The sequence below is a fragment of the Pyxidicoccus caerfyrddinensis genome, from assembly GCF_010894405.1.
Lineage (GTDB): Bacteria > Myxococcota > Myxococcia > Myxococcales > Myxococcaceae > Myxococcus > Myxococcus caerfyrddinensis.
Genome location: NZ_JAAIYA010000003.1, coordinates 55,675 through 111,227 on the forward strand (window position 1 = coordinate 55,675; position 55,553 = coordinate 111,227).

Sequence of the window (55,553 nt, forward strand, 5' to 3'; positions counted from 1 at the left end):
GCTCTTGAGCTTCGCAATCTGGTCGGCGTTGGCGGTGCTCTTCACGTGGATGGTGACCTCGAGCGACTGGTAGCCGGCGCGCACGGAGCGGTCGGTGCCGGCGAACTTCGCGGGGTCCAGCGAGCCGCGCACGGTGATGTCGGTGCCGGAGACGGGGATGCCGAGCTCCTTCGCGATGAAGAAGGTCATGTAGTTCAGGCAGCCGGCATGCGCGGCGAGGATGAAGTCGAGCGGGCTGGGCGCGCCGTTGCGGCCTCCGAGCTCCACGGGCTCGTCCATGAAGATCTTGAAGGCCTGGGCCTCGGTGGTGCTGCGGGCCATGCTCTCGCCCTGCGTGCGGACCTCTCCGGTGTACAGCTGCTTTTCCATGGCGGCGTTCCCCTTGTGGGAGGGATACGCGCCCGGTGGAGATTCCTGGCTGCGTGCTGTCTGGGATTGGGGCTCCCGTACGGCCGGCGGGTGGAATCGGGGACACACCCGGTGAGGGGGCGGGCAGGGGAGGGGGCCACGCGTAGGTGGCGGGCACACTCCGAAACCGGGCAGTATTGTCGCCGTCTCCAGTGGCGGGGTGCCTGGGCACCCCGGCCCGCGCGTGTGGCGCCGTGAGGGGACAGAGGCCTTCGGGATGAGCAGCGAAGTGGCTGAGACGAAAGACGGAGTGGTCCTTCTCGACTACGCGAAGCTCGCGGCGGGCGTGGACATGTCGGCCGCCATCGAGCGCGCCTATGGACCGGACGGCATCGGCCTGCTGGTGGTCCGGGGCATCCCGGGGCTGGTGGAGCTGCGCAACGGCCTGCTGCCGCTGGGGTTCCGCTTCGCGGCGCTCCCCAACGCGGTGAAGGACAAGTACGTCCACCAGCGGAGCAGCTACTCGTTCGGCTGGAGCCACGGGAAGGAGCTGCTCAAGCCCGGCCAGTTCGATGAGTTCAAGGGCTCCTATTACAACAACCCCCAGTACGACGTGCCGCAGGCGGACGCGTCGCTGGTGGACAAGTACCCGGAGAACTACCACCCGAACGTGTGGCCGGACGCGGACTTCCCGGAGCTGCGCCCCGCCTTCATGACGCTGGGGCAGCGGATGGTGGACGTGGGCGTGCTCGTCGCGGAGCAGTGCGACACGTACGTGCGCTCGCGGCTGGGGGACAGGTTGTCTCCGGACGCGCAGTTGGCGAAGACGATTCGCGAGTCACGGGCGTGCAAGGCGCGGCTGCTCTACTACTTCGCCATCAACGAGGACGCGACGCCGCGTACGCGCGACTCGTGGTGCGGCTGGCACAGTGACCACGGCTCGCTGACGGCGCTGTGTCCGGCGATGTACTTCGAGTCGGAGCCCGGAGCGCCCGAGCCGGCGAAGTCGGACATCCCGCTGCCGGACCCGGAGGCAGGGCTGTACGTCCGCACCCGCGGTGGCGAGGAGCGGAAGGTCATCATCCCGAAGGACTGCCTGGCGTTCCAGATTGGCGAGAGCTCGCAGGTCGTGACGGGCGGGCTGTTGAGGGCGACGCCGCACGCGGTGCAGGCGCTGGCGCATCCGGCGAGCCGGAACATCTCGCGCTCGACGTTCGCGGTGTTCATGCAGCCGGACAACGACGCGCACCTGCGGGCGCCGGCGGGGACGGACCCGAAGGAGCAGCGGGTGGGGGCGTTCCAGCCGGGGATGACCTTCGGCGACTTCGCCCGGGCGACGTTCGCGAAGTTCTACAATCCGTACGCGTGAATTTCTTCCGGGCTTCCCCGTCGGAGCCCGGACGGAGGAGGTCCCGATGCGTACGTTCTTGCTGGCCGTCGCAGTGGCAGTGGTGTGGGTCCCCGTGGTTGGACAGGCAGCCTCGCTGCGCTGTGGCACGGGGCTCGTGTCGGACGGGGCGTCGAAGTCGGACGTGGCGGCGAAGTGCGGTGAGCCCGTGTCGCGGGAGTCCCGCACGGAGTCGGAAGAGGTGAAGACGAAGGACGGGGACACCTCGACGAAGCGCGTGGTTCAGAAGACGTTCGAGGAGTGGACGTACAACTTCGGCCCCAACCGCTTGATGCAGGTGGTGGTGTTCGAGAACGGCAAGCTCATCGAGGTGAAGAGCGCCGGGTATGGGCGGTAGCTAGGGCTGAGGCGGTAGGAGGCCCAGCGGGTCCCAGACGTATTTCTCCATGGGCACCATGGCCATGTGACTCATGGCGTGTCTCTCGGCGAAGCGCCTGAAGCGCTCTGAGACGATGACCACGCCCCACATGCCGCGTGGCCGGAACACGTCCTCACCGTTCCAGGTGCCTTCCTCCAGGGCGAGGCCGTCGATGGCATCCGGTCCGGCATAGCGGCACCAGGTGCACTCCGGGGGCTTCTTTCTCAAGATGCGGCTGCGCTCCATGTCCAGGGCGGCGTGGCCGTAGGCGAGGGTGACGTAGAGATACCTCGGCGGCGGGCCTGGCTTGGGGCCACGGCCCTTGCGGCGGACCCGCTTCACCTCGACGGGGTGGAAGCCGTTGAGGCCCGTGAGTCCCTCCGCCTTGAAGTCCTCGGCGAAACGCTCGGTGATGATGAGGCCGCCGCCAGGACTGTCCAAGAGGTCCCCGAAGTCCTTTCCGTAGAGCTCCAGGTCGCCCTGGTAGGGCGGTTCCCAGCTTCGCGATCCGATGAAGTCCCCACACTGAGGGCAGCGCAGCCCGGGGCCGATATTCGAGCTGGTCCTGCTGAACTCGGTGTCGTGCTCACCTTCGCGCAGCCTATCCAGGACGAAGAAATGTGTCGGGTGCGAAGAAGCATCAGAAGCCATTGGGGAACCTCGCTCGCATGGCCGGGCGGCTGTAGATTTCTCGCAAGAACGCCTCGAACTCCTGGGGTGTTGCGTTGGTGTATCTGCGCAGCCAGCCGATGACTTCATCATCCACATCGCGGTGCCACTTCTGGTAGCCGTTGTGGGCCGCCTTGTCGGCGGCTCGCGTGACGAAGCGTGGGTCTCTCGCTGTGTAATGGCCACTGAGGGTGGAGTGATCTTCCAGTTCTGCCGCGATCCGCTTGGAAATGACGTGATGGAGCTGTCCGCTCGGCGCTGATGCCGTCGAACCTCCGCTCATGCCCTGAATCACCATGGCCACTGCGGTGGCGGGCAGGGAGATGACGACGGTACTTCCCATGATGGCGACCGCAGTCACCTGCCCGACGTTGGCCAGATGGATTCCCACCTGTGAGGCGCCCACCGCCGCCGCCTGCGGGAAGCGAGGCAGCATCGACAGCCGCGAGGCCAGCAACGCGGCGCCTCCAGTCATTCCGTGGGTCACCACCACCGTCACCGCGAGGACGACGACGCGTGCCACCTGCGGGCCTACCCGGTTCGCGAAGCGCTGGCCGGCCTGCTCCAGCTCCTGGGGCATGGTGGCCCGGTCCGTGGTCCGCTTCAGCTCCCTGCTCGCCTCCACCACTTCGAGGAAGGTCTCCAGCCCCAGGTAGACCAGCAGGACCGCCGAGACGATGGCCGCCGCCTTTGGTGAAGACGGGCTCGGGGTTCGCCGCCATGACTGCCCAGGTGACGAGGCCTGTCGAAATGACCGCGTAGAAGAGCTGGGGAGCGAGGGTGTTCTCTACGGCCCTTGCGATGCTCTCCTTCATGGGGTCGAGCGACAGGCCCAGGGCCACCCCCAGCTTGTCCCACTCGTTCAGGCCCAGCGCTTCATCGAGGAGCGACAGGCAGTCTCCCCTGCGCTGGCCCGCCTTGCACAGGCCTCCGAAGCTCCTGCCCATGAGGCGCTGCCAGGCAGAGCCCCCGTCGTTGGCTGGATAGGAGGCGCGTTGCAGCCACCCCTGTTGGGAGGAGCGGAGCGTCATGGGGGCGTTCAGCACCAGGCGCGTCAGTGCGTCCTCGAACGCGTCTGCGTCCACCCTCACGGCTTTGTCGGAAGTGGGGGGCCTGTACTCCAGCGGCGCTCCCTGGCCCGTGTCGAGGCGTACGACGCGCGAGGTGGCACACCCGGACAACAGCGCCAGCAACAGGAGCGCAATGCTCCAACGAGGTGCCATGAAAAGGTCTCTGGAGTGAGGGGGGCTCCCATCGTACGGGAAGACGGTGCCGGCACGAGCGAAGGCGTAGTGCTGGATTCGAGAGTCCTGGCGTGCATGGCTTCGGATGCACCACGCACGAAGAGCCCGGATGGAAGTGCTACCGGGCCGGCCAGTAGCTGACTGCCGGCGTGGGGCCTGACGGCTGGCTGGCTACGGTTGCGGCGGCTGCGGCGGTAGCAGGCCCAGCGGGTCCCAGACGTACTTCTCGATGGGGATGAGGGCCATGTGGCTCATGGCGTGCCGCTCGGCGAAGCGCTTGAAGCGCTCGGAGAAGAGGACGACGCCCCACATGCCGCGTGGCCGGAACACGTCCTCACCGTTCCAGGTGCCTTCCTCCAGGACGAGGCCGTCGATGGCGTCCGGTCCGGCATAGCGGCACCAGGTGCACGTCGGGGGCTTCTTGCGCAGGATGCGGCTGCGCTCCATGTCCAGGGCGGCGTGGCCGTAGGCGAGGGTGACGTAGAGATACTTCGGAGGCGGACCGGGCTTGGGGCCACGGCCCCGTCGGCGGACCCGTTTTATCTCGACGGGATGGAAGCCGCTGAGGCCCGTGAGTCCCTCTGCCTTGAAGTCCTCGACGAAGCGCTCGGTGGCGAGGAGGCCGCTAACCCCCGGCATGAGGTCTCCGAAGTCTGTGCCGTAGAGTTCCAGTTCCCCCTGGTATGGCGGCTCCCAGCTCAGTGCTCCGATGATGCCTCCACACTGTGGGCAGCGAAGGGCGGGTCCGACATTCGCGATTGTGCCGTTGAACTCGGTGTCGTGCTGGCCTTCGTTCCGCTTCTTCAGGAGGAAGAAACGTGTCGGGTGCGAGAGAGCATCAGAATTCATTGAACGCTCCATGCACGAAGATGCCGACCGGACGTGCTACCGGGCGGGCCAGTAGAAGCGCTGGAGCGGCACCATCGCGCGCGTCGGCGCATCGAGCTGCTCGTAGCGCTCGAGGAGCAGCTCGCGAAGGCGCGGCAGGGTGATGAGCGTGAGCGCGATGTTGGAGCGCTCGGCCTCGTAGTGGGCGTCCTTGGTGAAGCCGCCGGTGCTCACGTACAGGCACTTGTCGTTGGCCTTGCGGCCACCGAGGAAGGCGCGCAGCTCCTTGGTGCCCATGGGCGTGCCGGGCCGGTGCTTCACCTCGACGAAGATGCGCGGCTCCTGGAGGCCCAGGCCGTCCGGCGACGCGAAGATGTCCACGCCACGGTCCGGACCCGGCTCGGACACCCGGGTCTGGTAGCCCATGGAGCGCAGGATGCCGGCGACCAGGTGTTGCATCTGCTCCCAGTCCAGGCGGCTGATGGCGTCCTCGACGAAGGCGCCGGCCTTGTCGAACATCTCCGCGCTCAGCTCCGCGTCCGAGCGGGGCTTGCCCTCGGCGGGATGCGCCACGGGCGGGGCGACGGGAGGGGTTTCCTCCGGGGCCGTATCGAGAGCGACGGCCAGCTCGGCCAGCTCGGTGGCCACGTCCGGGCCCAGCTTGAAGAGGCTCTGGATGGCGCCGAGCGAGTTGCGCGCCGATGCGCTCAGCCCGTCCCGGGAGACGCGGCCGGTCCACTTCACGCGGCGCATGTGGGGCTTGGACTCGATGAGCTGGGGCGCCCACTCGTACTCCGAGGCCAGGGTGCCCACGAAGTAGAGGCGGCGCTCGCTGTCGTAGGTGATGACGCCGTCGCCGGACTTCATCTCGCTGACGAAGCGGGCGGACTGGCTGGCCCAGGTGGCGCGCGTGCCCTCTCCTTCCTCGGGGTACTTCTCCGCGTAGAGGCGCAGCATGTCCGCCTTGGACTGCGAGGGCGACAGCGGGCCGAGCCTCGCGTCTCCCATGGCGACGATGCCGTGCCGCAGGAACTCCTCGATGTTCTCGCTGCCGCGTCCGGCGCGGACCATCCATGTGGTCTTCATGTCGGGTTCCCTGTGGTGCTCTTGCGGCCGGTGGCCTTGGTGGTGCGTCGCTGCTTCGGAGTAGAGGCGGCGGCCTCGCGCTCGGCGCGGATGCGCTCCAGGAGCACGGAGGCGGGCTCGTCGTTCGGGTCCTGCGGGACAAGATCGCCGCAGAAGGCTTTGGCGAGCAGGGCACCATCAAGCTGAGCTGCATGCTTATTCGCGGCGCTCCATGCGTTCCTGAGTCGTTGTTCAACCTCCATCAATGAGGCTAGGCGCTTCCCAATTTCTTCCTGCTCGGCCAATGGAGCCAGCGGCACTGGAAGTCGCCTGACGTCACGCAGATTGAGGCCGGGCATATCGATGCCCATGCTGGAGGCGGCATGCTCGGCCAGCACCTCCCCCAACTGCCGCAACTTCATCAAGCAGGTGACGGAGTCGTCCGCGAAGAAGCGTTCTGCTTGAGCGCCCAACGCCACCAATAGCGGGTCATGCGCCGCCAGGAATTGAAAGTTCGGAGATGTCGGGGAGGCCATCGGTCACCAGGGTTACTGGTTGCCGCTCCGGTATGGCTGGCCCGTGCTTTTCGCGCAAGTCGGGGCTCTACCTCCACAGGGTGGGGGCGCACTCGAAGTGAAAGGAATGGGAAGCCCTTGCAGCGGGTATGGGCGGTAGCTACGGCTGGAAGGGGTAGCGAGCCAGCACCTGTCCCTCGGGCGACACGGCATACAGTTCGAACCAGTCGAGCGTGAGGTTGAAGCCGGGAGCGAAGCCGCCGCACTTCTCCACGCGCTGGTTGATTCGGACGAAATAGAGACCGCCTTCCTGTCCGACGACCACTTCCATGGCCTTCGCCGAGTGAGAACAGGTACCCGCGGATTCTTTCGGAAAGCTCGACAACAGTTGTTGCAGCGCGGCATGGGCGGCGAGGACCGCGGGGCCATCCAGCGTGGCCAGGGGACGCACGTCATCTGGCCACTCAATGCCTGCTGCGATGATGGGGCCGCGAGTCAAGGGAGTTCCCCCATCGGTGCTGGCGGCGCTGGGTGGGAGGACAGCGGTCCCACCATCGAGCCTTGAGGTGTTCGATGGAGTGCCAGGGGAGCCTCCGTCAATTGCCAGAGGCCCTCCATCGAGCAGCAGCGAGGTGAGCAGTAGAAAGTAGTGTGCTGGCATCTTGCGACCCTGGGGGAAACGCGGCGTTCTATTCCAGCTCGGGAAGGCACTGCGGCGGAGCGGCCCGGGGGCTGAGCCTGCTGGATGATTGGGGTTGGCAGGTTGCCTGGAACTCCCATACCTGCTTGTCCTCGTTCCAGCGAAAGACCTCACCCGCTGGGCTCCACTTGTAGAAGCGAGGCGCGTCGAGGCGTCCCGTGGCGAGCCACGCCGATGCAAGAATCGGCTGTCCCCGAGCATCGCGCGCCAGCTTGCCACTGGGGCTCGCTGCGTAGGACACCATCGTCCAGATTCCCTCGCGTGTCTTCATCGCGGGAAACGTGACGAGGTCCGGGCTGCTCATGCGCGCACCACAAGGATGATTGTGTGCGAAGCCCAGGATGGGCAGGTCTCGACCGAAATCTTCATCCTCCACTCCACCGAAAGGGGGAGTGCATGAGTCGCGCTCCTTGGTCAGGTTGCGGATGGGCCAGGACACGCGCCAGTCCTGAGGGGTCCTGTAGAGAGCGACGCAATACTCGGAAGCGTCGGGGCGCGCGCGTCCCGTGCTCGCATCACAGGCGTCTGCCGCACCTGGCAGGGCCATCAGTGCTTTGAGAACCGGGAGCACCAGGTCGTCCGGAACACTACTGGCCGTGTCCGAGATGACGACAGGGACGTCCTCGTGTTTCCAGGGACCGGGCGAGATTGCAAGGTCGGGCGTGTCCTCCAGGACAGGCAGCTCGGCTCGGACGTAGTAGCGCCTGGGGCCTGCGCACGCGACGGCAAGCATGATTACGGGTGCGAGGACATGCCACGGAGGAAACCTCATTTCTTCCGGAATCTACTGTGCGTCAGGGGGGCGGCGAAGGGCGGGAGAATAATCCTGAAGCGAACGCGCTCCCCGCGTCAGCGCACTCGACTCCTGGTGAGGTGGCGTTCCTTCGGCGAGGCTTGAGCCGCGTGTCGGGGTAGAAGGGCCGGCATGAAGGCTCCTCGTGTCGTCATCGTCGGTGGTGGACCCGCCGGAATGGTCCTCGCCTATCAGCTCGTCTCGAACGGCGTCCCGGTGCGTGTCCTGGAGCGCCACCCGGACTTCGAGCGCGAGTTCCGCGGCGAGCTCCTGCAGGCCTCCGTCGTGGAGGCTCTCGAGCGCGCGGGACTCTTCTCCGTCCTGCGCGAGCGCGGCCTGGCGCTGCCGGACATCGAGCGGCGCATGTACGTGGGCATGCGTCGTCAGGTCCGCGTGCCCGGTCCCCGGGAGCGCGGCGCGGTGGTGTCGCAGCCCGGGATGCTCGCCCTGCTGCACGAGCTGTGTGGCCGCTACCCCCACTACCAGTTGGACTTCGGCACCACCGTGCTCGACGCCATCCAGGAGGACGGGCGCGTTGTCGCGATGAAGACCCGGCACGACGGCGTGGAGGGCCGTGTCGACGGAGACCTCTTCATCGTCTGCAACGGACGCAACAGCCACCTGCGCAAGTCGTGCGGGCTGGAGACCGAGGAGTTCGAGACGACCGCCGACGCGCTCTGGCTGCGCTTCGACCTCTCCGCCGCACCCGAGACGCTGCCCGAGTCGCTCCAGGTCCACATGTTCGGCAAGGGGCTCGTCGTCGTCTTCCAGCCCTCCACGAACCACCGCCTGCATCTGGCGTACAGCGAGCCGGGCGACCTCAACCGTCTGCGCAAGGACCTCCCGGAGCTGCGCAAGCGCCTGTTGCCCACGGTGCCGGAGGCGCTGCGCCCGCACGTGGAGCGCCAGCTCGATGAGAAGACCGACTGGCAGGTGCTCAAGATTCTCGTCGACCGCGTGCGCCGCTGGCATGCGCCCGGCGTGCTCTTCCTCGGAGACGCCGCGCACACCATGTCGCCGTCGGGAGGGCAGGGGTTGAACCTCGCCATCCGCGACACCTTCGTGGCCGCCAACCGCCTGCTGGATGCCATCCAGGCGGAAAGCCCGCTGGACGAAGCGGTCTTCCAGGCGATTCAGCAGGAGCGCCAACCCGAAATCGACCGGGTCCAGGCAGGCCAGACGCGCGCGGGACAGATGGTGCTCAAGCCCCTGGGCGTGCTGCACGTGATGTTCACCCTGCTGGGCGCGGTGATGAAGCTCGCGGGCAAGAAGATGCAGGGCGCGGGAGGAGTGCCTGCCGTCGAGCCGCGCTACTTCACGCCGCTCGCACGCTGAGGCGCAGCCGGATGCGCCGGGAGAGCACTTCGGGGCCCTGAAGATTCGGGCGTCGGCGCGGACCCACCTGGCCCTCCTCCTCGCGCGGAAATCCCCATGCAATCGTCCGTCGCTGGCCCCGTATTCTACATTGTAGTAACACCCCAGCCAGCAAGACGAGGTTTGCGTGCCGCCGTTGGAGCCGAGGAGTGGAGGCCCCCAGAAGGTCCCCCGACTGCCTCTGTCCCTGCTGCGGGCATGGCTTCCGTACGCCGAGCGGGACGAGGTGATTGTCGAGCTCCGCGCCGAGTTCGCTTCCCGCGAGGCCCGTGAGGGCCGCCGGGCCGCGAGCGCGTGGTTGTGGCGTCAGGTGCTCGGCTCCGTGCCGCCGCTGGTGCGGCGGACGTTCTTCCGCGGTTGGACCGGCTTCGAGCCGACCTCCAGCCGCCTGCGCCCCGGAGGCCCCCCCATGGAGAGCTTCATCATGGACCTGCGCTACGCCGCCCGCCGGCTGCGCGCGCGTCCCAGCTACGCGCTGCTGGCCATCCTCACCCTCGCCATCGGCGTTGGCGGGACAGCGGCGGCCTTCGGGCTCGTCCGCGGACTGCTCCTGACGCCGCTGCCGTACCCCAATGAAGAGCGGCTCGGCCTCTTCTGGTCCCCGGGTGACTGGTCCGAGCGCGAGTTCCTCCACCTGTCCTCCGACTGGTCCGGCTTCAGCGCCGTCGCCGCCTTCCGCACCAAGGAGCTCCCGCTGCGCCGAGGCCCCCAGGCCTCGCCCGAGCTGGTGACCTCGATCTCCACCACGGCCGGCCTCTTCGACGTACTCGGCGTCCGCCCCGCGCTGGGCCGCGCCTTCGAGCCCGGCGAGGACCGTCCGGGCGCCGCGCCGGCGGTCATCATCAGCGACGGGCTCTACTCGGACCTCGGCGGGCAGCCGTCGCTCATCGGCAACACGGTGGAGCTCGACGGGGCGACGCACACCGTGGTGGGCGTCATGCCCAGGGGCTTCTGGTTCCCGGACCCGACGGTGCGCGCCTGGGTGGTGGAGCCGCTCAATCCGGAGGACGGCTCCGGCAACTACGCGCTGGTGGGCCGCCGCGCTCCCGGCACGGACGGGCCCGCCGTGGACCTGGCGCTGAAGCGACTCGGAGCGCGGCTCAAGGAGCGCTTCCAGTACCCGGCGGCTTGGGACAAGTCCCGCGCGCCCGCGCTGACGCCGCTGCGTGAGCACCTGCTCGGGCCGCTGCAGGCGCCGCTGCTCGCGACGCTCGCGGCCATGGCGGTGCTGCTGCTCATCGCCTGCGCCAACGTCGCCGCGCTGATGCTCGGGCAGGTGGACAGCCGCGCCACCGAGCTCGCCGTCCGCATGGCGCTCGGCGCGGACAGCCGCCGGATGACGCAGCAGTTGCTCGCGGAGGCACTCCTGCTGGGGCTCGCCGCCGCCGGAGTCGGCGCCGTCATCGCGGCCCAGGGCTTCCGGCTGCTCACCGACGCGCTGCCGCTCGGGCCGCTCGCGCCGCATGGCTCGCTGGACTGGGGCGTGTTCTCCGCCGCGCTCGTGCTGGCGCTCGTCGCGGCCTTCGCGGTGGCGCTGCTGCCGGCGCGCTCGCTGCGTAGGTCCGACCCGCAGCGCGCTCTCTCGAAGTCGCGCACGGGTGGAGTGGGTGCACGCGGTGGGCGGACGGAAGGCGCGCTGGTGGTGGGGCAGGTGGCGCTCGCGGTGCTGTTGACGGCGGGGGCCGCGCTGCTCGTGCGCTCGGTGACGAACCTGCGCGCCATCGACTCGGGGGTGGACACCGGCCGCGTCGCGGTGCTGGACGTGGTGATGGAGGGCAACGTCGCTCGCGAGGCCCGGCCGCGGGTGATGGCGGACCTGGAGGCCACGCTCGCCACGCTCCCGGGCGTCCGCGCGGTGGGCGCCACGCAGAAGCTGCCGCTGCGCGGCGCGGGTGAGGACTGGGGGCTCGAAATCGAGGGCAAGCCGGACCTGCCCTCCACCACCACCTACGTGCGGCTGGTGTCCCCCGGGTACTTCGAGGCCATTGGCATCCAGTTGATTGACGGGCGCCTGCTGCTCGAGAGCGACCGGGTGGACACCGAGCGCGCCGTGGTCATCAACCGCGCGCTCGCGAAGAAGTACTTCCCGGGGGAGAACCCCATCGGCCAGCGCATCAACACGGGACTTGAAGGGCTGGAGCGCATCGTCGGCGTCGTGGAGGACGTGGCGGAGGCGGGCCTCACCGACGGCTCCGTGCCCGCGCGCTACATGCTCCACGCGCAGGTGGCGGACATGATGATGACAGGGCAGGTGCTGGTGCTGCGCGCGCAGCCCGGGCAGGACCCCGCGGCGCTGGTCGATGCCGCCCGGAAGCAGATTGCCGCCACCTCGCCCTCCGTGGCCGTGCAGCGCGGCTCCACGCTGGAGGCGGTGTTCGCCCAGGCCATCGGTCCCGCGCGGCAGGTGATGTCCGTGCTCACGTTCCTCACTGCGCTCGCGGTGGTGCTCGGCGCGGTGGGGGTGTATGGCGTCACCTCGCACTTCGTCCGGCGGCGGCAGCGGGACTTGGGCATCTGCATCGCGCTCGGGCTGCGTCCGTCGCGGGTGGTGGCGCAGGTGGTGGGACGGGGTGGGGCGCTGGTGCTGCTCGGGAGCGTGATTGGCATCATCGCGGCGCTGGCCCTGGCGCGGCTGCTCTCGTCGTTCCTGTATGGAGTGAGCGCGGTGGACCCGCTGTCGCTCGCGGGCGCCACGCTGGGGTTGCTGGCGGTGGGTGTTGGCGCGGCGCTGCTGCCCGCCTGGCGCGCCAGTCGACTGGACCCCGCCGTCGTGTTCCGTGAGGGATAGAGTCCCGCCCGTTTCAAGCTGTCGTTTCGAGAGGAGCAGTCCGTGTCGCCCGCTTCCAGCACGACGTCCGATGCACCCCTCGGCACCTTCGAAGAGCAGGTGCTGCTCGCCGTGGTCCGCACCGCGCGGGCCCCCGACGTGGGGGGCGCGTACGGAATGGCCGTCCGCCGGGAGCTGGAGGTGGTGGCCGGACGCGAGGTGGCGATTGGCGCGGTGTACGCCACGCTGGACCGGCTCGAAGCGAAGGGGCTGGTTGCGTCCGAGCGGGGGGACAGCTCCCGGCGGGTGTTCGCCGTCACGCCTCGGGGCGCTCGCGCGCTGGTGGACACGCGCGAGATGCGAGAGCGGCTGTGGAGCGGAGTGGACCTCGTGCCGCTGCTCGCGGGTGGGGTGACTCGGCGAGCCACCTGACCCGGGCGATGCGCTCGCCGAATTCATCGAGCGCATCGGGGACTGCGATTCCGCGTGGGGCGTGAGCGACGGGGACCAGGCCCGTGAGGCTCAGGGCTTCGCGCCGAGCTTCTCCAGCATCTTCACGGCGTTGGTGTTCTTCGAATCCAGCTCGAGCGACTTCTTGTAGCTGGCGATGGCCTCCTCCTTCTGGCCCGCCTTCATGAAGCACTCACCGAGGCTGTCATAGGCATTCGCGTCCTCGGGGTAGAGCTCGACGTTCGCCTGGAGCACCTTCAGCGCGTCGGCGCCCTGTCCCTCGCTGAGCAGCCGGTAGCCGAGGTTGTTCAGGTCCCCGGGAGTCAGCTTGCCGGACGTGTCATCTCGCTTCATGGACCGGTACCAGGCGAGCGCCGCATCCGTTCCCTTGAGCCGCGCGAGCAGGTCCATCTGGATGAAGAAGTTCTCCGGGCGGGGGACATACGACTTCCAGCCATACTCGGCGGCCACGCTGGAGACGATACGGTCGAACAGCAGGCCGCCGCTGTCCGAGTTGGTCATGATGGCGACCCCACTGCCCGAGTCGGCGAACGCAATCAGGAGGCACTGGAAGCCCTCGTTCGAGCCGCCGTGCAGGAAGCGGTCCTTGTCGCCCTCCAACTGGAACCCCAGCCCGAAGGACTCCGACTGCTTCGTGAGCATCTGCTTCGCCATCGCCTGTGACAGCACGCGAGTGGACTTCCCCGCCCGTGCCTTCGATACCTCAATGGCGACGCGCCCCAGGTCGGACGGCGTCGTCCACAGGCCCGCCGCCGCCATCTCCGGGTAGACGTGCCACTTTCCCTCGACGCTCTCTCCGCCGAAGCGCGTCCCGGCGGCGGCCATCGGCGCGAGGGCGGCGGGCAGGGGCTGCTCGTACGTGCTGTGCTTCAGGCCGAGCGGCGCCAGCACCGTCTCCCGCATGATTTGCGGAAACGGCTTCTTCAGCTGGTTCACCATCATCAACTGCACGAGCGTGGTGCCGCCGCCGCTGTAGCGCGTCTTCGTCCCCGGGACGATGTCCACCCGCACCGGAGCGGTGTTCGCGGGCTTCGCTCCGTCCAGGACCTGCTCTACCGTCGGGAGCGGGTCGGTGACCGCGTAGCCGGGGAAGCCGTGCACCGTCGTGCCCGCGCTGTGGCTGAGCAGGCGGCGCAGCGTCACCTTCTCCGTCTTCGTGTACTCGTTCTCCGGGAGCTTCCACGTACCCAGCGTGTCGTTGATGTTCGCGTCGAGCGACCACTTCCTGGCCTCGGCGTGGTGCAGCGCCGCGAGGGCCGTCACCGGCTTGCTGATGGACGCGGCCTGGAAGAGCGTGTCGGGCGTGACGGGGTCCGTGCCGCCGGCCTGCTTCACGCCATAGCCCTTCGCCCAGACGAGCGCGTTCTTCTCGAACACGGCGACACTGACGCCGGGAATCTTGTACAGCTCCATCCAGCGCTCGAGCGGCAGGCGCATGGGCTTCTCGCCGGGGAGCGTGACGGTGGGCAGGCCCGCCTCCACCCGGGCGATGCGGGCCGCCTCGGATGGACGGGCCATCCACTCGGTGGTGGGCTTTCGCGTGTCGGCCGCGGTGAGCAGGGCGACACCCGTGCAGCCAGCGAGGGTGACGAGGGCGAGGCGGTGAAGCGGTGGGCGCATGACGTTCTCCAGGATTGGCGGCTCCTACGCCGTACCCTCGCATCGATTGCATCCCACCGTGTGCGCCGGAAACACGACCGCCGGGCCCCTCTCGCGAGGAACCCGGCGGCGTGGGTGCCGCGCTCTTCAGTTCGAGGGCTTAGCGGCGGGTCTCGAACTCGGTGATGCAGCGCTCGGTCGTCTCGGGCCGGACGAGGAAGCTCTGTGGCGCGACCAGGCTGTTGGGAGCGCCCAGGTTGGCGTCACCGATGGTGCTGGCGCCGTGGTAGATGAGCGCCGTCCAGTCGTTCTGCGACGCGTTGATGAAGTCCGACGTGTCGCCGTCGTTGTTCAGGTCCTGGGCGATGAAGCCGGCCTGGATGACGCCATTGCCGTTGAAGTCGAGGTTGGCGCTCGCGTTGCCGGTGCGCAGGACGGTGCCGATGCGCACGCCGTAGTGGGACAGGTCCGCCTCGGTCGTCGGGGCGATGGGCGAGAAGGCGTTGAGCTCGCTGACGGAGGCCTCGCTCGCGGCGGCCAGGCGCACTCGCGAGTAGTCGAGGATGCCGTCGGTGCCGTCCTTCGTGAGGCCGCGCAGCTGGTACCCGTAGCTCATGAGGCTCAGGTAGTTGGCCTTGTAGTTCATGCCCTCGTTGCCGCCGTGCTGCAGGCCGATGTTGTGCCCCAGCTCGTGCATGATGGTGCCGGCCTGCTGCTGCTCGGTGCCGCCCGGGGTGGACCAGTTGCCCATGGTCACCATGAAGTCATGGCCGGGGATGCCGCGAGACAGGCCGCTGGAGCCGCTGGCGTCGTACTGGTTGGCGACGAGCGCGTAGTGGAAGAACGGCGCGCGGCGCGCGGGGAAGTACTTGGCCTTGATGACGTCGAAGTCCGCCCACGCCGGGTTCAGGTCCATGTTGGCGTCGGCCGCGTCAATCTGCTGGCTGAGCACGAGGTGCAGGTTGACGCCCGTGGAGCCGTCCGGGTTGCTCACCGGCGCGGCGGCGAAGGCGGCCGTCACGCGGTCCAGCGCGGCCTGGATGGGCTTGAGGCCGGGGTAGTAGTCCATCTCCACGAAGACGTCCTTCTTCTTCGGGCTGGCGCCGTAGTAGCGCAGGTCGACGCCGCCGGAGCCGTACAGCTCCGCGAAGTCGCTGATGCTGTCGCCGTCCGTGTCCGAGCTGAAGGCGTTGGTGCCGTAGCGGTTCTCCGCGGCGTCGCAGATGCCGTCCGTGTCGGAGTCCGGGGCGGTCAGCGCGCAGAGGTACACCGTCTGCACGTTGGAGACCTGGTACTCGACGCCCTCGTCCTCGACAGTCTCGTAGTTGGGCTTGTGGAAGACGTTGACGGTGCGGTAGCCCGCGCGGCTGTAGACGAGCTTGAGGGCCTCCTCGCCGCCAGCGACCATGAGGTGCTGCACCTGGTCTTCGCCGTGCTGGTTCCCGTAGGCGTCGAAGATGTAGACGCCCGACGTGTCGGACTTCTGGATGATGGGGTTGGCGCAGCCGGAGCCGTAGCAGACGCCGGACGCGACAGTGACTGTCACGTCCTGCATGGCGCTGCCCGTCGCGGCGTCGTTGATGTAACCGTAGACACAACCATTCAGTCCCACGGCGGCCACGGAGGCCACCAGGGTGTTGCGAAGCGCTGACATGAGTCCCCCTCGATTGGGTTCAGGTGCTTGGGGCGGTGCGTGCCCGCTGACACCTGAACGGGAGGGGGACTCAATCTTCCTCAGGGGATTTATTTTTTCGGAGGCGGCCTACCGCGCCGCGCCGGACTTCTTCAGTTCCTCGTCGATGATGCGGCGGAACTGGTCGATGGGCAGCGCGCCCACCAGCGGGCGGCCGTTGATGAAGAACGTGGGCGTCCCGTTCGCGCCCACGCGCGTGCCCTCGCTCATGTCCGCCGTCAGTTGGCTGTCGAACTTCCCCGAGTCCAGCGCCGCCTTGAAGCGCGCCTCATTCAGGCCGAGCTGCTTCGCGTAGGCCTCCAGCGAGGCCCTGTCGAGCTGCCGCTGGTTCGCGAAGAGGATGTCGTGGAACTCCCAGAACCTGCCCTGCTCGTGCGCGGCCAGGGACGCGGCCGCCGCCAGCTTCGCGTGCGGGTGCATGTCCAGCGGCTGGTGCTTGAAGGCCACGCGCAGCTTGCCGGCGTACTCCTGCTCCAGCGCCTTCATCGTCGGCACGGCGCGGGCGCAGAACGGGCACTCGAAGTCGGAGAAGGCCACCAGCGTCACCGGCGCGTTCGCCGGGCCGCGCGCGGGCGCATTGCCCACCTCCACCTTCTGCACCGGCAGCTCCTGCTGCGCGGCCGCCGGCTGCGAGGGCGGCCGGTCCACGCCCTTCTCGATGACGCGCGCATACACCTCCGCCGGGCGCACGCCGCCCTTCACCAGCGCCTCCGCCTTGCCCAGCTCCTCGTCCACCACGCCCGTGAAGACCTCCAGCGGCTGCGCCCCGCTGATGAAGCGACCATTCACGAAGAAGCCCGGCGTCCCGGTGGCGCCCACCTGCATCGCCAGCGACTCGTCCTTGCGGATGCGCTCGGCCAGCCGCGCGTCGCTCATGTCCTTCTTCCAGCGCTCCACGTCCAGGCCCAGTCCTTGTGCGTAGCGCTCCAAATCCCCCTCGTTCAGTGCGCGCGCGTTGCTGAAGAGCGTGTCGTGCATCTCCCAGAACTTCCCCTGCTCGCCGGCCGCGAGCGCCGCCAGCGCCGCGGGCTTTGCGTGCGGGTGGTTGGGCAGCGGGTGGTGCTTCATCACCACGCGCAGCTTCTTCCCGTACTTCTCCTGGAGCTGCTTCACCGTCCCGTGCGCGCGCGAGCAGAAGGGGCACTCGTAGTCGGAGAACTCCACCAGCGTGACGAGCGCGTCCTCGGGCCCGGCCGCAATCGAGCCGTCCAGCGGCACCTTGTAGACGGTGGGCGAAATCGGAGGCCGCTGCCGGGCCCCCGGCGCCTTCGCCGCCGTCGGAGCCCCGCGCGCCTCGACGGCGCTAGCGGATGCATCCGAGGGACGGCCGACCCGACCTCCCACGAAACCCAACACGAGCCCCACGGCGAGGCTCACCCACACGGACGGCTTGGACACGGCGCGACTCCTCGGGAAGAGAACCCGGGCCTCCAGGGGCCCGGTGTCCGCGTTGTGACGCGAGCCCGTCCGGAGTTTCAGCGCCGCATTTCGAATTCGTCCGTCAGCGCGGCGTCAGCGTCACCCGCGTCTCGCCCAGCGGCTGCCCCTTGGCATCCGTGAAGCGCGCGCGCACCTCCAGCGCACCGCTGAGCCACCCCTCCTGCACCGGCGTACTGAAGGGCAGGATGACGTCCACTCCCGGGGCCACGTCCGCCGCCGGGCCTTCGCTGGGGAAGAAGCGCAGCGGCTCGCCCGAGGGGGACGCCGCTTCGATGGTCAGCCGCGCCGCCTGGGGCGCCGTGTAGCTGAACTGCACCGAGCCCCCTTCCGCGCACGCCAGCGTCCCGCCGGGCCGCGCCTCGCCGCGCACCTGCCCGTCCGCGCCGATGCAGAAGGCCCGCACGCCCCATGCCGCGCCCGGTTGTCCCGAGCGCGCCTGCCACCCGGAGTCCTTCGCGTCATCCGCCTGCTGCGGCCTCACCATCAGGAGCGCGAGCGCCGCGGTCGCCGCGAGGCCCAGTGACACGCCCATCCAGGGACGAAAAAAGGGGAAGCGCTCCGCGGGCGGCGTGGCCCGCACGGGCGCCCGTGCTGGAGCGGAGGACGTGCTCTCACCGAGCCGCGCGAACAGCGCCTGCTCCAGCAGGGCCTGACGGGCTTGCGGAAGCGCGCGCTGCTCCAGCGAGGACTCCACGCGCGCGAGCCTGTCGTACGCCTCGCGGCAGCTCGGGCAGGTGGCCGCGTGGGTGCGCAGCCAGGTGAAGCCTTCCGCGTCCAGCTCGCCACGGAAGAGTGCCTCCAGGGCCCGCTTCGCCTTCGTGTCCGCGCACTCACTCATGAATCGCCTCGCCGTCTGAAGAAGCTCCAGCCCCGGGTCTCCAGTCCTTCCAGGTAGCCGCGCGCCTGGAGGAAGCCGAGCAGCCGCGTCTTGATGCCGTGCTCTCGCCGCCGCACCTGGATGCGGGTCAGCCCCATCTGGCTCGCCGCCATCTCCTGCGCCAGCCCTTCTCCAAAGCGCAGCTCGAACAGCCGCCGCTCCTCCGCGGAGAGTCCTTCCTTGAAGCCCGCCACCAACGACTCCACCTCCCGGTCCTCCAGCAGCTGCGCCAGCCCGCCGCCGTCTTCCGGCACTTCGCCCTGCGACTCGAAGGGCTCCAGGCCCACCGCCACCTCGCGGTTGCGCGACTGCTCCAGCAGCACGTTGCGGGCGATGCCCATGAGGAAGTGGGCGTAGGGCCGCGTGCCGTCGTAGGCCGCGCGCGTCCGGGGCTCGAAGGCCCGGGCGAAGGTCTCCAGGATGAGGTTCTCCATCTCCATGGCACCCCTCAGGTGGGAGAACACGCCTCCTCGCCAGGCAGCCGCCCTCAGCATGCGAGCGAGCCCCTCCGCGTTCGCGCGGTACACGGCTGCAAGGGCCTCCGGGACACCCTCCCGGAAGCGCCGCAATGTCTGGTCATCCCACTCCATCCCTCACCGGCTTACCGCGCTGTGCGGCTGCCGTCATCTTGTGTTGACGCGAGGGGGCCCGAGTGGATTGCGCCAGTGGACTCGTGGCAGCCTCATGCGTCGCGCCACCCATCCAACCGAATGAGACTTCTCCTCCGCGCACCCCTTACGGCCCTGTGGGTCGCGCTGCTCTTCTCGGCCTCCGCCCGCGCTGCGTCCCAGGACGTGGCCTATGCCCTCATCGTCGCGCACAACGGCGGGCTGGACAGGAACCAGGCCCCCCTGCGCTACGCGGATGACGACGGCGCGCGGTACTACGAGCTGCTGGCCCCCCGCGTGCGCGAGGCGGTGCTGCTGAGCGTGCTGGACGACGAGACGCAGGTGCTCCACCCGGGGCTGGCGGCCCGGACGCGTCCGCCCACCCGCGCGGCCTTGAAGGAGTCCCTCACCCGGCTCAACGCGCGCATGGCGGAGGACCGGGCCCGGGGCGAGCGTCCGGTTCTGTACTTCGTCTTCACCGGCCACGGGAAGCGAGGCGCCGCGGGCGAGGGGACGGTGAGCCTGCTGGACGGCCCCTTCACGCGCACGGACCTCTTCCAGGGCGTGCTCGCGCCCAGCCAGGCGTCGTTCATCCACCTCATCGTGGACGCGTGTGACTCGTACTACTTCGTGCACTCGCGCGGCGCGCTGCCGGTGGGGCCCGCGCACACGGCGGTGGTGAAGGGCCTGCTGGCGACGCGTGAGTTGGACCGCTACCCGCAGGTGGGTGTGGTGCTGTCCACGTCGACGGAGCAGGAGAGCCACGAGTGGAGCGCCATCCGCTCGGGCGTGTTCAGCCACCTGGTGCGCTCGGCGCTCGCCGGCGCGGCGGACGTCAACGCGGACGGGCGCGTGGAGTACTCGGAGCTGCATGCCTTCGTCGCGGCCGCGAGCCAGGGCGCGGAGGACGTGCGCGGCAAGCTGGCGGCGTTCGTCCGGCCTCCGGCGCTGGACCGCTCGGTGGCGCTGTCGGACTTGAGTACGCAGGCGGCGCTGAGCTACCTGCTGGTGCCCCCGGGCCTGGAGGGGCGGCTGTGGGTGGAGGACGCCCGGGGCCTGCGCGTGGCGGAGTTCAACAAGGAGCGTGAGCGCTCGGTGGTGCTGGCGCTGCCTCCGGGCCGCGGCTACTTCCTGCGCACGCACGGACGTGAAGCGGCGTTCACCTTCGCGAAGGCGGGCGCGGTGGTGGATGCGGGCGGGCTGGCGTGGCACGAGACGGCGCTCGCCGCGCGCGGGGCGGTGCAGGACGCGCTGCGCGACAGGCTCTTCTCGGTGCCCTTCGGCTCGCGCTTCTACCGGGGCTACGTGGCGAACCTCGAGCTGCCGCCGGTGGCGCCCGACGAAGGGCCGGACCTGTCGCCATGAGTGCCCTGTCCGTGGCGCTGCTGCTCTCGCTGTCGCTCGCGCAGTCGGCGGCGGAGTGCGAGGGGCAGAAGGTGGTGCTCATTCCTTTCGACCGGGTGGCGCTGGCGCGCGAGGAGACGCGCGGGCTGGAGGAGGCCGTGCGCCGCGCGGTGGGCTCCACGCCCGGGGTGTGCCTGGAGCCGCGCGCCGACACGGTGGCCCGGCTGCGCACGCTGGGCCCGGGTGCGACGGCGTGCGAGGGCGCGGCGTGCCTGGGCGCGCGCAGCGTGGCACCGGGCGCGGCGTGGCTCTTGCGCGGCGTGGCGCTGGGCGTGGGTGGCTCGCGCAGCGTGGTGCTGACGCTGGAGGACTCGAAGGACTGGGAGGCGCGGGAGTTGTTCCAGGTGCCCGCGGCGAAGGCGGAGTCCGGCGAGGCCGAGGCGCGGGCGCGTCAGGCGTTCCAGATGCTGTGGGCGGGGCGTCCCTCGCTGGACGGCGTGGCCTCGCAGTCGGCGAGCGTGGAGCGTCCGACGCGCGTGTGGCCCAAGGTGCTGCTGGCGGCGGGAGGCGCGGCGCTCGCGGCGGGCGTGGGCTTCGGCGTGGCCGCGCGCCGTGCGGAGTCGCGCCTGTCGGCGGGGAACGCGGGCTGCGCGGGTGAGGGCGAGGCCTTCCGCGCGTGCCTCGATGACCGGCTGCACTCGGGCCGCAAGCAGGCGACGACGGCCAACGTGCTGCTGGGGACGGGCGCGCTGCTGGGCGCGGGCGGGGCGTTCTTCCTGGTCTGGGAGCTGCCATGAGCCTCCCGTTGCCCGGAGTTACCTGCCGGGACGTCCTCCAACGCAGGGTGCTGAGATGAAGCGCCTGCTGCCCGGAGTGCTGGCGCTGCTGTGCGTGGTCGCGTGCACCTTCGCGCCGGACCTGTCGCGCTACGCCGCGTGTGACACGCAAGGCGGGTGCCCCACGGGCTTCACGTGCCTCGCGTCGGAGTCGCGCTGCCTGCCGGACTGTGGCGAGCTGGACTCGTGCGAGGCCCCGGACCCGCCGCCCGTCCCGGATGCCGGTGACGCGGGTGAGGACGCGGGTGACGACGCGGGGCCCGGGGAGGACGCGGGCGTGGACGCAGGCCCGGACGCGGGCGTGGACGCGGGCACGCAGGAGGAGACGGACGCCGGGACGCCGCTCGCGCTCGACCCGGATGCGCTCGGGACGGCGCAGGAGGGCCGGGCGTACAGCGGCCGGCTGCGCGCGATGGGCGGCACTCCGCCGTACACCTTCACGGCGACGGTGGCGCTGCCGGCGGGGCTCACGCTCGACGGTGAAGGCCAGCTCACCGGCGCACCCGCGGCTTCGGGCGACTTCTTCCTGTCCATCAACGTGACGGACCGGAGCACCCCTCAGCAGCAGTCGAGCGGCAGCATCCCCCTGCGCGTCTATTCCAAGCTGCACCTCGCCGGGCCGGGAAAGCTCGTGGACGCAGTGCAGAACAAGCCCTACTCGGAGAGCCTGTCCGCCATTGGAGGCAAGACGCCCCACCGCTTCACGCTGGCCAGCGGCAGCACCCTGCCCACGGGGCTGCAGCTCTCCGAGGACGGCAAGGTGACGGGCACCAGCGGGCCGGCGGGGAGCGCCAGCTTCACGGTGGAGGTGACGGACAGTGACTCGCCGCCCCAGGTCTCCACGCGGCTGGTGTCGATGCGGGCGGTGAGCGCGGGGGGCTTCAACCTGATTGTGTTGACGCAGGGCGTGCCAGACGGGCGCGTGGGCAGCACGTACAGCTACGCCCTGCGCTCCTACGGCGGGACTCCGCCCTTCTCGTGGTCGTGGACGGGCGCCGTGCCTCCCGGCATCTCCGTCGTCAACGGCGCGGAAGGGGGAGTCCTCTCCGGCACGCCTTCTCAGGCGGGCACGTACACGGTGACGCTCACCGTCTCGGACTCCCTGATTCAAACCGTGAACAGCGACACGCTGACGCTGAAGGTGGAGTGAGCGCCCCCGGGCCTCAGGTCAGGTCCAGCAGCGGACTGCCGGCGGGGACGAGCGGCGGTGGCAGCGACCACAGCGCGGCGGGGTTGCGGTAGCCGAGCGCGAAGGCGGTGAGGATGGCGGGCCACCGGTCCGCGAAGCTCGCCCAGTTGTACTCGGTGGGCCTGGCGGTGAGCGGGTTGAAGTCGCGGTCTCGCTGCGTGGCGGCGTAGTCGGAGAAGTTCCACATCACCGTGCCCAGCTGCAGGCACAGCAGCGGGGTGAGCGCCTGCATCAGCTCCGGGCGGGACACCTCGTCCGGCGGTCGCGAGGGCGGGGTGAAGGCCGGCTGCACCGCGTCGTGCTGCTCGCGCCACGCGAAGCAGTTGTTGGCGATGGCGATGAGCGCCTCGCGCGCGGCGCCACCCGGGGCCTGGCGGGCCGTCTCGAGGAACGCGAAGCCCGCCACCACCAGGCTGTTGCCCGACACGTCCGGCAGCAGGCGCGCGAAGTCCGACGGGGCGGGCTGCTCGCGGGTGCGGGTGATGAGGGCGTCATACGCGCGCTTCGCCTGCTGGGGCGTGGCGCCGCGCAGGGTGAAGTCGCGCAGCACGCGGTCCGGGGTGACGGCGCCCGCGCCCTGACGCCACGCGAGGTACGTCTGCGCCGAGCCGCCGATGTCGGTGAAGATGGCGACGTTGCCCTCGTTGAGCATGCGCTCCAGCGTGCGGGCCATGGCCTCGGCCTTGTCGAGCGGCAGCAGGCCGGGGGCCTGGAAGAACAGGCGGGCGATGCGGTGCGCGGTGGACCAGAGCGTGCGCGGGTCGGACAGCGGCTCCAGGTTCATGGCGCCGGCGAGCGCGCCGAGCGCCGCGGCCGCGTCCTTCGGCAGGCCATGCCACCCGAGCGCGGTGGAGATTCTCTCCGCGCCCTCGCGCATGGGGCCGGTGAGGCCCACGCGGTCATACGCTTGCGCGGCGCCAGGCAGCGTCTCTCCCTGGGCAATGTCGATGATGCGCCGGGCGATGGCCGCGCCGAGCATGCCCTTGCCGGCCTCCTGCGAGGCGTGGGGCGTGAAGGCGAACCAGCACGGGCGCACGCGGCTGATGCCGCCCGGCCGGAAGTCCGGATCCAGCAGCGCCTGGAGTGTCTGCGCGATGCCGATGTAGCCCTGGGTGATGAAGCGGTTCTGCCGCAGGGGTGTCCCGGGCGGTACGCCGATGGGCGCCACCAGGTCCGGCACGGGCGCGCGGAGCACGTTGAGGTCGCGCAGCACGTTCAGCTCGGCGGCGGGCAGCGCCCCGGGCGCGTGGATGCGCAGCGCGGTGCGCGGAGGCTCGGTGGCCGCGAGTGACGGCTCGGCGGTGGGTGGGGGCGGTGGGCGCTTGGTTGCCATGGGCTGGCTCCAGGGCGGGAGAGGAGGTCCCGCACTATCGCCGGAATGCACCGGGGAACGCTCGCGGGGGGACTCGCAAGGGAGCGGGAGGGGGCTCGGCGGGTGGCTCGCACTCCAGGCGTTTCCCGGCCGAACGGGTGGTTGTCCATGACCCGGTAGTCCCCAACTTTGAAGTGGAAAGGGAGGCCGGGACCCATGCTGCGCAAGGTCAGCTGGACGGTGTTGGGGATAGCAGGGCTGTCGCTGCTGATGTGCGGCGGGTGCACGGCGGAGGCACAGTCCGGAGGCGCGGAGGCACAGCAGGTAAAGCAGCCCGACGCGGCCGCACCGCAGCGGCAGGCGAGCGGACAGGCCTCGCCCGCCGGTGAGGATGCGGACCTCCAGAGAAGTGTGGCCGAGCTTCGCGCGGAGGTGTCACAGCTCCGGCAGGAGGTGACTCGCCTGCGCGCGCAGGTGGCGGAGCCGGGCACGGGTGGCTCGGGAGCGGGCACCGGGGACACGCGGGCCGACACGGCGCGAAGTGGCGAGGGGCCGGGCACGGGTGGCTCGGGGAGCGTGGGCGACACGGACGCGCAGGCGGGGAGCGCGGGCTCGGCGCAGGGCACGGGTGTCACGGGCGAGCAGGCCGGAACCGCGAGCGCCGGGCAGGGCACCGGCGGCGCGGGCACGCCGCAAGGCACGGGCGTCAAGTCCCCGGTGGTGAGTGACGTCCCGCCCGCGGGCTCGAACGTCCCCACGGCGCGAGGCACGGCGGTGGTGAACGCCGTCTACACGGGCAAGTTGATCTCGGTATCGCCGAGACAGGTGGTCATCGACACGGGCTCCGACGTGTCACTGACGTTGGGGGTGGGCCCGGGGACGCAGGTGCTCCGCGACGGGCGAAACATCGGAGCGCTCCAGCTCAAGAAGGGCGAGCAGGTGCGGGCGGTGGTGGACATGGTGGGCCAGCATCAGACGCTGGAGATTGCCGTGCTGCCGAAGGCGGCTCCGGAGGAATGAGGAGGGGAGGCGAGCCACGCTCCGTCAGTCACATGCCTCGGGCTCGTCCCTGGGGCGGAGGTTTTCCATCATGACGGCCTATGACCGATACCGCGCGCTCCTGCGCAAGCTCCTGCACGTGCGTGAGGGACATCCGGAGGGTGACTCCCCCGAGGAGGATGCCCTGCTGGATGCCATGGATGAGGTCTGGTCGGAGATGACCGACGGCGAGCGCTCCGCCATCGCCTCCGAGCGGGCTCGTGCGCTGGGGCTCCCGGAGTCCCACGGCACCGACTCCGCGCCCGCGCCCCAGGGCTGAGGCCCGGACGCGCGCTACTTGCGCGCCGTGGGCATGGAGGACGGAGGCCTCTCCACCGGGCCGTGGTGCACGTGGGCCCGAGAGGACTCCCGGCCGCGCACCCGCGCATGCAGCACCGCGCGCGAGTAGTCCACCACCGAGGCGAGCGACAGCACGCCAATGAGCGCGACGAGCGGCGACACCGCCGGTGGGAAGAGCAGCACGCACAGCAGTGCCAGCAGCTGCAGCGTGGTGACGACCTTGCCGAGCAGCCGTGCCTTCAACTCCACCGACCGCAAGCCCGGCACCACGCGAGCGACGATGAAGCCGATGGCGGTGCCGATGTCGCGCACCACCAGCAGCAGCACCTCGGGCAGGGCGATGAGGCCGTCGAGGTAGCAGACGAGGATGGCCGTCACCATGAAGCCCCGGTCGGCCACCGGGTCGATGAGCGCGCCGATGCGCGTGGCGAGCCCCCGGTGGCGGGCAATCCACCCGTCGAGGAAGTCGGTGAACGCCGCCAGCATCACCAGCACCGCGCGCACCACCGTGTCGGGAATGGCGATGAACGCCACCGCCATCGGCAGCCGCGACAGCGACAGGGCGTTGAGCAGTACGAGGTTCGCCCGACGTTGCATATGCATTGAAACTGCGTCCTCAACCCCCGCGATGCACGGGGCCCGGCGGATGAGCGTTCAGCGGCGGACCCCACCTCAGGCAGGCAACACACCAGGGAACGAAGGAATGGAGCAGCCAGGGGGCCGGAGTCCACGGGGCGACGCCGCCGTGCGACGCGGGTGCAGGGCCGTGCGCGGGATTTCAGGAAACATGGACGGGAAAGGCCGCGAGGGAACTCCGGGCCGGTGAGAATGTTCCAAGCAAGGGAGCGTCATCTCCCGAGCACCCCATTCCATCCGGAGCCTTCCGCACCGTGAATGCGCCCCACCGTGTCCCCTCTCCCGCGGCCCTGTCCACTTCGCAGCGGGTGCCGGAAGTGAATCCCCGTTCATCTCGCACCCGGGGAACCGTTGCTCCGGACCCCGCGGCACGCTCCCTCCGTCCCGCGAAGCTCGGCGTGCCGGGGCTGCTGGTGATGGCGTTCCTGCTCCCCGGCGCGGCGAAGGCCACGGGCCCGTCGCCGGACTCCAGCGCGTCGCGCGTCGGCCGCTCCCAGTCCGCCGAGCGCGAAGCGGCCCGGGTCGGCCGCGCCCAGCCCGCCGGGTACGAGGTGGCTCCCGACGCCGTCCTCGGCATGCGGCGCCAGGTGCTCGCGCTCCTCGGGCAGGAGTCCCCGGAGGCCGCCGCTCCATCCGCCTCCGAGCCCGGGGAGCCCCGGGCTCCCACCCGCGAAGAGCTGGCGCGCTACGCGTGGCTCTCCGCGGATGCGCAGGTCCGCCCACTGGAGTCCGCCTTCGCGCCCCCGAAGGGCTACACGCGCGTCGCGGTGGAGGCGGGCTCGTTCGGCGCGTGGCTGCGCGGGCTGCCCCTGCGTCCCAACGGAGCCCCCGTGCGCCACTTCCGGGGCGGCGAGGTGCTGGCCGGCGACGACGCGCGGCTGGCGGCGGTGGCGGAGTTGGACGTGGGCACGGCGAACCTGCAGCAGTGCGCCGACTCCGTCATCCGCCTCCACGCAGAATGGCTCTGGTCCAGCAACCAGCGCGAGCGCATCGCCTACCGCTTCACCAGCGGAGACGCGGCCGCCTGGCCCCGCTACGCCGCGGGAGACCGGGCGAAGGTCTCCGGCTCGAAGGTGGCGTGGGTGCGCAGCGCGAAGGCGGATTCCTCCCGCGCCGCGTTCCGCGCGTACCTGGACCTGGTCTTCACCTACGCGGGCACGATGTCGCTGGAGCCCCTGAAGAAGCGCCCCTCGCGAGACGACGTGCGGGCCGGGGACTTCTTCGTGCTGGGCGGCAGCCCGGGGCACGCGGTGCTGGTGCTGGACGTGGCGGCCAATCCCGAGGGCCGCCGGGTGGCGCTGCTGGGGCAGGGCTTCATGCCCGCGCAGGACTTCCACGTCCTCTCACCGGGCGGAGACGACGCGCCCTGGTTCCCGCTGGACGGTGACACGGTGGCCACGCCCTTCTGGAAGCCCTTCCCGTGGTCCTCGCTGCGCCGCTTCCCGTGAGGTGAGCCGAGAAGCCGACCTTGCAGTCTCCGTGGAGCCCCCCAGCCCCATTGCGGCGACCTTGGTGTCGGCCTTCGGCTCACGCGTCCCGGTGGGCGGGCGCACGCGCGGCCCTTACGAGTGCAGCGGCTGGCCCAGCTCCTGCTGCGAGGCCGCGGCCACCGCCATCGTGGCGGAGGGCTCGCGCTCGCGGGTGATGTACTGGCGGATGCTGTTCGTCGGCCCGAGGTACGAGTCGAACATGTTCACCCCGGGCTCCAGCAGCCCGGCCTTCTCCAGCTCCTTGTGCATGACAGGGAGGTTGTAGAAGGGCACCGACGGGAAGGCGTGGTGCGTGAGGTGGTAGTTCACGTTGAGCGGCGCCACGAAGAAGTTCTCCAGCGCGGTGCCCTCCACGTCGCGCGTCTCGCGCGTCTCGTCGCCCTTCGGGTTCGGCTCGATGGGGTGCTCGCCCAGCGCGCGCATCCGGAAGAAGGCCATCATCACCGTCGTCGTGGGCAGCACCCACAGGAACAGCCAGTGCAGCCACGCGCCCGTCGTCACCAGCACGGTGACGAGCGTGGCCACGTACAGCCAGTAGCGCACGTGCTCGAAGGCGGAAATCTTCGGGTTCGCCTTGCCCACCAGCCGGCCCCAGTACGTCCAGGGCAGCACCACCTTCAGGTGGTTGGGGGCGTACAGGCCCAGCGCATCCGCCATGAAGACGGCCGCCGCGCGCAGCGGCGTGCGCGGGAAGTGCCAGGACGCGTCCACCATCTGCCCCGCCCAGTACGGGTCCTGCGGCGTATTCACATAGCGGTGGTGCAGCATGTGCTCGTGCCGGTAGCCCGCCGTCGTCATGTTCAGCGGGAAGGCGCAGAGGAAGTCGCTCACCACGTCGCCCACCGCCCGGTTGGACAGGAAGTGGTAGTGCGCCGCCTCGTGCATCAGCGCCAGCATCGCGTGCTGCCGCGAGGCGATGATCAGCGCGGCGATGGGCCAGGCCCACCAGCGGTCCACCATGACGACGGCGGTGAAGCACGCGGCGATGACCAGCCACTGGCTCGCCAGCGCCCACAGCGCCCGCGCGTTGCTCACCTGCGACATCTCACGCGTCACGGACGCCAGCGCCTTGCGGTCAACCCGGCGGGCGAACTGGACATCTGCCTCGTCCACTACCTCGGCGTACATAGTTGGGGGGCTCCTTCTGCTTCACTGGGAAGCAGGGTGTACCTAGACTCTTTCTCCTGAAAGAGGGTGGTCTGGCAAGAATATTCTTTCAACACCGGAAGCCCGCCAGAGTGAAACTACCCTTTAAGGTCAGGAACTACCCAATGGGGGTTTTTCCTGACTCTGGGATTCACTCCGAGTGTGGTGTGAATCGACCACGGGTTGTGGGCATCGTCGGTTCCGGGGGGAGGACTCCAGACATGAAAAGGGCCTGGAGACCGTCTCCGGTCGCCAGGCCCTCGTACCTTTTCTACCGGGGAGTGGCTACACCTTGTGCGTCCACTCCACCTTCAGGTGCTTCATCTGGCGCAGGACGATGCTCTGCCACGTGCCGTAGTCCTGGTGGGGGACGAGCTTCAGCTCCGGCAGGCGGTCCAGGAGGACGTTGGTGGTGATCTGGAACTGGAGGCGGGCCAGCGGGGCGCCCAGGCAGAAGTGGGTGCCGCGGCCGTAGGTGAGGTGCTGGGGCACCTTCTCGCGGTGGATGTCCAGCTTGTTGGCGTGGGGGCAGAGCGACTCGTCGCGGCTGCCGGCGGCGTAGAGCAGCATCAGGCGCGAGCCCGCCGGAATCTTCACCCCGCCCACCATCACGTCCTCGCGCGCGGTGCGCAGCATGGAGTGCTGGACGGAGTCGAAGCGGCTGGCCTCCTCGCAGAACTTCGGCACCAGCTCGCGGTTGGCGCGGAGCTGCTCCCACAGGCCGTGCTCCAGGGCCAGCTTCCAGGTGTTGGCCATCAGCGCGGTGGTGGACTCGTGGCCGGCGGACAGCATGGACGCGCCAATGGCCATGACCAGCTCGTCCATGTTGAGCGCCTCGCCGTCGTCCTCCACGGCCACCAGGTAGCTGGTGAGGTCCTCGCGCGGATTCTTGCGGCGCTCTTCAATCAGCCGGACGCAGTACTGCTGGAACTCGATGACGCCGTTCGCCATCTCCACCTGCTTCTCGGCGGGGATGTGCTCGAAGGTGAGCTGCTGCCAGTCCGCGCTCCAGCGCTTGATCTTCCAGACGTCCTCGGACGGCACGCCCATGATGCCGAGGATGACGTAGGCGGGCAGGGGGTAGGCGAGCTGCTCCACCAGGTCCGCGCGGCTGTCGCTGACGAACTTGTCGACGAGCTCGTTGGCCATCTTCGTGATGAAGGGCGCCATGCCGTTGATGCGCTGGGCGGTGAAGCCGCGGTTCATCAGCCGGCGCAGGCGGGTGTGGTCCGGCGGGTCCATGCCCAGCAGCACGTGCCGCGTGTCATGGCCCTTGGCGAGGATGGCCTTCGCCTCCTCCGTCAGGTGGGTGCCGCTGCCCAGCATGTCCTTGTTGGAGAAGCGCGCCGGGTCCTTGAGGATGGTCGTGATGTCCTCGAAGCGGCTCACCAGCCACATGTTCAGCATGGGGCTGAAGGTGACGGGCTCCTCCTTGCGCAGCTTCTCGAAGAAGGGGTGGGGGTTCTCCACGTGGGGGCCCGCGAACGGGTTGTACTGGGCGCCCAGGTGGGGGCAGCGCAGTGCCGCTGCGGCGTGGGCGGGGACTCCGGTCTCTTCCTGCTTCTGGACTGTCACGGGCATGGAATGACTCGTCAGGTTGAGCGCGCCCCCCCGGCTCGCTCCCCTGGCTATGGGGTGGCTGGCAATGCAGGGGGATGAGCCCCTTCACGCGGTACGACTGGGATGTGGGAGAGCCTGAACAAGGAGCAACCGAGCAGGATGGGGCTCGCCCTGGACATCAGCCTATACAACAAATCCTCTTTTCTTTGCCAGTAAGAGCGAATTTTTCTAGTGCCACGGGTTTATGGTGACACCGTGACATTCCACTATTGGCAGATAAGCGCCCGTTCTAGAAGGGTTTTCCACCCGGAGTGACGGGTTTGAGGCCGCCGGGTGCGACCTCAGGGCATGCCGAATCCACTCGCCCGGGCGGGTGCAAAAGGCACCAGGCGCCGAGGTGTGGAAGGAGGGGCGGGCTCCCGAGCGCGGGTCGCCGGGCCCCAGAATGGGCCCGGCGGGACGTCCGCGCGGGGACTCAGCCGCTCTTCTTGAGCTGCTTGAGGCGGTGCTGCTCGACCCAGGCGCGAGCCTCGGGGAGCGTCTTCACGAAGGTGGTCTCGAAGCGCGTCTTGCCGGTGAAGAGCATGCCCAGGGCAATCACCTTGCCGAAGGTCTGCTGCACCACGTCCGCTCCGACGTAGATGGAGCCCTTGAACCAGTCGGCCTTGCCATTCTCCGAGAGGTACCGCCGCGGCTCCGCCCCGAGCTGGGACTGACCGATTTCGGCGATCATGTAGTACGGGCCGTGCTTCGCGACTTCGCCGTACACCTCCACGGCCCGCTGGATTTCCTCCAGGCTGATGTTCCCGGAGAAGGTCGCCACCACGACGTCCGGTGGTTCGTAGCGCACCTTGTGTGCGCCGATCTTCCACTCCTGTTGCTGCATGGCACTCCCTTCGGAATCCACACCAGCATAACGCCAGGAATTGTCCTACGCGACATTCCAGACTTTCCCGGAGTAGGGACTTCGAGTCCCGGCGGGCGCCGGAGGCTCAGCCGGCCTTGCGCTGGCGGCCGGCGCGGTGCTGGGTCACCCAGGCGCGGGCGTCGTCGACGGTGGCGACGAAGACAGTCTCGAAGCTCGTCTTGCCGGTGTACAGCATGGCGAGGGCGATGGCCTTGCCGAAGGTGCGCTGCACGACGTCCGCGCCCACATAGATGACGGCGTGGAACCACTCGGAGCGGCCATTGTCGGAGAGGTACCTGCGGCCGGCGGTGTCAATCTGGGAACGGCCGATGTCGGCGATGCAGTAGTACTGGCCGTGGCGCTCGAAGGTCTCCTTGTAGAGCTGGGACGTGCGCTTCACCTCGTCCATGTTGATGAGGCCCGTGAAGGACACCACCAGCGTGTCGGGCGGCTCGAAGTGCGAGTGATGCTCGCCGAACTTCAACTCTTCCTGCTGCGGCATGGGGCCCCCTCCCGTTGTACGGACAACACCATAGCGTCTGGCTTTTCCAAGCGCACGAAAGCCCCCGTGCATTCCCGGGCAAGGCGGATGTTGGGGTGAGGACCCTGGTGCGCGCGGGTGCATTGACGGGGACAGGGTCGGCTGGACTCATGCCGCGCCCATGGGTCGACACAACGCCAGCCTGCTTGCTCTGGGCCTCGCCGTGCTGGCCGTGGCGGTGGGGGCGTGTCGGCGTGCGTCAGAAGAGACGGGCGCGCCGGCGGGCCGCACGCGGCTCGTCTTCAAGTACCAGCCGCTGTGGGGGGCGCCGGAGCCCTTCCGCGAATTGCTGGCGCGCTTCGAGCGGGAGAACCCGGGGGTGGAGCTCGTCACCGAGGCGCTGCCCAATTCCTCGGACCTGGCGCACCAGTTCTTCCTGACTTCACTGGAGGGCGGGGCCGAGGACTTCGACGTGCTGGTGGCGGACGTTGTCTGGGTTCCCGAGTTTGCGCGGGCCGGGTGGATTGCGGACCTGTCCGAGTACTTCCCGCCCGAGCGCCTGCGCGAGGACTTCTTTCCCGGCCCGGTGGAGGCGGTGGTGGTGGAGGGGCGCACGTACGCGGTGCCCTGGTACCTGGACGTGGGCGTCCTCTATTACCGCAAGGATTTGGTGCCGCGAGCGCCGCGCACGTACGAGGAGCTGCAACGGTATGCGCGCGAGGCGATGGCGAAGGCTCCCGGCGTGCAGGGCTACGTGTGGCAGGGGCGGCAGTACGAGGGCCTGAGCTGCAACGTGTACGAGGCGCTCTGGGGACACGGGGGCGAGGCGCTGGGGGAGGGCGGGCGCGTGCTGCTGGACTCGAAGCCCGCGCGCGAGGCGCTCGAGTACCTGCGCGGACTGGTGCGCAGCGGCGTGTCACCGGAGACGGTGACGGGGTTCTCCGAGGAGGAGGCGCGGCGCGTGTTCCAGGAGGGGCGCGCGGTGTTCATGCGCAACTGGCCGTATGCGTGGAGCGAGGCGCAGAAGCCGGACTCGCCCATCCGCGGGAAGGTGGGCATTGCGCCGCTGCCGACGGTGAGCGGCGAGCCGGGGTGGGGGACGCTGGGCGGGTGGCAGCTCGCGGTGAATGCGCACGTGTCGCCGGAGCGCAGGAGGCTGGCGGCGAAGCTGATTGCGCACCTGACGTCGCCGGAGGCGAACCTGGTGCTGGCGCTGAACTACGCGCGCAACCCGCCGAGGCCGTCTGTGTATGAGGACCCGCGTCTGCGCGCGGCGGACCCGTTCATCGCCAACTTGAAGGAGATGGTGGAGCGCTCGAGGCCGAGGCCGGTGACGCCGTACTACAACCTGATTGCGGACGTGTTGCAGAGCGAGTTCTCCGCGGCGGTGGCGGGCTTGAGGACGCCGGAAGAGGCGCTGAAGCGGGCACAGAAGCAGGTGGACCACCTGACGGGGGTGGGGGAGTGAGCGGCTCGGCCACGGAGCGGCGGAGCGGCGTGCAGGTGGTGCGCGGAGGTGGCGTGTGAGCGGCGGAGGCTCGCTGGAGCGGGAGCGGCGACAGGCGTACCTGCTGGTGGCGCCGGCGGTGGTGGTGCTGGCGGGCGTGGCGCTGTACCCCATCCTGGCGGCGGTGTGGCTGAGCCTGCACCGCTTCATCCTCGTCTTCGGCGAGCGGCGCTTCACGGGGTTGGACAACTACGCCTTCCTGCTGAGTGACGCGCGCTTCTGGTCGGCGCTGGGGAACACGGCGTACTTCACGCTGGTGGCGGTGACGGTGGAGCTGCTGCTGGCGGTGCCGCTGGCGCTGCTGCTCAACCGGGCCTTTCCGGGGCGGGGGCTGCTGCGCGCGTCGGTGCTGGTGCCGTGGGCCATTCCCACCGTGGTGAGCGCGAGGCTCTGGGCGTGGATGTTCAATCCCGAGTACGGGCTCATCAATCGCATGTTGCCGGGGAGTGACATCAACTGGCTGGGAGCGCCGGGGTACGCGCTGCACGCGGCCATCCTGGTGGACGTGTGGAAGACGACGCCCTTCGTGGCGCTGCTGGTGCTCGCGGGGCTGCAAGGGATTGGCGAGGACCTCTACAAGGCGGCCCGGGTGGACGGCGCGTCGAACTGGCGGATGTTCCGGTCGATTACGCTGCCGCTCCTGAAGCCGGCGCTGCTGCTGGCGTTGCTGTTCCGTTCGCTGGATGCGTTCCGCGTGTTCGACGCGATTTATGTGCTCACCGAGGGCGGGCCGGCGAACACGACGGAGACGCTGAGCATCTACGCGTACAAGACGCTGATGCGCTCGGGAGACTTCGGGTACGGGAGCGCGCTGTCGGTGGCGACGTTCCTGTGCGTGGTGGTGCTGGCGGCGGTGTGGCTGCGGCTGCTGGGGCGAGAGGAGGGCGCGCGATGAAGCGGCCCGGGCTGGGTACGGCGCTGGCGGTGGTGGCGTTCCTCACGTTCTTCCTGGGGCCGTTCTTCTGGCAGGTGCTGACGAGCCTGTGGCCGGACGGCGAATTGACACGGCCGTGGCCCTCGCACCTGACGGTGGACAGTTACGTGAGCGTGCTGTGGGGGCGGCCGTTCTTGAGGGTGGTGGCGAACTCGCTGCTGGTGGCGGCGCTGACGACGGGGTTCTGTCTCACCATGGGCGCGGCGGCGGCCTTCGCGCTGGCGAAGCTGGAGTTCCGGGGGAAGGGACTGCTGCTGAGCGCGGCGCTGGCGGTGAGCATGTTTCCGCCGATTGCGACGGTGAGCCCGCTGTACCTCATCCTTCGCGCGGTGGGGTTGCGGGACAGCCTGATTGGACTGGCCTTGCCGTATGCCACGTTTGCATTGCCATTGACGCTGTGGGTGTTGACGTCGTTCTTCCGGCAATTACCAGACGAGCTGTATCGCGCGGCGCGGGTGGACGGGTGCACGCCGTTCCAGGCGTTCCGGAGGGTGCTGCTGCCATTGGCGGCGCCGGGGCTGGCGACGACGGCGATTCTCGTCTTCATCTTCGCGTGGAACGAGTTCCTCTACGCGCTGACGTTCCTGTCCACGCCGGAGAAGCGCACGGTGCCAGTGGCCATCAGCCTCTTCGCCAGCGAGTACCGCGAGCCGTGGGGCGAGATTGCCGCCGCCTCCGTGGTCGCCACGCTGCCCCTGGTGGTGCTCACCGTGTTGTTCCAGCGGAGGATTGTGTCCGGGCTCACCGCGGGGGCGGTGAAGGAGTAGCGGCGCGAGGCTCAGTGCTCCGGCGGGCGGGTGGCCGCGAGGAGCGCGGTGGCGGCGGCGTCCGGAGTGGTGAAGGCCTGCTTGATGAGCGCTTCCAGGGTGACGGCGTCCAACTGTGCGAGGCGCTGCTCGGCGTCAGTTGGGAGCGCCAGTCCGCGGACACTGGCGAAGGTCACCAGCGTCCGGGCGCGCTCGCGCGCCCTCTCCAGTGCTCGTTGTTCTTCCCAGAAGGGTGAGTCCAGCATGATGCTCCTCAAGGACTGGCTGAGCCGCTGAAGGCCGAAGCGGCGGGAGGCCAGGGTTCCCAGGACCACGAGTAAGTCTAGTCGCTCCGCCGACGAAAGGCTCGGCTCCTGGCGGAGACGGGCCTCGGCCCAGGCGACTCGCTCCGGTCCGGCCCTGGCTTCCATGACCGAGAGGGGCAGGAGGGCCGTGGCTGCCTGCAGGGCAGGCTGGCTGAAGTCCACCTCCCAGAGACGCACTACCTGGAAATCAAAGGAAAGTACCTGCCGGCCGGCACAGGCGAAGGTGTACGGAGGCGCCGTGCCTTCAGCCTCGGGTACGAGAAAGACGGCTACGGGCAACACCGGCATGTCTTCTCGCAGGTGGACGCGGATCGTGTAGTCCAACAGCCTCCGCGCGAAGTCAGGGTCGGCCTGGGCCTGGAGCTCCACCTCCACTGCGAATCGCTCTCCCCGCGCTTCCACGACGAGGATGGCATCGGCACGGCGTTCGGATTGGGGAAGGCTGGAGTCCGCGGTTCGCACGAACGTAGGCGCATTGGGGCCGAACAGCAGGAGGAGGAGTTGTTCCGGGTGGCCCTGCACCAGGCGGCGGAGGACGAGGTCGAAGACAGAGCCCATGAAGAGCGCCGACCGTAGCGGGTAGGGGTGACATGCGGTTCAGGCATGCATCAGCAGCGCTGGGCATGACAGCCCGGATGCGCCACTCGTCGGCAGGGCGGGTCCATCCCATGGAAAGAGAGGGTTCCCTTGTTCACGACGAAGCGCGGCTTCTTCATCCTCCTCCTCACGGCGGTGGCGGAAATCTCCGCCTGCGCCCCTCCCGAGCCACAGGGCACGGAGGCACGTACAGAGCGCACGGAAGAATCAGCCCTGGCCACGAAGGCCCCGTTCGAGCTGCCCAACAGTCTCCTGCCATTCGACCTGCCGGCGCGGGCCGACCTCGCCACCAGCGAGTACAAGGTCTTCGCGCACTGGCACAACTTCCCGCTGCGCAGCTACGGCTCCAGCAGCGGCCAGTACTACGACCAGTACACACGCTGGCTCCAACCCACGGGCACCTACGCGTCCATCGGTGGCTACCTGCGTGACAGGCCCGTTCCCATCCTCGCCGTGCCCGCGGTGGAACCGGACTACGGCAAACGCGACATGAAGCAGGACCTCCAGACCGCCGCCGCAGTCGGCGTGGACGGGTTCCTCATCAACCACTGGTTCCGGACCACCGACCCACGCTGGAAGTGGCTCACCGACCTCTTCAACGCCGCCGACGAGTTCAACACCGAGAACCCCAGCGCCCCCTTCTACGTCATCCCCAACATCGACGCGCACATCCTCTCGACGAACAGCGGCAAGGACGAACCCCGTCAGCGCGCGGATGACCTCGCGACGTTCAAGAGCCGCGCGTCCTGGAGGAAGCTGAATGGCAAGTACGTCGTCGGCAGCTTCCGGCCCGAGGCTCTGCCCGCCACCTGGTGGCAGCAGTTCTTCGACCAACTCAAGACGGTCCACGGCATGGACGCGGTGCTCTGGGGCACACTGCTCGACCCGTCAGAGGCCAACCGCAACGCTCTGAAGCCGTTCATGGTCGGCGCCACCTTCTCGCGCTGGGACAACCTCCCGTACACGTCCAACCCGCTCAACGGCATCAACACACTCAAGGCCTGGGGTGACCTCAACGGCGTGCCCTACTCGCCGCCGGTGAGCCACACGGACAACCGGCCCACGGGCTCCATCACCACGGAGACGGCGGGCTTCAAGACCCAATACAACACGTGGAAGGCAGCCATCGACTCGGGCGTGAAGATGGTTCAAATCCTCACCTGGAATGACCACTACGAAGGCCACGCCCTCCGGCCCAACTCAGCCTTGCAGTATGCGTTCTATGATTTGACGGCGTACTACTCGACCTGGTTCAAGACGCGCCAGCAGCCGGCGCTCGTGCGAGATGTCCTCTACTACTCGCACCGCATGCACCTGAGTGCCGAGCCGTACGACACAGTCCAGCAGCCCAAGCCCACCGCCTCGAAGAACGGCGTGGCCCTGGTGGACAGGGTCTTCCTCCTCGCCATGCTCACGTCGAGCGGGCGCGTTCAAATCACCTCCGGCGGCACGGCCTACACCGCCGACGTCCAGGCAGGCCCCCAGTTCTTCGACGCGCCGCTGAAGGCCAACAACCCGCCGTCCTTCCAGCTGAGCCGGAGCGGCACGCCAGTCATCAACCTCACCAGCGCCTTCCGCACCCGCTCGCCGATTGTCTGGCAGGACCTGCTGTACCGCGCCGGGAGTTCTTCACGCTCGGCCGTCACGGGCGTCCAGAACAATCTGCCGCAAGACCGGCTCCCGTAGGCAGTTGGCCCACTGTTCAGCATGCAGCCCGGCTGCTTCAGGAGCCGGGTTGCCCCGGGGCCCCATCGCTCGTCGCACATCGGACAGGGTATAGGGTTGCGGTCGCCCACACATGTCCAGGAGCCGTGACCGATGGAGACTCCCTCGCTGGAGTTGTCGCTGTCGCCCGAGGTGCATGCGGGCCAGTCCGCGTACACGTGGTGGACGTTGCGCGTCTTCTACGACGTGGGCGTGCTGGGTTACTCCAACCGCTTCGTCTGGAAATGCCCCACCCCGGTCCAGCTCGACTGGTACGACACCCACGTCTCCGCCAACCACCTCGACGTGGGCGTAGGCACCGGCTACTACACCGCGTACTGCCGCTATCCCTCACCCACGCCGCGTCTGGCATTGATGGACCTCAATGCCAACAGCCTGGAGTACGCCGCCAGTCGCGCCGCGCGCTACTCACCGGAGACGTACCGGCGCAACGTGTTGGACCCCATCGACTTCGACGCGCCCCGCTTCGACTCCATCGGGCTCAACAACCTGCTGCACTGCCTGCCCGGCTCCATGGACGAGAAGGCCGTCGCCTTCGACCACCTCCGCCCCCTCCTCAACCCGGGCGGTTGCGTCTTCGGCGCCACCCTCCTGCAGGGCGACGTGCCGCGCAGCGCCCAGGCCCGCATGCTGATGCGCGCCTACAACCGCAGGGGTCTCTTCTCCAACGAGCAGGACACGCTGGAGTCACTGGAGCGCGCCCTCCGACAGCGCTTCAAGGAGTCTCAAGTTACCCTGCACGGCTGCATGGCCCTCTTCCGGGCGCAAAGCTGACCCGCTTGGAATCCGGCCCCCCGCCAGGGGACACTGCCGGCCATGTACGACGAGCTCCTGGCACCCGTCCGCGGCCTCCGCGGCCCGAACCCCACGCGCTGATCGCCCCATGTCCGCTGGCAAGTGGAGCGCCCTCGCCGTCGTTCTCGTGCTGGGCTCGTGTCTGGGAGTCGGTGGCCTGCTGTGGGCCTTCGATGACGTCGACTTCCTCGGCACCGACAAGGACGAGCGGGACTTCTCGGTGGCGGAGCAGCGCAGGCTCTTCGACACCTTCTTCCCGGTGCCCGTGCCCCCGAGCGCCGCCGACGTGCGCATCCGCTACGAGGGCTTCCAGGACTGGCATCTGGAGCTCTCCTTCACGCTGCCGCCGGGGGACTTCGAGTCCTTCGTCTCCCAGCTCACCCCGCACCCGGACCAGCCCGGGGTCTACGCAGGGCGCATCCGGCTGGGGGATGGCGGCTTCCTCGCGAATGCCAGCTCCATCACCGTGGACACCGTGGCCCGGCGCGTGACGCTCACGGCCTTCACGGTGTGACGGGAGGCTTCACGCCCGTGGCGTCCACCTCGGCCCAGAGGCTGTTGCCCTCCAGCACCGTGTTGAGGGGGCCCCGCTTCTCCGACACGCGCAGCAGGACGGCGGCGAGCTGCTCCAGGTGGATGGGCCGCAGCTTCCCCAAGAGCGGCAGCCGGGAGAAGACGCGGAGGAGGGACGGCGGCTCGTGGTACTCGCCCTCGAAGGCCGGGGGCCGCACAATCGTCCAGGGGATGCCGCTCTCGCGCACCAGGCGCTCGGCCTCCGCCTTGGCCTTGAGGTACGCACCCACCGGCCGGCCCGCGCCCATGCTGCTGAGCAGCACGAAGTGGTCCACGCCCGCGCGCTTCGCCGCCTCCACGAGCTGCCGCGTGGTGCCGATGTCGCTCGTCTCGTAGGTGTCACCCGCGTCGAAGCGCTTGCGCATGGTGCCGATGAGCTGCAGCACCGTGGTGTAGCCGCTCATCATCTCGATGAGCGTCTCGCCGTCGGACAGCTCCACCACCGCCTTGCGCGGCCACTCCTTCGCCAGGTCGCTGCTCGCGCTCTTCGGCCGCACGTGCGCAATCACAGGCACTCCGCGCGCGAGCGCCTGCCGCATCAGGGTGCGTCCGGTGGCACCGGTGGCTCCAGCGACGAACAGGTGGCGGGGCGGCGTTTCCATGGGGCGCTCCAGGAATGGGGAGCGCGCAGCCTACCGCGCAGCGCGCTCGGCGCGGATTTCCTTCGCGTGCGTCAGGTCCTCCAGGAAGAACGCCTCCATGGCCTGGGCGGCCTCGTCGTCCTGGAGCACCAGCGAGCCCTCCTCCAGCAGGTTGAAGGAGAGCGGGTCGTAGTTGATGGAGCCCACCAGCACGAGCCGGTCATCCACCAGCATCGTCTTCGCGTGCATCATCGACGGCTGGTACTCCCAGATGCGCACGCCCGCCTCCAGCAGCGTGTCGTACGCCACGCGCTGGGCCACGGTGATGACCTTCTGGTCGTTGAGGTCGCCCGGCGCCAGCACCCGCACGTCCACGCCCGCGCGGGCCCGCTCCACCAGCTGCTTCGTCAGCGCGTCGTTCGGCGTGAAGTACGCCTGCGCAATCCACAGCCGCTTCTGCGCCGCGCGCACCATCAGCTGGGTGAGCCGCTCGGCGCGCGTCACCTCGGGGTTCGCCGTGCTGCCCACGAAGGCGGCCCAGCCCTCGCCCGCGCCGTCCAGGCCGGGAGACGGCTCCGCCAGGGTGGGGAAGTCGCTCGCGGGCAGCAATTCGCCGCTGGCCTCCTGCCAGTTCTCCGCGAAGGACTGCTGCATCTGCGCCACCACCGGGCCGCGCACCCACGCGTTGGTGTCGCGCCACTCCTTTTCCTTCAGGCCGTCGCCCAGCCACTCGTCCTGGATGGCCAGACCGCCGGTAATCGCCACCCGGCCGTCGACGATGAGCAGCTTGCGGTGGTTGCGCGCCAGGTTTTCATCCGCCGGCAGCGGGCGGAACAGGTGCGCGTGGCAGCCGGCCGCCTCCAGCCGGGGCTTCACCTGCGCCTCGAAGCTGGGACTGCCCAGCGGGTCCACGAGCACGCGGCACGTGACGCCGTCTCGCGCCCGCGCGGTGAGGACCTCCAGCAGCTGCTCCGACGCGCGCCCCGGCCTCCAGATGAACATCACGATGTTGACGGAGACGCGGGCCTTCCTCACCTCCGTGGCCATGGCATCGAAGACGGCGCCGTTGTTCGCCCAGCGGATGTGATTGGCCGGCACCATCCGCACGCCGACCGTCTGATACAGCGCCACCGCGAGGTCCGGGCCGTGCGAGCCCACCGGTCCCTTGAGCTGGAACGGCCGCGACTTCTCCTTCGAGCAGCCGGCGGCGCACCCCGTCAGCGCCGCCACCGCCATCGCCACCGCCACCCATCGACGCATACGCCGGACGCCCCCTGGACTCTCGGAGGTAGGGAGTCGGGCCGGGTGCGTCATCCTGTGGGACAGGGCTTCTGTCGGCCGCTGAACCGCCCGCGGCTAACTGGCGGATGGAGACAGCAGGCAGGCGAGCTACCATGCGCCCGCTTGCAAACTCCAGAACCCCTCGTGTTCCAGCAGAGCTTCGAAGGCCTCATCCGCGCGCTGGGAGACCAGCTCGACGAGCGTTGCGTCGGGCGCCTGCAGAAGGTGGGTGTCAACGCGAAGGGCTCGCTCGCGCCGGCCTACCCGCTGGACGTGTGGGTGGGGGCGTTGCGCGTCGCGGCGGACACGCTCGCACCCCAGGTTCCCCTGGATGAAGGCGCGGCCGTGGTGGGCCGCCGCTTCGTGCAGGGCTTCAGCTCCACGCTCATCGGCAACGCGCTGCTGGCCACCGTGCGGCTGCTCGGGCCGGAGCGGATGCTGGCGCGGATGACGCGCAACCTCCGGACGGGCACCAACTACCTGGAGGCCCACATGGAGCAGCTCGGGCCCACCCGGTATGCGCTCACCTGCCGGCCCGTGGTGGTGGCTGGCTTCTACGTGGGCCTCTTCCTCGCGGGCCTGGAGGCCAGCGGAGCCCGGCAGCCCACCGTCCAGATTCTCCGTCACGACGGCGAGGAAGCCGTGTACGACATCGCCTGGAACTGAGCAGGGGAACACACGCCGCGTCCGGGTCGCGATACAACCCACACGGTTTTCCGGGTTGTCTGTATCATGCGGGGTGGGCGGCCCCCCATGCGTCAACACCCTCTCGACACCCAGCTCCGGCCGGAGGATCCGGCTCGTCGTCCCATGGACGGCGAGGTGGTGGGTGGCCGCTACCGCATCCTCGACTTCCTGGGTCGGGGCGGTGCGGGCACGGTGTGGCGGGCGCAGGACCTGCTCGCCGGCCCCGTCGCGGTGAAGCTGCTGCACCGGACGCTGGAGGACCTGGCGCGGCTGCCGCAGAGCCCGGGCACTCCGTCCTCCGCCGCGCGCCATGAATTGGCGCTGTCGCTGGCGCACGAGTTCCAGACGCTCGCGTCGGTGCGACACCCGCATGTCATCAGCGTGCTCGACTACGGCTTCGACGCCGAGCGCCGGCCGTACCTGGCCATGGACCTGCTGGAGGACGCGAAGCACCTGGTGGAGGCCGGCGCGGGCAGGCCGCTCTCCGTGCAGGTGGACCTGCTGCTCCAGACGCTGGACGCGCTCGCGTACCTGCACCGGCGCGGCATCATCCACCGCGACTTGAAGCCCGCCAACGTGCTGGTGGCCCATGGGCAGGTGAAGGTGGTGGACTTCGGGCTCGCGGTGGGACGCGAGCACGTGCACCGCGCGCAGCCCGCGGGGACGCCCGGCTACCTCGCGCCGGAGCTGTTCGAGGACCAGCCGCCCTCGGAGGTGACGGACCTCTTCAGCGTGGGCGCCATGGCGTGCCAGATGATGTTCCACCGGCTCCCGCACGCCGGCCGGGTGGACGCGCCGCCGGGCTTTCCTCCCGCGCTCAAGGCGCTGCTGGAGCGGCTGGTGTCGCCGGAGCCGAGGAAGCGCCCGCGCGGCGCGGACGAGGTGATTGCCGCGCTCCGCGCCGCCACCGGCCAGTCCGTGCCGCGGGAGTCCGCCGCCACGCGTGAGAGCTTCCTCCAGGCCGCGCGCTACGTGGGCCGGGCCCGCGAGCAGGTGCGGCTGTCCGGCGTGCTGGAGGAGGCGCGCCGGGGGCGCGGTGCCGCGTGGCTCGTGGGCGGCGAGAGCGGCGTGGGCAAGTCGCGGCTCCTGGAGGAGTTGCGTGCGCTCGCGCTGGTGCGGGGCATGGCGGTGCTGCGCGGGCAGGCGGTGGCGGCCGGCAGCAGTCCGTACCAGGAGTGGCGCCCGGTGCTGCGCTGGCTGTCCATCCTCACCACGCTGGAGGAGCGCGAGGCCAGCGTCCTCAAGCCGCTGGTGCCGGACCTGGAGTCGCTGCTCGGCAAGACGGTGGAAGACCCCGCGGAGCTGGGCGCGGAGATGGCGCAGGCGCGGCTGATGCAAGTGGTGGAGGACGTCTTCGCCCGGTTGCCCCAGCCCACCGTCGTCATCCTGGAAGACTTGCAGTGGGCCCGCAGTGAGTCGCTGCTCCTGCTGGCCCGGCTCGCCACGCGCGCGGGCGGGCAGCGGCTGCTGCTGTTGGGCAGCTTCCGCGACGACGAGGCGCCCCAGCTGCCGTCGCAGCTGCCGGACATGCAGGTGCTGCGGCTGCCCCGGCTGGACGCGCTGGAAATCGCGGTGCTCAGCCAGTCGATGATTGGCTCGCAGGGGGCGCGGCCGCACCTGGTGGACTGGCTGCGCCGCGAGACGGAGGGCAACCCCTTCTTCCTCGTGGAGGTGGTGCGCGCGCTGGCGGAGGAGGCGGGTGGGCTCGACAAGCTGGGTGACATGGCCCTGCCCGAGCGCGTCTTCGCGGGCGGTGTGCGCCGGCTGGTGAGCCGACGGCTGGAGAAGGTGCCCGCGCCGCAGCGCGAGCTGCTCAAGCTGGCCGCGATTCAGGGCCGCCACGTGGACGTCGCGCTGCTCGAGCGCGCGGCGCCCGGCGAGGATGTGGAGCGCTGGTTGAACGAGTGCGCGGGGGCGGCGGTGCTGGACGTGGCGGACGGCCGCTGGCGCTTCGCGCACGACAAGCTGCGCGAGGGCGTGCTGGAGGAGCTGTCCGCCGAGGAGCGGCCCGGGCTGCACCGGCGCGTGGCCCAGGCGCTGGAGGCGGCGCATGGGAACGGCTCGGAGTGGACGGCGGCGCTCTGCTACCACTGGGGCGCGGCGGGAGACCGGGTGCGCGAGGCGCAGTACGCGCGGCGCGCCGGCGAGGACGCGCTGCGGGTGGGCGCATGCCGCGAAGCGGTGCCCTTCCTGCTGCGCGCGCTGGAGCGTGTGACCGAGCAGGGCGGAGACGCCGTCAGCCTGGGCCACCTGGAGGCGCTGCTGGCCGAGGCCCGCTTCCAGCTCGGGGAGCTGGCGGAGTTCCGCGCCCTGGCGGAGCGGGCGCTGAAGCACTTCGGCTGGCCGGTGCCGTCCGGCCGCGTGGGCTGGGTGCTGGGCACGCTGGGACAGGTGGCGCTGCGGCTGGCGCAGAGTGCACGGCCGGACGTGTACGACGCGGAGACGGAGGAGAAGCGCCGGGTGCGACTGGTGGCGGGGCGGCTGCTGATGCGGCTCACCGACGCGTACATCTACGCGCAGGAGGCGCTGCCGGTGCTCTGGTCCGGCCTGCGCATGCTGAACCTGTGCGAGCCCGCGGGCGCGTCGTCGGAGCTGGCGCGCGGCTACACCAACATGGCGGTGGTGGTGGGCACGGTGCCCATCCACCCGGTGGCGGAGGCGTGGGCGGGGCGCGCGCGGGACGTGGCCGAGCGCGTGGGCAGCCCCTCGGACCTGGCCTACGTGCTGGTCCGCAACGCCGTGTACGCCGCGTACGTGGCGCGGTGGGCGGATGTGGAGGAGTGGGTGCAGCGGGCCATCGGCATCGTCGACTCGACGGGAGACCTGCGGCTGGCGGAGGAGTGTCGCTCGTTCCTGAATGTGACGTACCTCTACCAGGGGAGGTTCTCCCAGAGCCTGCCGCTGCTGGCGTGGTTGGAGGGCTCGGCGCGGCGGCGCGACGCCGCCCAGTCCCAACATTGGGCGCTGCACTACCAGGCGCACATCCACCTGCGGCTGGGAGACTACGTGAAGGCCCGTGCCCTGCTGGAGCAGACGCTGGAGTGGACGGAGGCGCACGGCGGCACCACGGACCGCATCATCGTGGAGAGCACGCTGGCGCTGCTGCGGCTGCGTGAGGGCAACCCCGGCGGGGCGCGCGAGGCGGCGGAGAAGGCGCTGGTGAAGCTGTCGGCCGGCAAGCCGGTGGCGCACTTCGTCTACTTCGGCGTCATGTCGGTGGCGGAGGTGCTGCTCACGCTGTGGGAGCAGGACGGCGGCGTGGATGCCTCCCTGGCATCCAGCGCGAGGGCGGCGCGCAAGGTGGTGGACGCGTTCGCGAAGGTGTTCCCCTTCGGCAAGCCGGCGTCCCTGCTGTGGCGGGGGTGCGAGGCCTGGGTGGCGGGAGACGCGCCGCGCGCGTACGAGTCGTGGCGCCGGTGCATCCTCGCGGCGGAGAAGAAGGGCACGGCCTTCGAGGAGGCGCGAGCGCGGCTGGAGCTGGCGCGCCACCTGCCGCCGGATGACCCCGCGCGGCGGATGCACGCGCAGCGCGCGGCGGAGCTGTTCACGGAGCTGGGCACGCGGGAGGAGCTGGCGTGGACGCGGGCGGAGTCGCTGCGGCGGGTATGACGGGGGCCTTCGTCCGGGACGTGGAGCGGCTGGCCTGTCCGGCCTGTGCTGGGACGCTGGTGTTCCACGGGCAGGAGCGGGACGGGCGCATCTTCCACGGGTGGCTGCGCTGTGGCGGCTGCGGCGAGGCATGGGCGGTGGAGCGGGGAATGGCGCGGCTGTACCGCGAGGATGCGGTGCGCGGCACGGACCGGTTGATGCGCGTCATCTACGACGGGCTGCCCGTGCTGCATGACCCGCTGACGGCGGTGCTGACGCCGCTGCTCCAGTCCGTCACCGAGTCGCGGATGCGCGAGCGGTACATGCGCCGGCTGGAATTGGAGACGCTGCGGCCGCGCGAGGACGGGCAGCCGGTGCGGGTGCTGGAGGTGGGCGTGGGCTCGGGGGCGAACCTGCCGCTGATTCGCAGGGAGCTGCCGCACGGGCTGGACGTGGAGGTGTGGGGCGTGGACCTGAGCGAGGGCATGCTGAAGCACTGCCGGCGGCGGCTCGTGCGCGGAGGGTATGAGTCCGTGCGGCTGATGATGGCGGATGCGCATGCGCTGCCGTTCCCGGACGGAATGTTCGACCGGGTGCTGCACGTGGGAGGGATTGGCGGGTACCGGGAGCCGGCGAGGGCGCTGGCGGAGATGGCCCGCGTGGCGAGGCCCGGGACGCCGCTGGTGGTGGTGGACGAGCAATTGGACCCGGCCTTCCGGCCCTCGCTGCTCCAGCGCGCGGCGTTCCGGGCGATTACGTTCTACTCGAAGGACCCGCACTGTCCCCGGGAGCTGTTGCCTCGGGGCGCGGTGTCTGTGATTGAGGAGCAGGTGGCGCCGTTCTACTACTGCCTGTCGTTCCGGATGGCGGACGGGCGCAGCAGCGCCGCGGCGAGCACGACTCCGTAGACCACGGCGCTTCCGTGGACGGAGAGGGCCAGGGCCAGCGATGCACCGGCCTTCAGGACGGTCAGCGCGTCCACCACGGGCATCACGATACTGGTGAGCACGAAGAGTCCCGCCGCGAGCCGCTGCCGGGTCACCACCAGGGCCACGATGGCCAGCCCGATGCCGAGGTCTCTCCCGGACTTCACGCTCATCCAGGGGAGGGCCTCGGAGCCGGAGAGGGGCAGCCCGAAGCCCCGTGCCGCGCTCACCGGGTCCACCCTGCTATTGATGCTGAGGAAGAGCATGAAGGCCCCCAGCAGCAGGGTGAACACGGCGGTGGGGGAAGTGAGCTTCCAGGACAAGGTGTTCCGATGCGTTTCCATGGTGCCTCCGGGTGCGTCGTGGCGCGCTTTACGAGGCGAAATGTGGCCGGGGCGGGCTCCGCGTGCCATTCGCGGGCGGCTCAATGTTTTGCCCGAAGCGCTCAGTCTCCGGGCAGACCGGGCGGGCTGTTGGTAACTTGGGGAGATGGACGTCTCTCGCGCCTCCGACCTCCTCGGGCAGATTCTCGAGCGCACCCGGCTGCGGGGGCAGCTCTACTGCCGCACCGTGGTGCGCGCGCCCTGGGGCCTGCGCTTCCCGCCGACAGCCGTGGCGACCATGCACCTGGTCACCTCTGGGCGCGGCTGCCTGGTGCAGGGACGGGAGGTCATTGCCCTGGAAGCGGGGGATGTCGTGCTGCTGCCCCGGGGGGACGGGCATGCCGTGGCGGACTCGCCGCGCACTCCGAAGGTGCCGCTGGAGCAGTGGCTGGCGGGGCGGGGAGACGGGTCCACGTACGTGCTGGGCGGCAGCGGCGCGGAGTCGCGGTTTCTCTGTGGCCACTTCGCATTCGACGAGCCCGGTGCGCACCCGGTGCTGCGCCTTCTGCCCGTGCGGGTGCACCTGCGCGGCGACTCCGAGCCCGTCCGCGCCATGGTGCCCACGGTGGCCCTGCTGGAGCGGGAGTACGAGCGCGGCGAGCGTGGGGCCTCGGTGGTCATCTCCCGGCTGCTCGACATCCTGTTGGTGCAGGTGCTTCGCGCCTGGGCCGACGCGCAGCCGCCGGGCGGCGCGGGGTTGCTGGGCGCGCTCGGAGACAGGACGCTCGCCAGCGCGCTGGGGTGGATGCACTCCGAGCCCGGACGGGACTGGGATGTGAGCGAGCTGGCGCGTCGCTCAGGGACGTCGAGGGCGACGCTCGCACGCCGCTTCGCATCCGAGGTCGGAATGGCGCCGCACGCGTATCTCACGCGACTGCGGATGCAGGAGGCCGCCGTCCTGCTGCGCGAGGGCGATGACGGGCTCGCGGCGATTGCGGCGCGCGTGGGCTACGACTCCGAGTTCGCGTTCAATCGGGCGTTCCGCCGGGTCATGGGCGTGCCTCCCGGGATGTACCGGCGGCAGGCTCGCTAGAGGAGCCGGTCCATTCCGCGCACGACTCCGGTGAACTCGCGCACCCGGCGAATCGCGAGCAGCGTTCCCTCGACATAGGGCGTTGCTCCAGGCCCTCCGTCATAGGACAGGGTCAGCCGCTCATGCTGCCGTCCGAAGCGGACCTCCACTCCAATCGTATAGCCGGGGAGGCGAATCGAATGGATGCGGGACTGGTTCACCGCTGCTCCCCGCGCGGCGACGTCTCCGACGGTCTTCTCCACGGGGACTTCGACGTCGGGAGCGCGCACCTCCGAGAGTCGCCACGCCAGCTCCCGCGCCGTGCCGCTGGGCGCGTCCATCTTCCCCTCATAGGCGCTGTCGATGATTTCCCACGACGACAGATGCCGTGCGGCTTCGACGGCGAAGCGCTGCAGGAGCGCGGCGGTAATCGCGAAGTTGCCCACCGCGAGCACGCCCACCCCGGCACTCCTGGCGGCCGGGTCGATTTCCCGGAAGTCGTCGTCGCTCAGGCCCGAGCTGCCGACCACCACGTGTCGGCCGGCACGGACCGCCGCCAGCACGTTCTCCTTCACGGCCGCCGCGCTGGTGTAGTCAACGAAGACGTCCGCCGGTGTGGCCAGCGCCTCCTCGACCGAGCCGCTGATGGTCAGCTTGCCCAGCCGTTCTCCCCGGGCACGACGTGCCACCACCGCGACGAGCTCGAGGTCCGCCGCGGCTTCGATGGCCGCCGCGAGCGGCTGGCCCACCCATCCGGTCACTCCCGCAAGGCTCACGCGAATCATCCGCCGGGAATACCACATGCAATTCCTCGCTCCCTGCTCACGGAGGTGTTCGGTTCACTCTCGTTCATCGCAACTATCGGGTCGCCCCGTGGACGCGGATGCGGCATCTCTCAGCCATGACCGCCGCCCTTCGCCACCGGAAACTCCCCACGCTCACGGAGCGCGTGGCCGCGCTCGACTGGGAGCGCATCACGCAGGACCTCGACACCCAGGGCTGCGCCACCGTGAGCGCGCTGCTCGCTCCCTCGGAGTGCGTGGCGCTCGCGGAGAGCTACGCGTCGGACACAGCGTTCCGCAGCCGGGTCGTCATGGCGCGGCACGGCTTCGGTCGTGGTGAGTACAAGTACTTCGCCCACCCGCTCCCGGACACGGTCTCCACCCTCCGCACCGAGCTGTACCCGCCGCTCTCGCGCATCGCCAACCGCTGGAACGAGACGATGGGCATCGACGTGCGTTACCCGGACGCGCATGCGGACTTCCTCACGCGCTGCCACGAAGCCGGGCAGACGCGGCCCACACCGCTGCTCCTCCAGTACGGCGAGGGTGACTACAACTGCCTCCACCAGGACCTCTACGGCGAGCACGTCTTCCCGCTCCAGGTCGCCTTCCTCCTCTCCTCTCCGGGAAAGGACTTCACCGGCGGCGAGTTCGTGCTCACCGAGCAACGCCCCCGCATGCAATCCCGCGCGGAGGTGGTGCCCCTATCCCAGGGGGACGGCGTCATCTTCGCGGTCCACCACCGGCCCGTGAAGGGCACGCGCGGCTATTACCGCGTCAACCTCCGTCACGGCGTGAGCCGGCTGCGCTCCGGACGGCGGCACGCGCTGGGCGTCATCTTCCACGACGCGCAATGACGTGCGCACTCGCCGCTGCCATGCGGCCCGGGTAGCGCGGATCGCACTACTGTTGCACTTCGCCATGGACTCGAAGTGGAGCGACCGAGACGTGCGGCGCCAGGCGGCCGTAGGGCCTTGAACCGACTCGGGATTCCGGCGTCCATCATCCAGCCGGCTCAAGAGACCCTCAGCATACGTGCGCGGCAACACCCCCCGTTGAATCACCGAGCGCGGCGCCGTAGGTCACGCATCGCGGAGCCAGAACCACCGCCCCGCTGACCGGAGAGCCCCCGCTAGAAACTCCGAGAAGGAACCCGCAATCTGGCGACAGTAGTCCGGGTGAGGGAACGCCTCGTTGTAGCCATCACGGATTGGGTATCGGCCCTCGTGCTGCTGGCTGACGTCGAGGAGGATGAAGTTGCTGTCCTGCACCTCACCGAGCGCATACCAGGACGCAGGGCCCGCCGCGTCGGTGTCGCTCTTGCGCATGACCACGCGGGCCCGGTGAATCTGCGCCAGCGGATAGAAGCGGAACTCGAAGTCCAATCGGTCAAAGAGGTTGGTGCCATCACAGTGAAGGTAGAAGGCGCGCAGGTCAGGGTCCAACCGCCATCCCACGCGCTGCTCGAATGCCGCAATCTGTTCGTGCGTTGCGGGCGGGTTCGGGAAATGGAGCCGTGACACCTCCTCAAGCAGCGGTGCCATGGGTACGGGGCTACTTGACATAGGGGTGGTCCACTCCAGGGGTGTTCCACGGGGAGTTGCCCGCGTAGCACTGGTTATAGAGCCCGAACAGGTCCTGATGCAGGTCCTTGGGGTAGGGGATGATGTTGTCCCAGTCGGTTGGGTTGCCACCGTGCCAGAGGTCATGGACGTGGTGTCCCTGGTAGGGCGTGCCATCGGGGTCGGTAGGCCACTGCCCGAACCGCTTCGCGAAGTCTTCACGGAACGTGTCCTTCCACCCCTTCCATTGCTTGCGGGCCGCTTCGGTGGCCGACGGGCTAATCGTTCCGTAGTTGCAACAGCAGTTCGTCATGGGGAAACGACTTCCCGCCTGCATCAGTCGGCCATCGAAATCAAAGTTGATGTCCGAAAGCCACATGCACCCTTGGAGCGTGTGGCCGGTGCCGGCGCACTTGCGTCGGCAGTAGTTCATCAACTCGGAGCTGCATTGCCACGGTCCAAAGTAGATGATGGTCCGGAACTGCCCGCCCCCAGGCACGCTGACCAGTGGGCCAACCCACCGGCGAGAGGGACTGTTTGGGGACGGCCTCATCACAGGGGCTTCGGATTCGCACCCGGCGAAGAGCAGAGCAACAAGCACGGCAGGGAACCATGCCAGAGATGGCAATCTATTCTTGATCTGCACGGGCTCCAGGTTACCAGGGTTAACCCACGCGTCAGCGTAAGCCTCCGGTTCAGCCCAGGGAGCCGGTAGCCGCGGGACGTGACACGTTGGGAGCGTGAGTGGAGACGGGGTGCGCGAGCGGCAGGTGCTCGGGCCGGTGGCATGGGGCGAGGTGCCGCTGGCGCTGACGGTGGGAGTGCGCCGCTTCCTGTGCACCGCATGCCGGGCCACCTGCACCGTATGTCCCCGGGAGGCGCGGACGCGGCGGCGATCGAGCATTGGCGAATTCTGGAGTGCCATACCTCTCCAGGGTGAGTCGGTCTGTCTGGCTGTGCTCTTGAGGCGACTGCGCCTTGCGGTCCATCGTGAAGGAATGTTCATCCCGGCTTTGCCAGGCGAGTCGCCCGGGTCGTTCTCGCCCCGGTCTGCCAGGGTTTGTTGTGAGGGGATTCATCTGGAATGCTTCGTCCAGTGACTCCAGATTTGCGCGCGCTTTCCTCTCGTTGGTTCGTCGAAGCCGACACGCTGTGTGTTTCCTTGAAAGACCTTCCTCGCGAGCTCGCCTCTCGCGTGGCGCTTCGTGAAGAGGAGTGGGCATCCAGGGGGTGGCGTGACGCACACCACGCGCGCTTTTCCATGAGCCAGTGGGTCGCGCTGGGGCGGCCCACCGAGGGTGGAGCTGATGCCGAGGAGCGCACCGTCCTCCAAGAAGAGTGGGTCACGCTTCTGCACCTGCTCATGGACCTGCTGGAGCTCGAACGGCAGGACCTGCGCTGCGAGGTCGTGGGTATTCCGGGAGGCAAGGGGGCGCGATACCGCATCCGCGTAGAGGGTGAGGCCATTCCCGAGTCGCCCGCGGCCCTGCCCTGGTTTGTCTCTCCGCAAGAAGGAGTACTCCGTCCGCTGTCACCCACGGCTGCCTGGGCCTGTGTCGAGGCCGGCTTCGCGACCCATGCCGCGCCTCCTGTGCAGCTCGCGCGCGTGGCTCGTCTCCGGAGCGGGCTGGAGGAGGCCTCCAGATTGCTGGAGGGGAGGATTCAGTTCACCCCCACGGGGTATCTCCAGAAGTTCGAGCCCCAACCCATCGCCCGGCTGGGGTTGCGTTGGGAGCGGGAGGCCGACAACCCGAAGGTCGTCTCCCTCCAGCCCTATGCCGTCCGTCCGGATGGGACGTCGGTGCCGCTGCCGCTTTCGAGCATTCGTTCAGGTGGTATCGCAGGGGATGATTCGCGCCGTCCCCTGCTGCTTCCCGAGGGCGCCGCCGAGGTGCTGGAGAACGTCCGCCCGATGCAGCGCCGCCTCCCCAGGGACGTGGCGCGCGAGTTCGCGGACCCCTCTTGCCTCATCCCAGAGGGAAGCAATGCGGACCTGTTCCTGGACCTGTCCCAGTACTCGGAGCGGGTAGCGGGCTTCGAGGTGCTGCGGGGACGGCAGCCTCCGGAGCGGATGGAGGGCTCGGGGCTCGAGTGGTTCTTGTCCGTCGAGGAGGGGGGCGCGTTCTCGCTCACGCTCCAAGCCGAGCCGGCGGAAGGGGAGCCTCCACGCTCCATCCAGCTGACGTCGCGCGAAGAGGCGCTGGAGTTGTTGCAGCGCAACGACGCCGCGTTGAAGCAGGGAGGCTCCACCCCGCTTCTCGTGAGGGGCATTCCCTTCCCCGTGAGCGAGGCGCTGAGCAGTCAGCTCCGTGTTGCGCTCGGGGTGTCGGTCGCGCCGACCGAGGACCCGGCCGCGCCGGGGGCCGGGGCCGGAGGGGAGCAAAAGGGAGGCGGGCGCATGGGAGTGATTGTGCGGGAGATAGACACCGCATGCCCGGCTCCGGAGGCCGTGCCGGTGGCGCATCCCGTGCCGTGGGAGAAGCTGACACAGGTGCTTCGGCCCGGCGTGCGGCTCAAGCCACACCAGGAAATGGGGCTTCAGTGGCTGTGGCAGCACGCGAAGTCCGGAGGGCCGGGCGTCCTGCTCGCGGACGACATGGGCCTGGGGAAGACCTTGCAGGTCGCGTGCTGGCTGACGCTGAGGCACATGGAGACACCGTCGGCCCAGCGGCGCCCGCACCTGGTGGTCTGTCCCACCATCCTGCTCGAAAACTGGAGGCAGGAGCTCGAGCGCTTCTTCGATACGCACGTCTGGCCCGCGCCCTACGTCCTGCATGGCGCGGGGGTTCAGGCCATGACGCGGGATGGAGGGCTCAACACGGCCTTCCTGTCTCGGCAGGAGCTCATCCTCACCAACTACGAAACGCTCGGTGCGCATCAGCGCTCGTTGCTGAAGGTGGACTTCGATGCCGTCGTCTTCGACGAGGCCCACAACCTCAAGAACCCGGACACACTGCGCTCTCTGGCGGCCCGGGCGCTCAAGCGGAGCTTCGCCGTCGCCCTGACGGGGACTCCCGTGGAGAACGAGCTCCTCGACGTCTGGGCCATCTACGACGCCATCCAGAGCCGCGTGCCGCGCGTCTTCGGTTCACGCGCTTCCTTCCGGAAGCAGTTTCAGGGCAACGGCGCCGCGCAGTCTCTTCGCCAGACGCTCGGCTATCCCGAGCCTCGCTGCACGCTGCTCCGCCGCGAGAAGTCGGAGGCGCTCAAGGACCTGCCTCCCAAGCGCGCCCGGGTCGTCGAGGTGGAGATGACGCCCTTCCAGGAGGAGCAGGAGCGGAGCATCAGCGCGCAGGTGCGGAAGAAGGGGGCATTCTGGGCGCTCGACGCCCTCCAGAAGCTCTACCAGCACCCGGCGCTGTTGACCGGCTCCCGGAGCCTGTCCACGGCGACGGTGCTCTCCGAGAGTCCCAAGACGGGATTGTGCCTGAAGCTCCTGAAGGAGATTGCGACCCGCGGCGACGGCGCGGAGCCGGAGAAGGCGCTGGTGTTCGTGCACTCACGCGCCATGCAGGACCTGCTGTCGCAGCTCATCCAGGAGGAATTTGGCTTCGACGAGGTGCCCATCATCAACGGGGACCCGGAGAACCGGCGTCTGGCGCTGCGGCGCATCGACGCGTTCTCCCGGGCCAGTGGCTTCCGCGTCCTCATCCTGAGCCCCATCGCGGCGGGCGCGGGGCTCAACATCGTGGCCGCCAACCACGTCATCCACTACGGGCGGTGGTGGAATCCCGCGAAGGAAGACCAGGCCACGGACCGGGCGCACCGCATTGGTCAGACGCGGCCCGTGCACGTCTACTACCCCCTGCTGCACCGGCGGGGCGCGCCCGAGGCAGGCTTCGACAAGCGGCTGCACGAGCTCGTGGAGCGCAAGCGCTCCATGGCGCGGGAGTTCCTGTCGCCGGTACCGGACGACGCGAGCCAGTACGCGGGAGTGTTCCAGATGTCTGAGCGTGAAGGGGAGGCGTGACGTATGACTTTCTGGGCCAACGTGTTGCAGGACACGCTATTGCTGGTGGTCGTCGCGGTGATGTTCTGCCTGATAATGCTGGCGCTCGGCGCGGCCGCGCTTCGCGGGCACACGCTGATGAAGGCGGTCCTGGCGCTGGAGTCCCAGTTGAAGGCGTTGCTCGCGGGCACGCTCCCGGAGCCTTCTGGGCGCGTGGAGGCGCGGGCGCTGTGGCGCGCCATCCGGGAGCAGCTTGTCTTTCCTCCAGGTAGCCAGAACGGGCCGGGGCCCGTCCTCATCCGCGCCCCCCCTTCCCAGGAGCTGCGTGAGATGTGCCGGGCCCTCTTCCGGCACTCGTTCGGCCAGGGGCTGGGACGGAACCTCACGGGGCTCGCGCTGGTGATGACCTTCGGACTTCTGGGCTGGACGCTCATCATGCCAGTGCAGGAGGCGCTGCGGAGCTCCAGCGCCGCGGGCTCGGCTTCCCAGGCGGACCTGCTCTCCCAGGCCATTGGCGGCATGGGCGCGAAGTTCTTCGTCTCCGCCGTGGGCCTCTTTGGCTCCTTCTGCTTCCAGGGAGCTTCATCCCTCATGGAGAGGCGGTTGCTGGCACGGCTGGACGCGATGCGGGTGCTCTTCGAGCAGGAGACCCGCCCGCTCGACGCGCATGAAGTCCTGATGGCCTCCGCGCGAGGGGACGCGCTGGGAAAGCTGCGCGCCGAGCTGGCCCAGACGCGCAAGGAGCTGTGCGTGCAGCTCGAGAAGCTGGAGAGCGTGAACGTCAGCCTCCAGGACATTGGCGGCCAGGTGCAGACCCACCTGGGGAGCATGATGAAGGAGCACGTCGGCGACGTGCTGGCGCGCCAGCTTTCCTCCGTCGAGACGACGGCGAAGGAAATCGCCGACAACCTCCAGCGCGCCATCTCCACCGGCTTCGCGACGACGCTGCAGAAGGAGATGTCCACGGTCCGCGAGCACCTGGAGGGCATCCAGAAGTCCCTCTCCGAGCGGCAGGAGCACGACCTGGGCCAAATCCTCGAACAGCTCCGGGACAGCGTGTCCGGTGGCTTCCATTCCCAGTCCAAGGACATGGGCCGCCAGATGGAGCAGCTCACGGCCGTGTTCCCGAGGCTGGAGAGCCAGTTCGACAGCCTCTCCAGGAGCTTGGGGGAGAACGCGCGCCAGTGGGGCAGCGAGAATCAGCGCGCCGTTGATACGCTGGCGGAGAAGGTCACCTCGATGGTGGGCAGCTTCGACCAGGTGCGCGGCGGTCTGGAGGCCGCCACAGCGCGGATGAACGACAGCACGCAGGCCTTGATGCAGGCCGCCGCTGGCTCCGCGAAGGACCTCCAGAGCCACACGGTCCGCCAGTCGGAGAACCTCCACGTTCATGTGACGGCGCTCCAGGCCGCCGCGAACGCGGGGATGCAGGACCTGCATGTCCGCTCCGAGGAGTTCTCCCGGAACATGCAGCAGACTCAGGATGGGCTGCTGAATCTCACGAAGCAGCTTCGCGAGACCGCCGCGCAGCTTGTTTCCGCCACGAACGGCGTCAGCGCGACGCAGGACAGCGCCAAGAACGCCACAAGCCAGATGCAGCAGGTAGCGGCCCGCTTCAGCGAGGCGGCGAGCGCCTTCCAGCAGCACTCGGCGGGGCGGCTCGCCGTTGTCGAGGACGAGCGGCGGCTGCTCAACGCGCAGAAGGAGGCGCTGGACCGGGTGGACCCGCTGCTCTCCGGGCTGGCCCGGACCTACGAGGAGTCCGTCAAGAACCAGGTCCAGTTCCTGAGCAGCCAGTGGATGCAGGTGATGAACAAGCTCACCTCCGTATCCGAGGCGGCCTCCGGTGAGCTCGCTCAGGGCGTGGATGAGTTGGCCGACGTAGTGAAAGAGCTGAAGGACGTCCTGAAGCCGCAGGCGAGGCGTACATGAGCGCCTCTGGAGACGCCAGCGAGCGCTCGCTGGCCGACCTCATGGCGGGAGTCGCCGTGGTGTTCCTCCTGCTGGCTGTCATCTTCATCCTGGAGGCGCGCAAGCAGCAGCAAGCCGCCATCCAGGAGAAGGAGGCCGCCATCGGCAAGGTGGACTCGCAGAAGGAGGGCGTCCAGGCATCGCTGATCGCGCTGCGGACGGACCTCGTCACGCTGGATGCCTCGCTGGATGGAGGGTTCATCTCCTTGAGCGGGCTCGACGGCGGCGTGAACTCGCTGGAGATTGAGTTCAAGAACCTCCAGTTCGGACTCGGCCAGTGCAGTACGCCTCCGGCCTACGTGAGCCAGTTCGAGCGCGGTGCCGTGCCGCTGATTCACAGGGTCTGCGAGGCGGTGGATGCCATGCGGGACGCGGGCGCGGAGCCGACCATCATCCTGGAGGGGCACACGGACGACCGGCCGTTCCTCGGTACCAGCAGCGAGTGTGGCGTCCGGAACGGGGTGGCTTCGGTCAGCTTCGAGAACAACGTCCGGGCCAGCGCCGCGCGGGCCCAGGAGGTGTTCTTCACCGTGCGCAGCCGGCTCGCGGACGCGGGCTACGAGCGCGAGTGTCTCGACTCGAACTTCGTTGTCTCGGGACGGGGGCAGACGGCGCCGCGACCCGGCATGTCC

Annotated in this window: 50 protein-coding genes and 1 pseudogene (2 of these 51 only partly in view); 25 read left to right on the forward strand and 26 right to left on the reverse strand. The window is 69.4% G+C overall.

Going from position 1 to position 55,553, the window contains the following annotated elements; all coding sequences use genetic code 11:
* A protein-coding gene (locus G4D86_RS07300; RefSeq protein WP_163990985.1) for an OsmC family protein crosses the window boundary here: on the reverse strand, nt 1–369 show its 5' portion. The gene continues 81 nt to the left of window position 1, outside the view; 369 of the gene's 450 nt are visible here — the first part of the coding sequence; the start codon lies at nt 367–369; its stop codon lies off the left edge, out of view.
* Between the two features lie 268 nt (nt 370–637).
* Between G4D86_RS07300 and G4D86_RS07305 the strand changes: the two genes are divergently transcribed.
* The gene (locus G4D86_RS07305) at nt 638–1,717 is read left to right on the forward strand and encodes an isopenicillin N synthase family oxygenase (RefSeq protein WP_240360094.1); all 1,080 of its coding nucleotides are present in this window, start codon (nt 638–640) and stop codon (nt 1,715–1,717) included.
* 46 nt (nt 1,718–1,763) lie between these two features.
* On the forward strand, nt 1,764–2,093 hold the full coding sequence (locus G4D86_RS07310; RefSeq protein ID WP_163990989.1) for a DUF2845 domain-containing protein: 330 nt from the start codon (nt 1,764–1,766) through the stop codon (nt 2,091–2,093).
* On the opposite strand, the gene G4D86_RS52615 is transcribed toward G4D86_RS07310, so the two are convergent.
* The 7 genes and pseudogenes from G4D86_RS52615 to G4D86_RS52630 form a co-directional block, all read right to left on the reverse strand.
* Complete coding sequence (locus G4D86_RS52615; protein WP_240360095.1) at nt 2,094–2,555, reverse strand: hypothetical protein; 462 nt, start codon at nt 2,553–2,555, stop codon at nt 2,094–2,096. It lies immediately after the preceding gene.
* Nucleotides 2,556–2,754: 199 nt separating this feature from the next.
* Nucleotides 2,755–4,006, reverse strand: a pseudogene (sitA5, locus tag G4D86_RS54520) (SitA5 family polymorphic toxin).
* Nucleotides 4,007–4,198: 192 nt separating this feature from the next.
* Nucleotides 4,199–4,666 carry a hypothetical protein gene (locus G4D86_RS52625; protein WP_240360097.1) on the reverse strand — a complete coding sequence of 156 codons (468 nt, stop codon included), beginning with the start codon at nt 4,664–4,666 and terminating at the stop codon, nt 4,199–4,201.
* A gap of 246 nt (nt 4,667–4,912) precedes the next feature.
* Nucleotides 4,913–5,941: a restriction endonuclease gene (locus tag G4D86_RS07330; protein ID WP_163990991.1), complete on the reverse strand. Its 1,029-nt coding sequence runs from the start codon at nt 5,939–5,941 to the stop codon at nt 4,913–4,915.
* Entirely contained in the window at nt 5,938–6,456 is a 519-nt protein-coding gene (locus tag G4D86_RS07335) for a hypothetical protein (protein WP_163990889.1), read from the reverse strand. Before G4D86_RS07335 ends, G4D86_RS07330 begins: the two co-directional genes overlap by 4 nt.
* 139 nt (nt 6,457–6,595) lie before the next feature.
* The gene (locus tag G4D86_RS07340) at nt 6,596–6,886 is read right to left on the reverse strand and encodes a hypothetical protein (RefSeq protein WP_240360098.1); all 291 of its coding nucleotides are present in this window, start codon (nt 6,884–6,886) and stop codon (nt 6,596–6,598) included.
* 238 nt (nt 6,887–7,124) lie between these two features.
* Nucleotides 7,125–7,439 carry a hypothetical protein gene (locus G4D86_RS52630; protein WP_240360099.1) on the reverse strand — a complete coding sequence of 105 codons (315 nt, stop codon included), beginning with the start codon at nt 7,437–7,439 and terminating at the stop codon, nt 7,125–7,127.
* Nucleotides 7,440–8,060: 621 nt separating this feature from the next.
* Here G4D86_RS52630 and G4D86_RS07350 point away from each other — a divergent pair.
* From G4D86_RS07350 to G4D86_RS07360, 3 genes are all read left to right on the forward strand, one after another.
* Entirely contained in the window at nt 8,061–9,263 is a 1,203-nt protein-coding gene (locus G4D86_RS07350) for an FAD-dependent monooxygenase (protein ID WP_163990995.1), read from the forward strand.
* A gap of 166 nt (nt 9,264–9,429) precedes the next feature.
* Entirely contained in the window at nt 9,430–12,090 is a 2,661-nt protein-coding gene (locus G4D86_RS07355) for an ADOP family duplicated permease (RefSeq protein WP_163990997.1), read from the forward strand.
* 42 nt (nt 12,091–12,132) lie between these two features.
* Nucleotides 12,133–12,501, forward strand: coding sequence for a PadR family transcriptional regulator (locus tag G4D86_RS07360; protein ID WP_205519490.1), 369 nt, complete (start codon nt 12,133–12,135; stop codon nt 12,499–12,501).
* A 90-nt stretch (nt 12,502–12,591) separates the two neighbouring features.
* Here the strand turns inward: G4D86_RS07360 and G4D86_RS07365 are convergent, their stop codons facing one another.
* The 5 genes from G4D86_RS07365 to G4D86_RS07385 all read right to left on the reverse strand — a co-directional run bounded on the left by G4D86_RS07365 (nt 12,592) and on the right by G4D86_RS07385 (nt 18,589).
* The gene (locus G4D86_RS07365) at nt 12,592–14,160 is read right to left on the reverse strand and encodes a serine hydrolase domain-containing protein (protein ID WP_163990998.1); all 1,569 of its coding nucleotides are present in this window, start codon (nt 14,158–14,160) and stop codon (nt 12,592–12,594) included.
* A gap of 139 nt (nt 14,161–14,299) precedes the next feature.
* Entirely contained in the window at nt 14,300–15,793 is a 1,494-nt protein-coding gene (locus G4D86_RS07370; protein WP_163991000.1) for a zinc metalloprotease, read from the reverse strand.
* 108 nt (nt 15,794–15,901) lie between these two features.
* Nucleotides 15,902–17,230, reverse strand: coding sequence for a DsbA family protein (locus G4D86_RS07375; RefSeq protein WP_163991002.1), 1,329 nt, complete (start codon nt 17,228–17,230; stop codon nt 15,902–15,904).
* Between the two features lie 103 nt (nt 17,231–17,333).
* On the reverse strand, nt 17,334–18,110 hold the full coding sequence (locus G4D86_RS07380) for a hypothetical protein (RefSeq protein ID WP_163991004.1): 777 nt from the start codon (nt 18,108–18,110) through the stop codon (nt 17,334–17,336).
* Nucleotides 18,107–18,589: an RNA polymerase sigma factor gene (locus tag G4D86_RS07385; RefSeq protein ID WP_240360100.1), complete on the reverse strand. Its 483-nt coding sequence runs from the start codon at nt 18,587–18,589 to the stop codon at nt 18,107–18,109. The genes G4D86_RS07380 and G4D86_RS07385 overlap by 4 nt, the downstream gene beginning before the upstream one ends.
* Nucleotides 18,590–18,859: 270 nt before the next feature.
* Between G4D86_RS07385 and G4D86_RS07390 the strand changes: the two genes are divergently transcribed.
* The 3 genes from G4D86_RS07390 to G4D86_RS07400 are packed head-to-tail and all read left to right on the forward strand — an operon-like array spanning nt 18,860 to nt 22,087.
* On the forward strand, nt 18,860–20,122 hold the full coding sequence (locus tag G4D86_RS07390) for a caspase family protein (protein WP_163991008.1): 1,263 nt from the start codon (nt 18,860–18,862) through the stop codon (nt 20,120–20,122).
* Nucleotides 20,119–20,898 (forward strand): hypothetical protein, encoded by a 780-nt coding sequence (locus G4D86_RS07395; RefSeq protein ID WP_163991011.1) that lies wholly within the window; start codon nt 20,119–20,121, stop codon nt 20,896–20,898. The genes G4D86_RS07390 and G4D86_RS07395 overlap by 4 nt, the downstream gene beginning before the upstream one ends.
* Before the next feature lie 55 nt (nt 20,899–20,953).
* The gene (locus G4D86_RS07400) at nt 20,954–22,087 is read left to right on the forward strand and encodes an Ig domain-containing protein (RefSeq protein ID WP_163991013.1); all 1,134 of its coding nucleotides are present in this window, start codon (nt 20,954–20,956) and stop codon (nt 22,085–22,087) included.
* Nucleotides 22,088–22,100: 13 nt separating this feature from the next.
* On the opposite strand, the gene G4D86_RS07405 is transcribed toward G4D86_RS07400, so the two are convergent.
* Nucleotides 22,101–23,459 (reverse strand): hypothetical protein, encoded by a 1,359-nt coding sequence (locus G4D86_RS07405; RefSeq protein ID WP_163991015.1) that lies wholly within the window; start codon nt 23,457–23,459, stop codon nt 22,101–22,103.
* 195 nt (nt 23,460–23,654) lie between these two features.
* On the opposite strand from G4D86_RS07405, the gene G4D86_RS07410 reads away from it, so the two are divergent.
* Both G4D86_RS07410 and G4D86_RS07415 read left to right on the forward strand, forming a co-directional pair.
* On the forward strand, nt 23,655–24,458 hold the full coding sequence (locus tag G4D86_RS07410; RefSeq protein WP_163991017.1) for a hypothetical protein: 804 nt from the start codon (nt 23,655–23,657) through the stop codon (nt 24,456–24,458).
* Nucleotides 24,459–24,528: 70 nt separating this feature from the next.
* Entirely contained in the window at nt 24,529–24,756 is a 228-nt protein-coding gene (locus tag G4D86_RS07415) for a hypothetical protein (RefSeq protein WP_163991019.1), read from the forward strand.
* Nucleotides 24,757–24,770: 14 nt separating this feature from the next.
* On the opposite strand, the gene G4D86_RS07420 is transcribed toward G4D86_RS07415, so the two are convergent.
* Nucleotides 24,771–25,373, reverse strand: a complete 603-nt coding sequence (locus G4D86_RS07420; protein WP_163992146.1) for a CDP-alcohol phosphatidyltransferase family protein — start codon at nt 25,371–25,373, stop codon at nt 24,771–24,773.
* A gap of 614 nt (nt 25,374–25,987) precedes the next feature.
* Between G4D86_RS07420 and G4D86_RS07425 the strand changes: the two genes are divergently transcribed.
* Nucleotides 25,988–26,860 carry a DUF4846 domain-containing protein gene (locus G4D86_RS07425; protein ID WP_163992148.1) on the forward strand — a complete coding sequence of 291 codons (873 nt, stop codon included), beginning with the start codon at nt 25,988–25,990 and terminating at the stop codon, nt 26,858–26,860.
* Nucleotides 26,861–26,974: 114 nt separating this feature from the next.
* Here the strand turns inward: G4D86_RS07425 and G4D86_RS07430 are convergent, their stop codons facing one another.
* From G4D86_RS07430 to G4D86_RS07445, 4 genes are all read right to left on the reverse strand, one after another.
* Nucleotides 26,975–28,030, reverse strand: coding sequence for a fatty acid desaturase family protein (locus G4D86_RS07430; protein WP_163991021.1), 1,056 nt, complete (start codon nt 28,028–28,030; stop codon nt 26,975–26,977).
* 303 nt (nt 28,031–28,333) lie between these two features.
* Entirely contained in the window at nt 28,334–29,629 is a 1,296-nt protein-coding gene (locus G4D86_RS07435; protein ID WP_163991023.1) for a cytochrome P450, read from the reverse strand.
* 454 nt (nt 29,630–30,083) lie between these two features.
* A complete protein-coding gene (locus G4D86_RS07440) occupies nt 30,084–30,494 on the reverse strand; it encodes an STAS/SEC14 domain-containing protein (RefSeq protein WP_163991025.1) in 411 nt (136 codons plus the stop codon).
* 106 nt (nt 30,495–30,600) lie between these two features.
* The gene (locus G4D86_RS07445; RefSeq protein ID WP_163991027.1) at nt 30,601–31,017 is read right to left on the reverse strand and encodes a SpoIIAA family protein; all 417 of its coding nucleotides are present in this window, start codon (nt 31,015–31,017) and stop codon (nt 30,601–30,603) included.
* 160 nt (nt 31,018–31,177) lie between these two features.
* On the opposite strand from G4D86_RS07445, the gene G4D86_RS07450 reads away from it, so the two are divergent.
* The 3 genes from G4D86_RS07450 to G4D86_RS07460 are packed head-to-tail and all read left to right on the forward strand — an operon-like array spanning nt 31,178 to nt 34,204.
* The gene (locus G4D86_RS07450) at nt 31,178–32,464 is read left to right on the forward strand and encodes an ABC transporter substrate-binding protein (protein ID WP_163991029.1); all 1,287 of its coding nucleotides are present in this window, start codon (nt 31,178–31,180) and stop codon (nt 32,462–32,464) included.
* 55 nt (nt 32,465–32,519) lie between these two features.
* A complete protein-coding gene (locus tag G4D86_RS07455; protein ID WP_163991031.1) occupies nt 32,520–33,398 on the forward strand; it encodes a carbohydrate ABC transporter permease in 879 nt (292 codons plus the stop codon).
* Nucleotides 33,395–34,204, forward strand: a complete 810-nt coding sequence (locus G4D86_RS07460) for a carbohydrate ABC transporter permease (protein WP_163991033.1) — start codon at nt 33,395–33,397, stop codon at nt 34,202–34,204. The genes G4D86_RS07455 and G4D86_RS07460 overlap by 4 nt, the downstream gene beginning before the upstream one ends.
* 11 nt (nt 34,205–34,215) lie before the next feature.
* Here the strand turns inward: G4D86_RS07460 and G4D86_RS07465 are convergent, their stop codons facing one another.
* A complete protein-coding gene (locus G4D86_RS07465) occupies nt 34,216–34,884 on the reverse strand; it encodes an RpnC/YadD family protein (protein WP_240360102.1) in 669 nt (222 codons plus the stop codon).
* Nucleotides 34,885–35,196: 312 nt separating this feature from the next.
* On the opposite strand from G4D86_RS07465, the gene G4D86_RS07470 reads away from it, so the two are divergent.
* From G4D86_RS07470 to G4D86_RS07480, 3 genes are all read left to right on the forward strand, one after another.
* Nucleotides 35,197–36,792: an endo-1,3-alpha-glucanase family glycosylhydrolase gene (locus G4D86_RS07470; protein ID WP_163991036.1), complete on the forward strand. Its 1,596-nt coding sequence runs from the start codon at nt 35,197–35,199 to the stop codon at nt 36,790–36,792.
* Between the two features lie 132 nt (nt 36,793–36,924).
* Nucleotides 36,925–37,605, forward strand: a complete 681-nt coding sequence (locus G4D86_RS07475; protein WP_163991037.1) for a class I SAM-dependent methyltransferase — start codon at nt 36,925–36,927, stop codon at nt 37,603–37,605.
* 109 nt (nt 37,606–37,714) lie between these two features.
* Nucleotides 37,715–38,140 carry a hypothetical protein gene (locus G4D86_RS07480; protein WP_163991039.1) on the forward strand — a complete coding sequence of 142 codons (426 nt, stop codon included), beginning with the start codon at nt 37,715–37,717 and terminating at the stop codon, nt 38,138–38,140.
* Here the strand turns inward: G4D86_RS07480 and G4D86_RS07485 are convergent.
* Both G4D86_RS07485 and G4D86_RS07490 read right to left on the reverse strand, forming a co-directional pair.
* Entirely contained in the window at nt 38,130–38,801 is a 672-nt protein-coding gene (locus G4D86_RS07485; RefSeq protein WP_163991041.1) for an SDR family oxidoreductase, read from the reverse strand. The two genes, G4D86_RS07480 and G4D86_RS07485, sit on opposite strands and share 11 nt — an antisense overlap.
* 30 nt (nt 38,802–38,831) lie before the next feature.
* Nucleotides 38,832–40,040 (reverse strand): phospholipase D-like domain-containing protein, encoded by a 1,209-nt coding sequence (locus G4D86_RS07490; protein WP_240360103.1) that lies wholly within the window; start codon nt 40,038–40,040, stop codon nt 38,832–38,834.
* A 165-nt stretch (nt 40,041–40,205) separates the two neighbouring features.
* Here G4D86_RS07490 and G4D86_RS07495 point away from each other — a divergent pair, with 165 nt between their 5' ends.
* The 3 genes from G4D86_RS07495 to G4D86_RS07505 all read left to right on the forward strand — a co-directional run bounded on the left by G4D86_RS07495 (nt 40,206) and on the right by G4D86_RS07505 (nt 45,244).
* Entirely contained in the window at nt 40,206–40,727 is a 522-nt protein-coding gene (locus G4D86_RS07495) for a DUF2378 family protein (RefSeq protein WP_240360104.1), read from the forward strand.
* Between the two features lie 87 nt (nt 40,728–40,814).
* Entirely contained in the window at nt 40,815–44,357 is a 3,543-nt protein-coding gene (locus tag G4D86_RS07500; protein ID WP_163991045.1) for a serine/threonine-protein kinase, read from the forward strand.
* Complete coding sequence (locus G4D86_RS07505; RefSeq protein WP_163991048.1) at nt 44,354–45,244, forward strand: class I SAM-dependent methyltransferase; 891 nt, start codon at nt 44,354–44,356, stop codon at nt 45,242–45,244. Before G4D86_RS07500 ends, G4D86_RS07505 begins: the two co-directional genes overlap by 4 nt.
* On the opposite strand, the gene G4D86_RS07510 is transcribed toward G4D86_RS07505, so the two are convergent.
* Nucleotides 45,181–45,606, reverse strand: a complete 426-nt coding sequence (locus G4D86_RS07510; RefSeq protein ID WP_163991050.1) for a DUF4267 domain-containing protein — start codon at nt 45,604–45,606, stop codon at nt 45,181–45,183. The genes G4D86_RS07505 and G4D86_RS07510 overlap by 64 nt on opposite strands.
* Before the next feature lie 145 nt (nt 45,607–45,751).
* Between G4D86_RS07510 and G4D86_RS07515 the strand changes: the two genes are divergently transcribed.
* Nucleotides 45,752–46,678: an AraC family transcriptional regulator gene (locus G4D86_RS07515; protein ID WP_163991052.1), complete on the forward strand. Its 927-nt coding sequence runs from the start codon at nt 45,752–45,754 to the stop codon at nt 46,676–46,678.
* Here G4D86_RS07515 and G4D86_RS07520 read toward each other — a convergent pair.
* Entirely contained in the window at nt 46,675–47,433 is a 759-nt protein-coding gene (locus G4D86_RS07520; protein ID WP_205519491.1) for a 4-hydroxy-tetrahydrodipicolinate reductase, read from the reverse strand. The two genes, G4D86_RS07515 and G4D86_RS07520, sit on opposite strands and share 4 nt — an antisense overlap.
* A 125-nt stretch (nt 47,434–47,558) precedes the next feature.
* Here G4D86_RS07520 and G4D86_RS07525 point away from each other — a divergent pair, with 125 nt between their 5' ends.
* Complete coding sequence (locus G4D86_RS07525; protein ID WP_163991054.1) at nt 47,559–48,296, forward strand: 2OG-Fe(II) oxygenase; 738 nt, start codon at nt 47,559–47,561, stop codon at nt 48,294–48,296.
* A gap of 225 nt (nt 48,297–48,521) precedes the next feature.
* On the opposite strand, the gene G4D86_RS07530 is transcribed toward G4D86_RS07525, so the two are convergent.
* Entirely contained in the window at nt 48,522–48,983 is a 462-nt protein-coding gene (locus G4D86_RS07530; RefSeq protein WP_163991056.1) for an SMI1/KNR4 family protein, read from the reverse strand.
* Nucleotides 48,984–48,993: 10 nt separating this feature from the next.
* Nucleotides 48,994–49,314, reverse strand: a complete 321-nt coding sequence (locus G4D86_RS52635) for a hypothetical protein (protein WP_240360105.1) — start codon at nt 49,312–49,314, stop codon at nt 48,994–48,996.
* 948 nt (nt 49,315–50,262) lie between these two features.
* Here G4D86_RS52635 and G4D86_RS07540 point away from each other — a divergent pair.
* The 3 genes in view from G4D86_RS07540 to G4D86_RS07550 are tightly spaced (at most 3 nt apart) and all read left to right on the forward strand, a layout consistent with a single transcriptional unit that may run on beyond the window.
* Complete coding sequence (locus tag G4D86_RS07540; RefSeq protein ID WP_240360106.1) at nt 50,263–52,971, forward strand: DEAD/DEAH box helicase; 2,709 nt, start codon at nt 50,263–50,265, stop codon at nt 52,969–52,971.
* 3 nt (nt 52,972–52,974) lie between these two features.
* Nucleotides 52,975–54,882 carry a coiled-coil domain-containing protein gene (locus G4D86_RS07545; RefSeq protein ID WP_163991060.1) on the forward strand — a complete coding sequence of 636 codons (1,908 nt, stop codon included), beginning with the start codon at nt 52,975–52,977 and terminating at the stop codon, nt 54,880–54,882.
* Nucleotides 54,879–55,553, forward strand: the 5' portion of a protein-coding gene (locus G4D86_RS07550) for a hypothetical protein (RefSeq protein WP_163991062.1). It continues 60 nt past the right edge of the window; 675 of the gene's 735 nt are visible here — the first part of the coding sequence; the start codon lies at nt 54,879–54,881; its stop codon lies off the right edge, out of view. Before G4D86_RS07545 ends, G4D86_RS07550 begins: the two co-directional genes overlap by 4 nt.

Excerpts from the sequence above, each read along its gene's own strand:
- G4D86_RS07310 (WP_163990989.1), top strand. The coding sequence starts at position 1,764 with ATGCGTACGTTCTTGCTGGCCGTCGCAGTGGCAGTGGTGTGGGTCCCC.
- G4D86_RS52625 (WP_240360097.1), bottom strand. The coding sequence starts at position 4,666 with ATGCCGGGGGTTAGCGGCCTCCTCGCCACCGAGCGCTTCGTCGAGGAC.
- G4D86_RS07330 (WP_163990991.1), bottom strand. The coding sequence starts at position 5,941 with ATGAAGACCACATGGATGGTCCGCGCCGGACGCGGCAGCGAGAACATC.
- G4D86_RS07335 (WP_163990889.1), bottom strand. The coding sequence starts at position 6,456 with ATGGCCTCCCCGACATCTCCGAACTTTCAATTCCTGGCGGCGCATGAC.
- G4D86_RS52630 (WP_240360099.1), bottom strand. The coding sequence starts at position 7,439 with ATGAGCAGCCCGGACCTCGTCACGTTTCCCGCGATGAAGACACGCGAG.
- G4D86_RS07350 (WP_163990995.1), top strand. The coding sequence starts at position 8,061 with ATGAAGGCTCCTCGTGTCGTCATCGTCGGTGGTGGACCCGCCGGAATG.
- G4D86_RS07365 (WP_163990998.1), bottom strand. The coding sequence starts at position 14,160 with ATGCGCCCACCGCTTCACCGCCTCGCCCTCGTCACCCTCGCTGGCTGC.
- G4D86_RS07370 (WP_163991000.1), bottom strand. The coding sequence starts at position 15,793 with ATGTCAGCGCTTCGCAACACCCTGGTGGCCTCCGTGGCCGCCGTGGGA.
- G4D86_RS07380 (WP_163991004.1), bottom strand. The coding sequence starts at position 18,110 with ATGAGTGAGTGCGCGGACACGAAGGCGAAGCGGGCCCTGGAGGCACTC.
- G4D86_RS07385 (WP_240360100.1), bottom strand. The coding sequence starts at position 18,589 with ATGGAGATGGAGAACCTCATCCTGGAGACCTTCGCCCGGGCCTTCGAG.
- G4D86_RS07390 (WP_163991008.1), top strand. The coding sequence starts at position 18,860 with ATGAGACTTCTCCTCCGCGCACCCCTTACGGCCCTGTGGGTCGCGCTG.
- G4D86_RS07395 (WP_163991011.1), top strand. The coding sequence starts at position 20,119 with ATGAGTGCCCTGTCCGTGGCGCTGCTGCTCTCGCTGTCGCTCGCGCAG.
- G4D86_RS07400 (WP_163991013.1), top strand. The coding sequence starts at position 20,954 with ATGAAGCGCCTGCTGCCCGGAGTGCTGGCGCTGCTGTGCGTGGTCGCG.
- G4D86_RS07405 (WP_163991015.1), bottom strand. The coding sequence starts at position 23,459 with ATGGCAACCAAGCGCCCACCGCCCCCACCCACCGCCGAGCCGTCACTC.
- G4D86_RS07410 (WP_163991017.1), top strand. The coding sequence starts at position 23,655 with ATGCTGCGCAAGGTCAGCTGGACGGTGTTGGGGATAGCAGGGCTGTCG.
- G4D86_RS07415 (WP_163991019.1), top strand. The coding sequence starts at position 24,529 with ATGACGGCCTATGACCGATACCGCGCGCTCCTGCGCAAGCTCCTGCAC.
- G4D86_RS07420 (WP_163992146.1), bottom strand. The coding sequence starts at position 25,373 with ATGCAACGTCGGGCGAACCTCGTACTGCTCAACGCCCTGTCGCTGTCG.
- G4D86_RS07425 (WP_163992148.1), top strand. The coding sequence starts at position 25,988 with ATGCGGCGCCAGGTGCTCGCGCTCCTCGGGCAGGAGTCCCCGGAGGCC.
- G4D86_RS07430 (WP_163991021.1), bottom strand. The coding sequence starts at position 28,030 with ATGTACGCCGAGGTAGTGGACGAGGCAGATGTCCAGTTCGCCCGCCGG.
- G4D86_RS07435 (WP_163991023.1), bottom strand. The coding sequence starts at position 29,629 with ATGCCCGTGACAGTCCAGAAGCAGGAAGAGACCGGAGTCCCCGCCCAC.
- G4D86_RS07440 (WP_163991025.1), bottom strand. The coding sequence starts at position 30,494 with ATGCAGCAACAGGAGTGGAAGATCGGCGCACACAAGGTGCGCTACGAA.
- G4D86_RS07445 (WP_163991027.1), bottom strand. The coding sequence starts at position 31,017 with ATGCCGCAGCAGGAAGAGTTGAAGTTCGGCGAGCATCACTCGCACTTC.
- G4D86_RS07450 (WP_163991029.1), top strand. The coding sequence starts at position 31,178 with ATGGGTCGACACAACGCCAGCCTGCTTGCTCTGGGCCTCGCCGTGCTG.
- G4D86_RS07460 (WP_163991033.1), top strand. The coding sequence starts at position 33,395 with ATGAAGCGGCCCGGGCTGGGTACGGCGCTGGCGGTGGTGGCGTTCCTC.
- G4D86_RS07475 (WP_163991037.1), top strand. The coding sequence starts at position 36,925 with ATGGAGACTCCCTCGCTGGAGTTGTCGCTGTCGCCCGAGGTGCATGCG.
- G4D86_RS07480 (WP_163991039.1), top strand. The coding sequence starts at position 37,715 with ATGTCCGCTGGCAAGTGGAGCGCCCTCGCCGTCGTTCTCGTGCTGGGC.
- G4D86_RS07485 (WP_163991041.1), bottom strand. The coding sequence starts at position 38,801 with ATGGAAACGCCGCCCCGCCACCTGTTCGTCGCTGGAGCCACCGGTGCC.
- G4D86_RS07490 (WP_240360103.1), bottom strand. The coding sequence starts at position 40,040 with ATGCGTCGATGGGTGGCGGTGGCGATGGCGGTGGCGGCGCTGACGGGG.
- G4D86_RS07500 (WP_163991045.1), top strand. The coding sequence starts at position 40,815 with ATGCGTCAACACCCTCTCGACACCCAGCTCCGGCCGGAGGATCCGGCT.
- G4D86_RS07505 (WP_163991048.1), top strand. The coding sequence starts at position 44,354 with ATGACGGGGGCCTTCGTCCGGGACGTGGAGCGGCTGGCCTGTCCGGCC.
- G4D86_RS07510 (WP_163991050.1), bottom strand. The coding sequence starts at position 45,606 with ATGGAAACGCATCGGAACACCTTGTCCTGGAAGCTCACTTCCCCCACC.
- G4D86_RS07515 (WP_163991052.1), top strand. The coding sequence starts at position 45,752 with ATGGACGTCTCTCGCGCCTCCGACCTCCTCGGGCAGATTCTCGAGCGC.
- G4D86_RS07525 (WP_163991054.1), top strand. The coding sequence starts at position 47,559 with ATGACCGCCGCCCTTCGCCACCGGAAACTCCCCACGCTCACGGAGCGC.
- G4D86_RS07530 (WP_163991056.1), bottom strand. The coding sequence starts at position 48,983 with ATGGCACCGCTGCTTGAGGAGGTGTCACGGCTCCATTTCCCGAACCCG.
- G4D86_RS52635 (WP_240360105.1), bottom strand. The coding sequence starts at position 49,314 with ATGACGAACTGCTGTTGCAACTACGGAACGATTAGCCCGTCGGCCACC.
- G4D86_RS07540 (WP_240360106.1), top strand. The coding sequence starts at position 50,263 with ATGAGCCAGTGGGTCGCGCTGGGGCGGCCCACCGAGGGTGGAGCTGAT.
- G4D86_RS07545 (WP_163991060.1), top strand. The coding sequence starts at position 52,975 with ATGACTTTCTGGGCCAACGTGTTGCAGGACACGCTATTGCTGGTGGTC.